The organism is Leifsonia sp. LS1, from assembly GCF_020521355.1.
Taxonomy (GTDB): domain Bacteria; phylum Actinomycetota; class Actinomycetes; order Actinomycetales; family Microbacteriaceae; genus Leifsonia.
In genome coordinates, this window is sequence record NZ_BPER01000006.1 from 1 (window position 1) to 55,031 (window position 55,031).

Consider the following 55,031-nt stretch of genomic DNA (forward strand, 5'->3'; position numbering starts at 1 on the left):
GCGGGTCGCGGTGGTCCGCGACCCGCAACGACTCACGCTTCGCGGGAGGTCACTCCCCGACGCCGACGGGCTCGGCGACCTCGTTCGCGTCCTGTGCGGGGGATGCCAGACGGCTGCGGAGAGCCTGGCCGAGTCCGGCGTCCACGTTCGTCCAGTACTGGATCGCGCGCTCGCGGATGTCGTCGCGCTGGACACCGCCGACCGCTCCGGAGATCGTGTCGAGGAAGCGCTCGCGCGCCGCGTCGTCGAAGACCTCGCGGTAGAGGGCGCCGGCCTGGCCGAAGTCGTCGTCCTCGGCGTGCAGGGTGGCCGCGGCGCGGACGAGTGCGCCGTCCGACTCCCACGAGCCCTCTCCCGCGCGGGCGGCGTCGGCCGTCGGTCCGCCGAACGAGTTCGGCGCGTAGACCGGGGCGTCCGCCGGCTTGAAGCCGTGACGGGCGGCGCCGTCCTGCGAGTAGTTGTGCACCGGGGCGACCGGTCGGTTGACGGGGAGCTCGTTGTAGTTGGTGCCCACCCGGTAGCGCTGCGCGTCGGGGTAGGAGAACACGCGTGCCATCAGCATCTTGTCGGGGCTGATGTCGATGCCCGGGACGGTGTTGGCCGGCGAGAACGCGGCCTGCTCGATCTGCGCGAAGAAGTTCTCCGGGTTCTCGTTGAGCGTGTGCACACCGACCTCGATCAGCGGGTAGTCCGCGTGCGGCCACACCTTGGTGAGGTCGAACGGGTTGAACCGGTAGGTCTTCGCCTCCTCGTAGGGCATGACCTGGACGGAGACCTTCCACGCCGGGAACTCCCCGCGCTGGATGGCCTCGTACAGGTCACGGCGGTAGTAGTCGGCGTCGGCGCCCGCGATGGCCTCCGCCTCCGCGCCCTCCATCTCCTCGTTGCCCTGCAGCGCGTGGAAGTGGTACTTGACCCAGAAGCGCTCGCCCGCGGCGTTGATCCACTGGTAGGTGTGCGAGCCGAAGCCGGGCATGTGGCGCCAGGAGCGCGGGATGCCGCGATCGCCCATCAGGTAGGTCACCTGGTGGGCCGACTCCGGCGAGAGGGTCCAGAAGTCCCACTGCATGTCCGCGTCGCGCAGGCCCGAGCCGGGGAGGCGCTTCTGCGAGTGGATGAAGTCGGGGAACTTGATGCCGTCGCGGATGAAGAACACCGGGGTGTTGTTGCCGACGATGTCGTAGTTGCCCTCGGTCGTGTAGAACTTCACCGAGAAGCCGCGTACGTCGCGCCAGGTGTCGGGGGAGCCCTGCTCGCCGGCGACCGACGAGAAGCGCTGCAGTGTGCGGGTCTTCGTGCCGGGCTGGAACACCGCGGCCTTCGTGTACGCCGAGACGTCGCCGGTGACGACGAACTCTCCGAACGCGCCGCCGCCCTTCGCGTGGACGATGCGCTCCGGGATGCGCTCCCGGTTGAACTGCGCGAGCTTCTCGACCAGGTAACGGTCGTGGAGAGCGGTGACGCCGTCCGTTCCCGCCGTGAGCGAGTGCGCGTCGCTGCCGACCGGGGTGCCGGTCTGGGTCGTCGTGTAGTTGTCGGTCATGGTTCTCCTTACCTCACCGGTGTGCGCGCGGGGGCGTCCGCGTGCTCCTGACAGGACGGGCACAGGCCCCAGAACGTCACTTCGGCCGTGTTCACCGCGAACCCCGACGCGTCGCCGGGCTGCAGGCAGGGCGCGTGCCCCACGACGCAGTCGACGTCCGCCACGGCGCCGCACGAGGTGCAGACGACGTGGTGGTGGTTGTCGCCCGTGCGGCGTTCGTAGCGCGCGGGCGACCCGGCCGGCTCGATCCGGCGCAGCAGCCCGACGGCCGTGAGGTCGCCGAGCACGTTGTGCACGTTCTGGATCGAGGTGCCGGGGAGGGCGGGGAGCACGGCGTGGAGCACCGTCTCCGCATCGGAGTGGGGCAGGCGCGAGAGCGCGTCGAGCACGGCCAGCCGGCCCTGCGTGACGCGCAGCCCGGCGGAGCGCAGTGCGCTCTCGAGCTGTGCCGTGTCCATGGCTCGAACATACCGCTTATTTTGAATTGATCAAAATAATGCGGATTCCCGGCGCGACGTCGACGGTCAGTGCTCCCGCCGTGACGCGAGCACGTAGGCCGGCACCGCGATCGCCGCGGTGGCCACGTGCATCAGCGCGAGTGCGATCACCGCCGGCAGTGTGGTGCCCGGGATGAACCGGAGGACCGCGAGGAGGACATCGGGAGCGAACGACAGGGCGACGACCACGGGAACGGCCACCGCCAGCGCCCTGCGCGGGTGGCCCGCCCGGCGACTGATCGCGCGCCAGCCCACCCAGCCGACGAGGATGCCGAGGATCGTCATCGACGCGTATGCGGGGAGCGTGACGGGGCCGTAGGAAGCGGGCACGCCGAGGGCGACCGCGATGTTCGCGATGGCGGCATTGACGGCGATCGAGAGGGCGGTGGCGATGCCCAGGATGAGGGCGGCGCGTGCCGGGCGGGCGCGCGAGGCCGAGGGAGCGGCGGTGGAGACCATGGAATCCTCCTGCGAGTGATCGATTACGGTTCCAAGCGGTACCGTAATCAATTACGGTACCGCTCATTCCCGAAAGATACAATCGTCTGCATGTCCTCCCTCGCCGGCCGCTCGTCCGGGCGTCCACGCGTGGAAGGCCTCGAGCGCCGCATCCTCGAAGCCACGCAGGACCTGCTCATCGAGGTCGGCTACGGGGGCACGACGATCGCCGCGGTCGCTGAACGCGCGCATTGCGGGAAGTCGGCCATCTACCGGCGCTGGGAGACCAAAGTCGACCTGGTCGTGGCCGCGGTCCGGGACTCGCAGCGGCCGTCGGAACTCCCCGACACCGGCTCGTTGCGCGAGGACCTGGTCGCGGCGGCGATGCACTTCGCCGCAGGCGATGGCCGGTCGGGCCGTGTGCTGGCGAGCCTGCTGACCGCGATCGGCACCGATTCCGAGCTCTACGATGCGGCGTACCGCGACGTCGGTCAGCCTCCGGTCCGGGCGCTCATCGCCGTCATCGAGCGGTGGATCGCGCGCGGCGTCGTGCCTCCGACCGTCCCGGTGGAACTCATCGCGGGGATCGTCCCGACCGCCGCGTTCGGAAGCGTCGTGCTCCGCAAGCAGTCCCTGGACGAGCAGGCGGTGCGCGAGCTGATCGACTTCGTCGTCGTACCGGCGCTCGGATATCGACACGGCGCTCCGGCCTGAGGGGCCCGTCGGCCGCGGATCGCTATCGCCAGCGATACTCCGTCTCGGGCCGACCGGGTGTGCCGTAGCGGGGTTCGCGCGTGAGGCGGCCGGCGTCCGCCAGGTACTCGAGGTAGCGCCGAGCGGCCACGCGGGACATCCCGAGAAGGGACGCCGTCTCCGCGGCCGATAGCGCGCCACGCTCGCGCACCGTGTCCCGGATGCGGCCCAGCGTCTCCGGCGACAGGCCCTTCGGCAGCGGCGGCGCGCTCGTCGGGCGGCGGGCGCCGAGCAGGGCGTCGATCTCGTCCTGGGTGGGCGCGCCGGCCGCATCCACGGAACGACGCCGGTACTCGCGGAACTGCTCCAAGCGGTCGGCGAAGACCGCGAACGAGAACGGCTTGACCAGATACTGGACGACGCCCAGCGCGGCCATCTGGTGCACGACCTCCGCATCCCGCACCGCCGTGACGGCGATGACGTCGACGTCCGAGCCGCGAGCGCGCAGCCGGCGCAGCACCTCCAGGCCGCTCCCGCCGGGCATGGTCATGTCGAGCAGCACCAGGTCGATGGGCTCGGCCGGCGGACTCTCCAGCAGAGCGGTGAGCGCCGCGTGGGCGCCCGCGCACTCGCCGACGACGCGGAACCCGTCCACACGTTCGACGTACCGGCGGTGCAGCTCGAGCGTGAGCGCCTCGTCGTCCACGAGGAGAACGCCGATCACGGGATCCTCCGCCCGGGCAGTTCGGCGCGGAACCGGGTGGGATGGGCGTCGAGGCTCAGGGTTCCGCCCGCCCCCTCCACGATCGCCTTGACGAGGGGGAGTCCCACCCCGCGGCCGCCCTCCGCCGCCGGCTTGGTCGAGAAGCCCGGCTCGAAGATCCGGCCGCGCACGCCCGGCGGGACTCCGTCGCCGCTGTCGGCGACCTCCATCACCACTCCGCCGCCCTCGGCGCGCGCGAGCGTGAAGCGCACCCATCGCGGGTCGGGCCCGGAGGCCGCGGCGTCCAACGCGTTGTCGATCAGGTTGCCGACGACGGAGACGGCATCCACCGCGCTGAGACTCGTGCGCGGCGTATCCGGGTCGAGCACGGCCTCCCAGTCCACGCCCCGCTCGGCGGCCTGCGCTGCCTTGCCGAGCAGGAGCGCCCCGACGGTCGGATCGCCCGCGCGCGCGGCCGTGACCTGGTCGACCAGCGCTTGGCTCTGCCGTGACGTCTCGGTGAGCAGTTCGACGGCCTCGTCGGTGCGGCCGAGCTCGATCAGGGCGACCGCAGTGTGCATCCGGTTGCCGTGCTCGTGATTCTGGGCGCGCAGCGCCTCGCCCAGCGTCCGGACCGATTCGTACGACGAGACCGCGTCGCGCACCTCACGGGCGGGGAGGTCGCCCGTCACCCGCCGTGTGAGGCGCCGCACGACCAACGCCCCCACGACCCCGGCGGCCGTCACCGCCAGCGCGATCCCGATCGCGTACGGAATCCGCGGCAGGAGGGTGCTGCCGATGCTCTCGACGGTGACGCCCGTCGCCACCCAGCCGACCTGCCGGCGTCCGTCGAGCACAGGGGCGATGGTCCGGACCGACGGGCCCAGCGTCCCGGTGAACTCCTCGGTGCGGGCGACGGGGGTGGCGGGGATGGTGCCGAGATAGTGTCTGCCGATCTGGTCCGGATCCGGGTGGGTCACCCGGATGCCCTCGGTCGTCATGATCGTGATGAAGTCGACGCCGGCGCTGCGGGTGACGCGCTCGGTGACCGGCTCCAGCTCGGCGGTCGCCGCACGCGGCCCCGCCGTCAGCGCCGACGCCACCTCCGGGAGCTCGGCGAGCGTCTGTGAGACGGAGCGCGTCACCCGCTCGGCTTCGGTCCGAGCCGAGCGCTGCGCGTCCAGCACGAGCAGCACGGCCGTGAGTGCGCCGGCGACGAGCACGACGGCGACCAGAACCGCGAACACCCGCGACGCCGCGCTGCGCATCACTCCCCGTCGAGCCATAGTCCTCCCAGCGTGCCAGAGAATCCCCGACGCGATCGCGACCAATACGACCGCAACCCCCGCCCCGGCCCGCTCCACGGCGATGCTTGTGCGACCGCCCGCCGAATCCGGCGGGGACGAACAGCGACGTTCTCCTGGAGGCGATCATGCCACTCTCGACCCGCACCACATCCTTCCTCCTGCCCAGCTGGGGCGGTCGACGCAAGCGCCGACCCGACAAGCACGCCTGGCTCTACCTCGCGGTCATCGCCGCGGTCGTGCTCGGCGCGATCGTCGGCCTGGTGTGGCCGGAGGTCGGTGTGGCGCTCAAGCCCCTCGGCGAAGGGTTCGTGGCACTCATCCACATGATGATCGCGCCGATCATCTTCTGCACCATCGTCGTCGGCGTCGGGTCCATCGCGAAGGCGGCCACCGTGGGGAAGGTCGGCGGGCTCGCCCTGGTCTACTTCCTGGTGATGTCGACGGTCGCGCTGGCGATCGGCCTCGTCGTGGGCAACCTCATCCACCCGGGCGAGGGGCTCAACATGACGGGCGCCACGTACACGGCCACCGCAGAGGCGACGTCCACGTCGGAGTTCGTGCTCGGCATCATCCCCACGTCGTTCTTCTCCGCCTTCACCGAGGGCAGCGTGCTGCAGGTGCTGTTCATCGCGTTGCTCGTCGGCTTCGCGGTGCAGAAGATGGGGCGCACCGGCGAGGGCATCATGAGCGCGGTGAAGCACCTCCAGGCGCTCGTGTTTCGCATCCTCGGCATGATCCTCTGGCTGGCCCCCGTCGGGGCGTTCGGCGCGATCGCCGCCGTCGTCGGCAACACGGGCATCGGCGCCATCTGGAGCCTCGGGCTGCTCATGGTCGCCTTCTACATCACGTGCTTCGTCTTCATCGCCGGCGTGCTGGGCCTGCTCCTGTTCGCGGTCGCGCGGGTGAACATCTTCCGCCTCATCGGCTACCTCGGCCGCGAATACCTGCTCATCGTCGGAACCTCGTCGTCGGAGTCCGCTCTTCCGCGCCTGATGGCGAAGCTGGAGCATCTGGGCGTCTCGAAGCCCGTCGTCGGCATCACCGTGCCCACCGGCTACTCGTTCAACCTCGACGGGACGGCCATCTATCTGACCATGGCGTCCTTGTTCATCGCCACGGGGATGGGGCAGCCGATGTCGATCCCGGAACAGATCGGCCTCCTGGTCTTCATGATCATCGCGTCCAAGGGCGCGGCCGGCGTCACCGGCGCGGGCCTCGCGACGCTCGCGGGCGGCCTCCAGGCGTACCGACCGGACCTCGTCAACGGCGTCGGCGTGATCGTCGGCATCGACCGCTTCATGTCGGAGGGGCGGGCGGTCACCAACTTCACCGGGAACGCCGTCGCTGCCGTGCTCATCGGAACCTGGACGCGCCAGTTCGACGCCGACCGCGCCCGACAGGTCCTGCGCGGTGAGCTGGCCTTCGACGAGACCGCACTCAGCGTCGACACTCACGGCACCCCACAGAAGCACGACACCGCAGAGACGGAAGCAGCGGTCCGGACCTCCGGTGAAGCGGTTTCGTCGGGGACGGGAAGCGCGTGAGCGACCCCGGCCTCTGATGGGCCGCTCCGGGATGGGATACGGTGTGCGGGAGCATCGGGAGCATCGGGAGCATCGGGAGGATCGGATGACGGACCAGAACGCCCAGGAGCCGCAGGGGCGACCGCAGTACCAGCCGCAGAACGGGACCGGACAGGCCGGTTATGCGCCCCCGGTCCCGCCCGCCCCGCAGGGATATCCGTCCCAGCCGGGGTACCCGCCCCAGCCCGGGTATCCCGCGCAGCCGGTGCAGCCCGCGCAGCCGGTGCACCCCGCTTATGTCGCGGCCTACGGCGTCGCGGTCTACCCGGTCGCGCCGCCCGAGCCGAAGGGCCTGTCCATCGCCTCGATGGTGCTCGGCCTGGTCTCTCTGGTGGCGGGTTTCACGTTCGTGGTGCCGCTCATCGGCCTCATCCTCGGCATCGTCGGGGTGCGTCGCGAGCCGGCAGGACGGGGGATGGCTGTGACGGGCATCGTGATCAGCTCCCTGATCCTGCTGGTCTGGGTGGTCATCATCGGCATGATCCTGTTCGCCGGTCTGCTGGCGGCAGGCGGCGCGGCCACCTACCGCAGCGCCTGAGAGGCGACCTCAGCGCCCGGCCGCTCCCCTCCGCGTCCGGAGGGCATTCCGGCCGGCGAGCGACACGGGGATGTGGCCGGCCGCAAGGATGATCGCCGATCCGGCCAGCCATGGGTTGACCAGCCAGGCGGCCGCGCACGCGAACACGGCGACCGGGAGGATCGCCATCGGCACCGGCACGCCGATCACCGATTCGAACAGCAGTTCCGCGCGGCGTCCGCGGACGAGGTAGCGCGCCCAGAGCGCGTCATAGGCGAGCAGCGTCAGCGCGGCCGGGAGAGCCCACCACCAGAGCAGGCCGCCGGGCTCCGTGATGGCCGGAACCACCAGGCACAGCGCCTGTCCCGCTCGCTCGAGCACCGTCAGGGCGAGCGCGGGGCGGATGGTCGGCAGTCGATCGCGCGGAGGGAACGCCAGGAGCAGCAGACTCGGCGCGAACACCGCGACCCCGACGATCAACCCCCATGGCGAGAAGCCCACGATGTCATGCAGCGGCTCAGCGCGAGCGCGAGCGGAGCCGCGTCTCCTCGAGGTCGAGCATGCCCTGGGCCTCGGCCAGGATGCGGGAGGGGTAGAGCCCGCGGGAGCGCTCCAGGAGCAACCGGTCGCGTTCGGCGTCGACGACGGCCAACCGGAGGGCGCGGTACACGTGATGGGGCCTGCTCTCGGCCGGGGTGTCGGAGAGCACGATGCGCTCCCAGGCGGACTCCGCCTGCAGGTACGACGACTGCCGGACACGCTCGACGATCTCCGGGTCGATCGGTCCGGGGCTGCCGACGACGGTCTCGGGTTCGTCGAGCACTTTGAGGCCGGTCTCGCTCAGGTCGTCGAGCAGCTGGGCGAGGAGGCGCCGGTCGTCCGTGACGTCCACGCCCTGCAGGCCGAGTGTGCGGATGAGCCAGGGCAGCGTCCCGCCCTGCACCACCAGGCTCACGACGGCGACGGTGAAGGCGATCAGGATGAGCTGCGGGCGGTAGGGGATACCCAGCGGGAGGGACTGCGCGGCCGCCAGGGTCACGACGCCGCGCATCCCGGACCAGCCGAGCACGACGCCGCCCTTCCAGTCGATGGCCTCCTGGCGGAACTCCTCGAGGTCGTTGCGGTGCCGCTGGTACCGCACCTCCGCCCGTTGCTTGCGCACGGCTTGCCAGCGGTACTTGACCGGATGGTCGCGGAAGTAGCTGATGAGCAGCCATTCCTTCAGCACCGCCCGTTCGGCGTGCTGCGCGCGTCTTCGGAGCGAGTAGATGAGGGGGCCGATCAGCAGGAACCGGATGACGACGAGGGAGAGCATCGCGATCAGGCCGAGCAGGATGGAGTCCCACACGCCGAGGATCTCGGGGTGGTCGACATCGGCGACGAGGGTGCGGATCTCGAGCCCGATGAGCAGGAAGACACCGTTCTCGAGCAGGAACTGGATGGTGCGCCAGTTGATCTGGTCGCTGATGCGCGCCTGGGCGGTGAAGTGCCGCGGCGCCGCGTGACCCGTGTAGAGGCCGGCGATGACGACGGCCAGCACGCCCGAGCCGTGCAGCGCCTCCGTCGGGGCGAACGCCGCGAAGGGCACGACGACCGAGAGAGCGGTGTCGAGCACGGGGTCGTGGAGCTTGGAGCGCACCCAGACGGAGACGAACCCCACGACCAGTCCGACGACGAGGGCGAGGACGACGGCCGTGACGAAGTCGACCACGCCGGCGAAGGGCGTGCTGAGCGATCCGACGGCGGCGGCGAGGGCCGTGCGCAGCAGCACCAGGGCGGTCGCGTCGTTGACGAGGCCCTCGCCCTCCAGCACGGTCAGCACGCGCGGCGGGAGGCCGAGCTTGCGGCCGATGGAGGTCGCCGCCACCGCGTCGGGCGGGCTGATGATCGCCCCCAGAGCGATGGCCGCGGCGAGGTTCAGATCGGGCAGGAGCGTGTACAGCACGAACCCCGACGCGAAGGCCGTGATGATGACGAGCACGACCGAGAGGCCCGCGATCGGCGCGAGGTTGCGGCGGAAGTCGGTGAGCGGGACGCTGATCGCCGCCGCGTAGAGGATCGGCGGAAGGAGTCCGTCGAGGATGACCTCGGGCGGCACGTCGATCTCGGGCACCCCCGGCAGGAACGACAGCGTGACGCCCACGATCACCAGGATGATGGGCGCGGCGACGCCGAGCTTGCGGGCGAACGCGGCCACGCCGACGATCACCGCCACCGCGATCACCGCATATACGCCGAGCTCCATCTAGTCAGGCCAGGGGCGTCCGGCAGCCCTAGCGGGCGCGCAATCCGTCGATGGCCATGGCGATCACGCGGTCCCGCTGCTCATCGTCGTCGAACGCGACGCCCGCGATGCCGGAGACCATGCGGATGACGTCGCCGATCGTGGCGTCCTCGCGCAGCTCGCCCGCCTCCTGCGCGCGCTCGAGCAGCGGCTCGCCGGCGTCGTAGAGGGAGGTGCGGCAGCTGAGCAGCACGGGGGAGTCCTTGTTGAGGCCCTCCAGCAGGGCCTTCTTGGTGCCGATATAGGTGACGAAGCGGCGCAGCCACGCCTCGACGCCCACCCACGGGTCCTCGAGGTCCGCGGCGTCCTCTGCGGCGTGGACGACCGCCTCCACCTCGTCGACGTAGACGGCCTCGACCAGTGCGTCGCGCGTCGGGAAGTTGCGATAGAGGGTGCCGATGCCGACGCCGGCGCGGCGGGCGATGTCTTCGAGGGACGCGCTGGTTCCGTCGGTGGCGAAGGCCTCGCGGGCGGCGGCCAGCAGGGCGTCGAAGTTGCGCCGCGCGTCGGCCCGCTGCGGGCGCACGACACCGACGTAAGCGGTGTCTGTGCCGGTCACGGCGGATCCTTCCGAACGGGTCGTCGACGGGGTCGTCGAAACAAGTATGGCAGAAAGGCTTGCGAAGCGGAGGCGCCCTCCGGTAATGTCTTTCCAGTAACCGGAGGCACCCTCCGAACGGAGCCTGCCTCCAATTGTAGCCCATCTCGGGCGTTCCTTCGAGAAACGGAAGAAACCGACATGTCTCGATCCCGACCCGGCGTCACCTTCGCCATCCTGGCCCTCAGCGTGGCCTCCTTCGCGACCCTCCAGTCGCTCGTCGTCCCCGTCCTCCCCGTCATCCAGTCCGACCTCGGCACCACGACCGCCGGTGTCACCTGGACCATGACCGCGTGGCTCATCGCCGCTGCGGTCGCCACCCCGTTGCTCGGCCGCGTCGGCGACATCGTCGGCAAACGCCGCGTGTTCGTCCTCTCCCTGCTCGCGGTCGCGCTCGGCAGCGTCATCGCCGCCGTCGCGCCGTCCATCGGCGTGCTGATCGCCGGACGCGTCGTCCAGGGCATCGGCGGCGCTATGTTCCCGCTCGCGTTCGGCATCATCCGGGACGAGTTCCCGGCCCGCCGCCTCCCCTCCGCCATCGGTGCGATCGCGTCGGTCATCGCGATCGGCAGCGGGCTCGGCACCGTGCTGGCGGGCCCCCTCGCCGACCTGCTCAGCTGGCGCGGCCTGTTCCTCGTCCCGGTCGCCCTCACCGTGACCGGTGCCGTGCTCACCATGGTGTTCATCCCGGAGTCGCGCGAGCGCGCCGCGGGCGGTGTCAATCCGTGGTCGGGCGTGCTGCTCTCCGGCTGGCTGATCGCACTGCTCCTCCCGCTCAGCACGGGAGCGCAGTGGGGCTGGTCGTCGCCGCAGGTGATCGGCCTCTTCGCGGCGGCAGCGGCACTGCTGGCGGCCTGGGTCGTCGTCGAGCTACGATCCCTGCACCCCCTGGTCGACATGCGGCTCATGCGCGAACCGGGCGTCTGGTCCATGAATGCGGCGGCCATCTTCATCGGCGCGTCGATGTTCGCGGTCTTCGCCTACTTCCCGCGGTTCGTGCAGACCCCCGCCGGCAGCGGCTACGGACTCGGGGCGTCCGTCGCCGAGTCCGGGATGCTGATGCTCCCGATGCTCGTCACGATGGCCGTGACCGGGTTCGCCAGCGGCCCCCTCGCCCGGTGGATCGGGTTCCGCGCCCAGATCGTCATCGCGGCCGTCCTCATGTCGGCGGCCGGCCTGTCCCTCGCGTTCCTGCACGGTTCGCTGTTCGACGTCGCCGCCGCGTCGGGCGTGTTCGGCATCGGTCTCGGCCTCATCTACGCCGCGATCACCAGCGTCGTCGTGCAGAGCGTCCCGGCGACGCAGACCGGCGTCGCCAGCGGCATGAACGCCAACCTGCGCACCGTCGGCTCGGCCATCGGGGCCGCCGTCATGACGGCGCTCGTCACGGGTGCGACCGCCGCAGACGGCCTCCCGGCCGAGTCCGGCTACACCGAGGGCTTCGCGACGGCCGGCGTGCTGGCGCTCGGCGCCGGCGCGGTCACGGTCGCCGGCGGCGTGCTGCTGCGCTCCCGCGCCCGCCGCGCCGACGTCGCGGCGGAGCTCGCCGCGGTCGCCGGCCTCGCCCGGTTGCAGGAGCGCGATCCTGCGCCGTGGGTGACCCCGGTTCCGGCCGTCACGCCGGCTCAGCCGGCTCTCTCCCTCGCCGAGGTGGAGTCGGTGGCGGTCCCGGTCATGCTGGCCGAGCAGACCGAGGCGGCGGAGTTCGACCGGCTTGCGGCCAAGGTCGCCGCGGAGGCGGTGGGAGCGGGGGCACTCCCGGAGTCGCTCGAGCGCCCGGCGCGGTCGGAGCACTTGGAGGTCGCCTGACGCGGCACAGATCGAACGCGAGAACGGCCCGGGTCCTGCGACCCGGGCCGTGCCGCGTCCGGCGCCCTTCGATATGCGAAAGCATGTAACGGCCCAGCCACTGATCTCGAACCGCCCCTCGGTATCCGGCGGGTGAACGGGTCGCCAACAATGGATCAACCCCGGCGCGCTGCCGGGTCTGACCCAAGGAGGGAGCCCCGCCGTGACGACCGACACCATCGCCCGCCCCGAGCAGAGGCCGGCCTCGCGAGCCCCGGAGCGCGCCTCCCGTCGCCGTCCCCGCGCCGGGACCGTCACCGGGCTGCTGCTGCTCGCCCCCGCGGTCGTCGCCGTGCTCGGGCTGGCGATCGTGCCCATCCTGCTCGTCGCCCGCAACTCGTTCGCCGAGAGCAATGTCTACGGCGGCATCACCGGCGGATTCACCCTCGAGAACTACGCGCACCTGCTCGACCCCGTGTACGCCAAGGTGCTGGGCTACAGCCTGGGCATGGCCCTCCTGAACACCGCCGTCTGCCTGGTGGTCGGCTACATCGTCTCCTACTACATCGTCTCGCGGCCGCCCCAGCGCCAGTCGCTCCTCCTGCTGCTGATCATCGTCCCGTTCTGGATCGACTTCCTGGTGCGCACCTTCGCCTGGATCAGCGTGCTGGGCCGCGGCGGCCCGGTCTTCGGGATCCTCGAGGCCCTGGGCGTCGACACGGCGAGCCTGTCGCTCGTGCCGAGCCAGGGGGCGGTGGTCATGGGCCTGCTCTACGCCTTCCTGCCGACCGCGATCTTCCCGATCTACGCCAGCATGCGGGCCATCGACCCGTCGGTGAAGGAGGCCGCAGCCGACCTCGGGTGCGGCTGGTGGCAGACGCACTTCCGGGTGCTGATGCCGCTCAGCTCCACGGGGATCGTGGCGGCCGCCATGCTCACGTTCATCCCCACCCTCGGAGTCTTCGTCATCCCCGTGCTCCTCGGCGGCGGCAAGGACCAGCTGGTCGGGAACCTCATCGTCACCCTCTACACGGAGTTCCGCAACCAGCCCATGGGCGCTGCGGTCTCGATGCTCCTGCTGGTGCTCATGCTCCTCGCGATGGCCGTCGCCGGCCTCATCGCCCGACGCGGACGGAAGAAGGCCGCCTGATGGACCGCGTGACCTCCTGGATCGCCCGCCTGGTGCTGGTCTTCCTGTACATCCCGATCATCGCCGTGATCGTCTACTCGTTCAACGCAGCCTCCGGCGGCTACCGATGGACCGGTTTCAGCCTCCGCTGGTACGGCGAGCTGTTCGGCGACACCGCCCTGCTCCAGACCCTCGCGACGAGCGCGATCGTCGGCGTGCTCGCCGCCTCCGTGGCGACGGTCATCGGGCTCCTCGCCGCGATCGGCCTCGTGCGCTACCCCGTGAAGGGGTCGGCTGTGGTGCTCGGAGCGATCGTGCTGCCGCTCATCGTCCCGGAGATCGTGCTCGGCGTGGCGCTCCTCAGCGTCTTCAGCTTCCTGCACGTGCCGCTCGGCATTCTGACCCTGGTGCTCGGGCACCTGATCATCACACTGCCGCTGACCACCCTCATCCTGGTCGGCGCGTTCCGGACGCTCGACCCGAGCCTGATCGAGGCGGCCGCCGACCTCGGCTGCACGCCGTGGCGGACGTTCACCCGCGTCCTGTTCCCGCTGCTGCGCTCGTCGATCATCGCCTCGTGGCTGCTGGCCTTCACGGTCTCCCTGGGGAACATCGTGATCTCGACCTTCGTCAGCGGGGTCGGCTCGACCACGATGCCGCTCCGCGTCTACTCCCTGCTCAAGTCCGGCCTCACCCCCGAGCTCAACGCCCTGGGGACGCTCCTGATCGTCCTGACGTTCGTGGTCGTCCTCTCCGTCGGCATCCAACAGATGCGACGGATCCTCGCGAGCCCATCCGGCCCCGCTCCCGCCCCCGACAGCACCACCGCACCGCGCTAAGTCCCCACCCCCTCCCGGAAGAAGACTCATGAAACGCACAGCACTCCTCGCCGTCGCCGCCGTCGCCGCCCTCGGCCTGTCCGCCTGCTCCAGCGGCACCGGCGGATCCGGCGGCTCCTCCTCCGCCTCCACGCAGCTGAACATCTACGCCTGGGCCGACGAGATCCCGAAGACCGTGATCGCCGCCTTCGAGAAGGAGACCGGCATCACGGTCACCGTCGACACGTTCGACGCCAACGAGACGATGATCTCCAAGCTCGCCGCAGGCGGAGCCGGGTACGACATCGTCGAACCCAGCCAGTACGCCGTCCAGCAGCTCGTGGGACAGAACCTCGTCGAGAAGCTCGACCACTCCAAGATCACCGGACTCGACAACCTCGGAAAGAAGTTCGCCGACCCCAGCTACGACCCCGGCAACGAGTACAGCATCCCGTGGATCTGGGGGACCACCGGCCTCGCCTACAACGAGAAGTGCACGGGCACGGCCATCGACAGCTGGGATGCGCTCTGGAACCCGGCCTACAAGGGCAAGATCTACATGCTCGACAACATGCTGAGCGCCTACATCCCGGCCCTCCAGGTGAACGGGCTGAAGGCGACCAGCACCAGCGAGAAGGACATCGAGACGGCGACCCAGTCCCTCCTCGACCAGAAGCCGCTGCTCGCGGGCTACAACTCGTCGAACTACGCCGACCTGCTCGCCTCCGGTGACGCCTGCGTCGCCGAGGCGTACGGCGGCAGCGCCATCGCCAAGGTCACGGCGGCCAACCCCGACGTGAAGTTCGTGATCCCGAAGGAGGGCGGCACGCTCTGGGTCGACGGATTCGCGGTCGCTAAGGACGCCCCGCACGCGGATGCCGCCTACAAGTGGCTGAACTTCACCCTCCGCCCCGAGATCGCCGCCATGGCGACGAACGACGGAGGCAGCGCCACGGCCAACGATGCGGCGAAGGCCGACATCACCGACACGACGATGCTCGAGAGCGTCGCGGTCTACCCGACCGACGAGCAGCTCAAGAACAGCGAGTTCATCGTCGACCCGGGCAAGGCGCTGCAGTACTTCCAGCAGGGCTGGACCAAGGTCAAGGCCTCCTAGGCCCGACCGCATCCGACGAGGAGCAACCCATGACCACGCTCGCCAGCTCGACCGCTGCCACCCCCGTGCGCACGCCGTCGAACCCCCCGGCCATCCGCCTCGCCGGCGTCACCAAGACGTTCGGCAGCACCACCGTCGTCCAGCCCGTCGATCTCACCATCGAGGACAATGAGTTCTTCTCGATCCTCGGTCCATCGGGATGCGGCAAGACCACGCTGATGCGGATGATCGCGGGCTTCGAGACGCCCACCGGCGGCACGATCGAGCTGGCGGGCAGGTCGGTCGAGACCCTCCCGACCCGCAAGCGCGACCTCAACATGCTGTTCCAGAGCTACGCGCTCTTCCCTCACCTCTCCGTGCGCGACAACATCGGCTTCGAACTGAAGGTGCGCGGACGCAAGCGGTTCCCCGACCGGGAGGCCGCGGTGGAGGAGGCTCTCGCGCTGGTGCGCATGGAGCGGTTCGCCGACCGCAAGCCGACCGAGCTGTCGGGTGGTCAGCGGCAGCGCGTCGCGCTGGCCAGGGCGATCGTCTCGCGACCCGCGGTGGTGCTGCTCGACGAGCCCCTCGGCGCCCTCGACCAGCAGCTCCGCAAAGAGATGCAGGTCGAGCTCAAGCGCATGCAGCGGGAGGTGGGCATCACCTTCGTGTATGTGACCCACGATCAGGAGGAAGCCCTCACCATGTCGGACCGGATCGCCGTGATGTCGGAGGGCAGGGTGCAGCAGGTCGACTCTCCGCGGGCGATCTACGACCACCCGTCCAACCGGTTCGTCGCGGGATTCATCGGTACGTGCAACCTGCTCCCCGCCGTCTATCACGGCACCCCCGCGGGCGCCTCGGTCGACCTCGCCGGGCTCGGCATCGTCCCGGCGGAGGTCGGCGCCGCCGACGCCGGCGCCGAGGTGACCGTCGCCATCCGCCCCGAGCGGGTGCGCCTGCGCTCCGGATCCGCTCAGGCCGGTGAGGTCGCGGCCCGGCTGCTCGACGCCGTCTTCCTCGGCGACGAGTGGCGTTACATCGTCCGAGCGGGCGAGGACGTGCAGATCATCGTGACCCGACCGAGCGACGGCGTCGACGACGAGCTGACACAGCTCGTCCCCGGCGACCCGGTGGCCGTCTCCTGGGCGTCCTCCGACGCGCGCCTCCTCGCGTCCTGACCATCGACCTCCCGACCCCGAAAGGACTGCCATGAAGGTCGCCGCCGGGCAGCTTGCGCCCACCACCGACCCCGCCGTCAACCGGCGCACCATCGAGACGCTGGTCGAGGAGGCCGCAGCGGAGGGAGCCGACCTGCTCGTCCTGCCCGAGGAGGCCATGCTCCTCGCGGACGGTGTCGATGTTCCCCTCGGTGAGCTGGCGCGGGCGGAGTGGCCGGGTTTCGTCGAGTTCATCTCCGGGCTGGCCCGCCGCCATCGGCTCGCGGTCATCGCCGCCGGCTACGAGGGAACGGACAGCGACCGGCCATACAACACGATCGTCGCCGTCGACGAGAGCGGACGCGAACTCGCGCGGTACCGCAAGCTCCACCTCTACGACGCCTTCGCCTACCGGGAGTCCGACTACGTCACACCGGGAGACGACAACCCGGTCGTCGTCGAGATCGCCGGTGCGCTGGTCGGCCTGGTCAACTGTTACGACCTGCGGTTCCCGGAGCTGACCAGGAACCTCATCGATCACGGCGCCGACCTCCTCTCCGTCTCGGCCGCCTGGGTGTCCGGGCCGATGAAGGAGGATCACTGGCGCACGCTGCTGCGGGCCCGGGCCATCGAGTCCACCGCATGGCTCGTCGCTGCCGGCTCGGCATCCCCCGACTGCATCGGCCAGAGCATGGTCGTCGATCCGTTCGGAGTCGTGCGGGCGGCGCTCGGAGGCGAGCCGTACGGGCTCGCCGTCGCCACGGTCTCGCAGCGCCGGACGGACGAGGTGCGCGCCGTCCTGCCGGTGCTCGAGAACCGGCGCCTCAACACCTCCATCAGCCTCTGACCGCGCACGACCACCCCGCCACCCCTCGGAACGAAGGAATCCCCATGTCCGTCCGCATCGGCGCCGTCCCGGCGCCTCTCCCGGCCGACCTGCTCGAGAAGCTCGGACGCGTGTCGTTCCCGACCCTCGGCCACTACCTCGAGGAGGGGTTCGCCGATCCGGGCATCGTCCGCCTGGCCGGCGCCGGTCGCGTCGTCGGAAGGGCGGTCACGGTGCGCACCACCGCGACCGACTCGACGATGCTCCACCACGCGGCCGGACTCGTCGAGTCGGGCGACGTGATCGTCGTCGACACCGGAGGGGATGTGCGGCACGCGCCCCTCGGTCAGGTCGTCGCCACGGCCCTCGCGCTCCGGGGAGCCGCCGGCGCCATCGTCGACGGCGCGGCGACCGACATCGAGGAGATCGCTCCGCTCGGCCTGCCCGTCCACGGCCGGGGGCTCAGCATGCTGACCACGAAGCTCCACGACATCGACGCCGGCGCCCTCAACGTTCCGATCGTCTGCGGCGGCGTGGTCGTGGCTCCCGGCGACGTCGTCCTCGCCGACGCGAACGGGGTGCTCTTCGCGTCCGTGGACGTGCTCGAGGCCGTGATCGACATCGCCCTCGCCGATGACGCCGAGGAGCCCGACCTCATCCAGGACCTCCGCGACGGCGGCCGGCTCGGCGACCTCACCGGCGCCACGGCGACCGTCGAAGGCTTCCTGGCCTGAGACCCTGCACCCTCCCACCGCACGAAAGGCCTCCATGCTCCTCAAAGCCGCCATCAACGGCGGGCGCACGCCCGACGAGTTCCCCGGCGTCCCCCTGACCGCCGCCGACATCGCCCAGCAGGCCGCGGAGGCGCTCGCCGCCGGCGCGACCGTCGTGCACGCCCACGCACGCACCGCGGACGGTGCCCAGACCATCGCACCCGAGCATGTCGGGTCCATGGTGCGGGCGTTCCGGGCGGCGGCTCCGGGCGCGGAGATCGGGACGACGACGGGTCTGTGGACGTGTTCCGGACACGATGAGCGCATGCGTCTCGTCGCCGCGTGGCCCGCCGACGCGCTCCCGGACTTCGCGTCCGTGGCGTTCAGCGAGGACGGCGCTGCGGAGGCGGCGCAGCTGGTGCTCGAGCGCGGCATGGCGCTCGAGAGCGCGGTGTGGTCGATGGACGACGTTCCGGCCCTCCTGGCCTCGCCGACCCTGCACCGCAACGTGCGCATCCTGATCGAGCCCGACGTCGAGTCCGCCTCCGAGGCCGTCGACCTGTGCCGTCGCATCGCGGCTGTGCTTCGCGACGCAGGAGTGACAGCGCCCCTCCTCTACCACGGCTATGACGGCTCGGTCTGGCCGGTCGTCCGAGCCGCCATCGAGGACGGCTGCGAGACCCGCATCGGGCTCGAGGACGGTCTCACCCGGGAGGACGGATCCCTCGCCGAGGGGAACGCCGAGCTGGTCCGGCTGGTCCGTGTGCTGGAGGCCGTCCCGGCGCGGTGACGGACGACGGCTCCCAGGTGCACGGGTTACAGTGCTGCGGATGATCGACGACACCGATCGCTCGCTGATCGAGCTCCTCATGCGCGACGGCCGGCGGCCCTACACCGAGATCGCCGCCGAGCTCGAGGTGAGCGAGGCGACGGTCCGTGGCCGTGTGACGCGCCTGCAGGAGTCGGGCATCCTGCGGATCGTCGCGCTCTGCAACCCGCTCACCCTGGGGCACCAGTCGGTGCGGCTCATGATCGGCGTCCGTGACCACTCGCCGCGCGCGGTGGCGAAGACGCTCGGCGAGATGGCGATGGTCAACCATGTCGCGCTCGGCACCGGCGCTCGCGACATCTATGTGGAGGCGACCTGCCGGGACCTCGGGCAGCTGGTGACACTGCTGGACGACGTCCGCCGGGTGCCCGGAGTCACCGACATCGACGAGTTCGTGCTCCTCGAGCTCTTCAAGGACTACTCGTGGGTGGGCCTGCGGGAGAAGTCCGGTCAGAGCGCCGGTCAGAGCTTCGGGAGCTGACGGGCCGCCGTCCGCCGTTTGATCACCGCGGCGTCGGCCGGGGCGGGATCCTCCCGGAATCCTGCCCAGAGGTAGCTGTCCTTCAGCACCTCCAGCACGGTCAGCGTCTCGAGGTCGTGCACGCCGTTCACCCGTCGGACACGCTCGTTGAGGATGCTGCTGAGGTGCACGACGTCGTCGCAGCGGAGATCGATGATGAGATCGTAGGCGCCCACCGCGCTGGCGATGTACTTGATCTCCGGCACCTGGGCCAGCTGTTTCGCGACGGTCGCGACGGCGACGCCTCGCACCCGGATGGCGACGTGCACCTCGATCTCCCCCAGCTTCGGCGCATCGGCCATGCCCACGACCTGCACGATGCCGGCCTTCGAGAGGCGGCGGTAGCGTGCGCGGACGCTGGGCTCCGAGAGCCCGACGTTGCGGCCGATCACGGCGAACGATCGTCGGCCGTCGATCCTCAGCTGGTCGATGATCTTGCGATCGATCGTGTCGATGTCCATGAGGCGTCCTCGGGTTCGGGGGTCCTCTCAGTGTAGGACTGCCGGCCCGCGCTACGAGTGCGCGCGGACGGTCAGCAGGGTGGTCGTGATGAGGTTGAAGAACACGTGCGTCCAGATGCCCGGGCCCAGTCGGCCCGTGCGCGCGGCGTACACGCCGTTGACCACGCCGAGGCAGAAGGTGACGACTCCGAGGTTGGTGAGCGTGACCGGGCTGCCGATCCCCTCGTGCAGGTGGAGGGCGGCGAACAGCAGCGCACTGCCGAGCACCGCGACGATCGCGGCGGTGCGGCGGGCGCCGCGGGTCGGTTCCCCGGCCGCGCCGGCCGAGCGTCGCAGGATGCTGTTGCGGATGCCCCGGAGCACGAGGCCGCGCAGCAGTAGCTCCTCGCAGAACGGCGCGACGACGGCGACGGCGACGAACCCGTTGACCACCAGCCAGATCCCGCTGGACGAGGCCGCCTGGTCGTTGGACTGCGCCTTCTGGCCGTAGAGGGTCTCGATGACGGCGCTGATCGGCGCGGTGACGATGAGCAGTCCGACGCCGGTTCCGAGGCCGATGAAGACGTCGTACCAGCGGAACGCGAGGCCGTAGTCGGTCCGCAGCGAGCCCGACCCGCGCGTCTTCGTGACGACGACGGCCGCCACGATGACGGCGGCGTAGGTGACGACCCAGACGATCAGGCTGGCGATGTCCCCGCCGGCCGCCACCGCGTCGACGATCGCGACGAGCGCGATCCAGACGGCCGCGACCGCGACGACGGCCAGCAGCGCCGCCGGGAGTCCCCAGCGGACCCGCGGATCGGGAGCGTACGGAGCCCGCCGCGAGGAGGGCGCGGCGACCGGGGTCGCCGGATCGGTCTGCGCGGCGCTCATGCGCGGCGGAAGTGGGCTCGGGCGGCGGGCAGCCACATCAGCACGGCGGCCACCACGACCGCGATGCCGCTGAGCAGACCGATCAGGTCGCCGGTGAGGATGGCCGCCACGAGCGCGACGAGCACGATGGCGCCGATGACCGTGAGCACGATGCGCGCCCAATTGGCGCCGCGCAGCAGGAACAGGCCGAGGAATACCCGCAGCAGAGCACCGATGAGCGCGCCTCCGACGCTCCCGACCACGATGCCGGCGCCGGTCGGGGCACTCAGCGCAGGGCTCGCGAGCAGGGCGGGCAGGCCGACGAAGAACGACAGCAGGCCGAGGGCGGCGCTGGCTATCCAGATCCAGAACGAGGCGACGACGACGCGGGGGACTCCCACGGTGGTGAAGGGATGGGACACGGCGGATCCTTCGGGTAGGGGTGGACGGAGGTGTCCACGTCCATCGTTATCGGCACCTGCGCACGATCCGTCATGACCGACGTAGCAGCCGTACCGATCCTCTGCCGCCGACCGGCGATGCGGTATCAGGCGCGGGCCGCTCGCTCGCTGCGCCACCGCGCGAGGAGGTCCCAGGGGTCTCCCGCCGACGCCCGCAGCCCGGCGACATGCCGCAGCAGGCGCAGGTCGGTCTCGAACCATTCGGTGCCCGGGATGCGCAGGTGGGCGAACTCCGTGTGCCGCTGCTGCTCGCGCTTCCGGTCGCCCCGCTCGAAGGCGAGGACCTCGTCGTGCGGGAGCGCCGCGAACCGCTGTGCCGGGTTCGCGGTCGTGCCGATCTTGATGCGGTCGCGGTAACGCAGGTAGTAGACGACATCGACCCGTGAGGCGGCGGCTCCCTCCGGCGGCAGCTCGTTCGCGCGCCACTCGCACACGGCACAGAGCCACCCGGAGGGATAGCGCACGCCCAGCCGGGACCCGCAGAACGCGCACGGCGACGGGAGCAGATCGGTCACCCCGAACTCGCCGTCGGCCCAGTCGTGCGCCTCGAGCAGGTGCGGCAGGCAGAGCCGCACGGGCGCGCCGGGATGCGCTGCGGCGGGGCAGAGGGCGCAGAGAGCGGGAGCCGTCGAGGTCACGCGGGGAGGCTACCCCGGTCCGCCGACACGTCGAGCGCGACGGAGTGGCGCGCGAGAACAGCGCCGGCGACGTCGGAGGGATCCCGCCCGCGCACCAGTGCCCCCAGCAACGCAACCCCCTTCCCTCCGACGGGACGATGGGCGATGGTCGTCGCATGAAAGAGATCGCTTACGCAGGCAGGACCGTGTGCACCTCTGACGAGGTGGGAACGCTCGTCGTGCGGATTTCGGCCCTGTTGGCGAAACGGAACGTCGCCGAAGCGATCTCGGTCCCGATCCGGGCCGAGGCCGGTGACGGGGAGGCGGTCGCCGAGATGGTCGTCGGACTCGGCAACGACGTGCTCGCGACTCCGTGCGACGGAGACGACGACGCGGCGATCGACGCCAGCCGGCTTCTCGGGGACCTCCGCGAGAGGCTCGCGGAACTCGACGGCTCGAAGCGCGTGGGGCGCACGAGCGGCGGCTCCTATTTCGACGACCTCGATCTGCTGTGAGGTGACGCGGTGTCGTCGACTCTCGGATCGCCCGGCGGACCTCGTGCGACCGCATCGACCGTCGGAGGCGGTGTCGGGATCCGACCTCCCCGCGCGACGGACTCGGCGTAATTAGCATCACGGAGGTCACCGATCAACCCCCGGGCGGAAAGTTGCCTCGGCACCCGTCTGTCCCGATGATCGAGAGAAGTGAACGAACGACGTTCAGACGAGCACGAGGGGGTTCCGATGACCGACATCATCGAGCAGGACGACACGGATTCTGCGGACGCCCTGCGCGAGGCAGAGCGCGTCACCTGGCGCAGCCCTGTCGAAGGGTTGTGGGTCGCCGAGACCCCGAGCGACTACCTGGGCATGGTCGACCGCAACCATGATGGCTTCGTCGCCACCGGCGCGACCGGCCTGGATCTCGGCGTCTTCCCCACGCGCGAGGCGGCGCAGCTCGCCGTCTACACGCGCTGGTTCGCGGCGGACGAGCCGGCCGGCCTCTCCGGCCGCATGCTGCCGATCGCCTCGGCGACCGCCGTGGCCGTCGCCCTCCCCGCGCTCGTGATCGGTGTGGCCGCCGCCGCGTCGATGATCTGACCCCCGTAGAAAGAAGGAAGAGCCATGCTCGCGCTCATCATCGTCCTGCTCGTCATCTGGGCTGTGCTCGCCATCCTCGGCTTCGCCGTGAAGGGGCTGCTCTGGCTCGCCATCCTGGGCCTGGTGTTCTTCGTGATCACCGCGATCGTCGGCTTCCTGCGACGCAACACCAAGGCCTGACGCACCTCACGGGCTGTCCCAGAACCGCGCGTAGAGGTCCCGGGACGGCGCCAGCACGAGACGGTTCCGCGCCGCCGGATCGAGGGCGTAGAGCGTCCCCGCGCGGGGATGGTCTCCCACGGCCGACACCCCGATGCCTGCGCGGCCCTCGGGTACCTCGAAGCCCAGCAGCTCGAGCATCGACGGGAGCATGGCGTACTGGTCCGTGGACGGCTCATGGACGGTCGCGCCCTCGGGCGACCAGAATCGGTTGAAGACCGTCCGCGTGACGCCGGCGGCGGACTTGCCGTCGAACAGCTGGTCGTCGGGCATCATGTACTTGTGATCGCCCATGAGGACGACGACCGTGTCGTTCAGGGCGCCGATCCTCTCCAGGTGACGGACGAACCCGGAGACGTACGTCATCGAGCAGGAGATGGCCCGCTCGAGATCGCTGCCTGCATCGGTGCAGGTGCTTCCGGGGAGGCCCGGCCTGTGGGAGTCGACGCTCAGCATCGTGAGGTTGAAGGGGACGCCCGTCGCGCGGAGCTCGTCCACCTTGTCCGCTGCGTGGGCGAACAGCCGCTCGTCCTCGAGGCCCCAGGTGTTCATCCTGGTCTCGCCCGCGGCTTTCCACGTGCTCTTGTCCATGAAGTCCGTGTACCCGTGGTCCATCATGAACAGTTTCTTGTTCGCGAAGGTGCCGTCGGCGCCTCCCATGAAATGGTTCGTGTATCCCGCGTCCGCGAGCACATCTCCGAGGCAGGTGATTCCGGGGAGGTAGTGCTCGGCGTTGGCGCCGATCTCGTTGAAGACCTCCTCGCCGTTCGCTCCGGTGCCTCCTTCGTCCGCCGCCTCCGCGGCGGCGCCGCCGGACGCACTCTTGATCGGGATGCCGCACTGTGTCGCGACGATCCCGGCCATCGTCCAGCCGAGTCCGTCCCCTTGGGCGAGGGAGTCGATCTGCGTCCACCCGTCGCCGGTGACGGAGTCGAGGGGAGCGAGGAGGTTGCGGCCGAACAGCGTCGCGTCGGCGAACGTGGGTTCCATCGACTCGAGGTAGATCGTGACGAGGTTCCGCTTCGTCTCCGGCGCCGTGACATCCGCCGGGTCGCGGTACACGTCGCTGAGCGAGTCCGTCGACGCCTGGGCGGCGATCGTCTGCGTCAAGGACACCTGGTTCGCCAGAGCAGGCGCGGTGCCGACGACGAGGAAGATCGAGAGGGAGAGTGCGAGCGCACGCCAGCCCGTGGCGGACTTCGTCGTCGAGGGCGTGGAGGATCGCTTCGGCTGCCGCTTCGCGGCGCGGCGCGTGAGCGCGATGAGTCCCGCGTAGACACCGACGGACCCCGCGACCACCAGCGCGGGCGTCAGGAGTCCGTCGACGATGAAGCTGTCCACCAGGGAGGTGTCCCCGGTGGTGACTCCATCGGCCCCTCCGGCGAGGTTGAGGACCATCTGATCCACGGTGATCACCCCGAAGTTGCTGTCGATCCAGCGGGTGATGGAGAAGAACATCGCTCCGAGAAGTCCCAGGACGATCGCTGTCGCGTAGACCCGGGTCGCGGTCGAGAACGGACGGATGGCGTCGTCGGGGGGAGTCGGTGTCGTGATCATCGGTGCCGTCCTCGCGATCTCGTGGGTGCGGAGGTCATCGGTCCGCCTGGGCATTCGTCGCACCGCGGTAGGCCGTCAGCGTCTCCGCGGAGAGCCAGGAGGCGATCTGCCTCTTCGCGGCATCGCTGAAGTGCACGCGGTCGTCGGTGTACATCCCCTCGCCCAGCCGCGTCGTCGTCGTACAGGCGTCGTTCGAGCAGACCTCCGCCTGGACGTCCAGCACGGAGAAACGCGGATGCTCCTCGGCGAAGTCGGCGAGGACGGTGTTGTACGCCGCGGCCTGCGGCGGAGTCGCGCCACCGGTGTGCAATCGGGCGTTCGCGAGGAGGACGGACGTGCGCCCGCCGACGAGTCCGGCCATCCTGTCGAGCGCGGCGCGGTATCTCCGGGCCGAGGCGGCGTCGGTGAGGTCCGTCCAGACGCCCTCCCGCTTCTGGGCCATCGCATCGCGGCTCACGTCCACGATGATGACGTCGGGACGGGCGGTCTGGATCGCTGTCGCCCAACGGTCCTCCCAGTCCGAGCACTCGGAGGGGATCGCGTCGACACGACCGGAGAGCGTGCGACGTTCCGTCGCCTCTGCGAGGCCGCATCCACGGGCGCCCGCGAGGGTGACCGTGAACGGCGTGGTCGGCGCATCGGAGTCGTGGACAGGTTCGTCGGCGTCGGCGTCGGCGTCGGCGAAGTCGAGCGACGCCGCGAGACTGTTCGCGAGCGAGTCACCGAGGGCGAGGACCGCGACGTCGCCCGAACCTCGGGGTGCGGTGAGCGTCGTCGCCGGGAAATACCAGAGCGCCGCGGTCGTTGCGACCAGCGCGCTGGCGATGACGACGATGCCTTGCGGGTTCCAGCGCCGGAGCCGGAGAGGCTCCATCACGAGGTGGTGGAGCGCACTGCCGACGAGCAGGGCGGTGGGAACCCCCGCCACCAGCACATCCCACGCCGAACCGGCCGGCGACAAGGCGCGGACGACCCAGAAGATCGGCAGATGGACGATGAACAGGGTGTACGCGACGTTCCCCATCCCCACGAACGGCGAGAAGTGGAAGAACCGGTTGACCTGGTTCACCGGGCTGGTGAGGGTGAGCACGAGCACCGCCCCGGCGACGGCGGTGAGAGTGAACCCGCCCTCGTAGAGCCAGGTCTCGGTGTAGGTGCTCGCGCGCCCCCACATCGACACGAGCCAGATCAGGCTGATCGCGGACGCGAGCGAGACGAGGGCGCTCCGCACTGCGCGACCTCTGCGGAGCGTCCCCGCGGATCGCGGCACCCGGCGCTTGGCGGTCAGGCGGCTCCGGCGCTGGGCGACGAGGTAGCTGACGGCGGCGGCCGCAGCCCCGGCGAGAAGTCCGGCGAGGTGCGTATCCGTGCCGAGATAACTGCGTTCGGTTCCTGCACTGCCGGCGCTCCAGCGGCTGGCGACGGTGCTGAGGGCGACTCCGACGATCGCGAGGCCGAGCACGAGTACCGCGGTGATCGGTGACCATTGCCACGCGTTCGGCCCGGCACGACGCGCCAGGCGTCGCGTGAGGAGCCTGCCGAGTGCGAGGACCGCGAAGATCACCAGCGGCCACGCGCGGAAGAACTGCTCCACGACGGCGACGACCCAGAGATGTCCGAGCGGGCTGATCCGGTCGAAGGTCTCGGAGTAGACGGCTTCCGCGCCGATCTCCTCCCAGTTGTTGATCAGGAGCAGGGAGGCCAGCGACTGCGTCGAGAACCGCTCGAGCTCGTCGTAGGTCCCGAGCCGGAGCACCGCGATGAGCGACAGCCCGGCCGTGAGCGCGAGGGCGGGGATCAGCGGCTTCAGCCGACCGAGGTAGAACCGGATCAGTCGGACGGTCCCGGTCGAGTGGAACTCCGCGAGCATGGCCTGCGTGACCGAGAAGCAGAGGAGCAGGAGGAACAGGTCGACGCTCAGGACTCCGACTCCTGCGATGCCGGCGTCGAACAGCAGGATGCTCAGGATGACGACGCCGCGGAAGCCGATGACGGCACGTCGAGGCGCCGGGACGAGGGCGAGGGGGTGAGCCCGCGACCGACTCCGGGTGGTCGCGGCGGCGTGCGCGGCACGGCGCCGACGCGTGCTCAGCGGAGGGTGGGCCGGGGGACGCTTCGACGGGGAGTCGCGGGAGTCGTCGATCGAACTGCCGGGATCGACCGTGGCACGTGGCCGCACCTTCTTCGCCCCTTCCTGTGAGCTGGTCCAGAGGAAGGCGTCCCCGAACTCCGCCTTCTGCAAAGGACCCATACAACCCCGTCGACGACGGGAGGCACGTGGTCTGCCACAGGAATCGAGTAGGCCTTCCCTGTCACCTCCGTACTCTTCGCCCGTGATCCAGCGCGACACCCGGGGCGGGCCGGATGAGTGCCGGGGGAATGCACTCATCCGGCCGAGGCGCGGGTTCCCGATCCCGTGCCACCCCTGCGGCACCTGACGCCGCACTCCGGTGATCTCCGGAGGCTCCCAGTGTGGGCCGACGGTCCGGCCCGACCCGTGGGGGTGGCAGAACATTGGGTGTCATCCGGCGGGCGACTGCGGCGGCCGCCGCCGATCGTGGGGGTGACACCTCCTGACAGCGGGTGGCGGGCCTTGCCGGGCGTCCCGGGAGCTCTACTCGGTCGGGGACCCGAGGCCGACGAAGGGCAGGATGCGCTCGGCAGCCTCGCGCGGGTCGCGGATCATCGTCTCGTGCCGGTGTCCCGGGACCTCGGAGTACTGGGCGCCCGGGATGCTGGCCACCACGGACCGGCACCACTCGGGCGGGCACACCTGATCGTCGGCGCCGCGCAGGACGAGTGTCGGTGCAGCGATCCCCGGGTAGGCCAGCTCAGGCCGGTGGCTCAGCATCGCGTGCAGCTTGCCGCGCAGGTTCGGCCCGGCGCGCAGGTACTCGCGCGCGCCCTTGTACAGCACGAGCGGTTTCTCGACCGCCAGGTCGCGCGCCATCCGGAGCAGCTGCGGGGCGAGCCGCCTGGCGCGCCGGTCCACGGTGGGCGCGACGAGCACCAGCTGCTCGACCAGCGCGGGATGACGCACCGCGACCTCGGTGGCGACCTGCGTCCCCATCGAATGCCCGATGAGCACGACGGGGCCGAGCCCGGAGGCACGGACGAACGCGGCGACGAGGTCGGCCGTGCGCTCCATCGTGAGAGTCCGCGCGGGTTCGGGCGCGGACCCGTACCCGGGCTGGTCGATCGCGACGACGCGGCCGTGCTGGGCGAGGAGCTCCACGAGACCGTCGAAGACCTTGCGGCCCATCCCGATGCCGTGGACGAGCAGGAACACCGGCCGGCCCGCTCCCGCCTCTTCGGCGACGAGGGTGGCGCCCCCGTGGGAGAAGGTGACGACGCGTGGGTCGTCGGCGAGGGGCTCGGGGCCGGAGTCGGGCGGGAGGTCGGGCACGGGACGACGATACCGCGAGCCGCCCGCTGCGTTCAGCTCTCCGGCCGCTCCGCCGACAGATGGTCGAGCAGGGCGTCCAGGCTGCTGAAGGTCAGCGTCTCGGTGCCGTCGTCGTCGCGCTCGTCGACCTCGACGTCCTCGACCGCGAGGTCGGGGTCGAGCTGCGCGCGGATGAGGCTGTCGGGGAACTGGCGGGGCGCGTCGAACGACAGCAGCGTCGCGTCCGCGAAGACGACGATCGAGGTGAGGGCGAGGTCGTCGCGCAGATCGGTCTGCTCCTCGACCGGCTCGGACCCGACCGCCGCTTCGAGCTCGCCGGCTATCGCATCGACGATCCCGCCCCAGTCGGCGACGGTGAGGTTCAGAAGGCGCCGGACGGCGTCCGCGAAGGCATCGACCTCGAACGGGCCGCGCTCCTCGACCTCCGGGTCGACGTTGACCATCACGTCCGCGCCGGTGGCGGAGAACCGTCCCTGCCCGTACACGAAGGTGTCCTCGATCTGCGGTGCGGTCAGGAGCCCGCGACCGGCGAGCTCATTCTTCAGATCGTCGAGGGATGCGGTGCTCATGGCCGCCACGATACCGGGAGCCGGGGTGCGGGACCGTGCCCGTAGTGCGGCTGGGACGTCCCCGGCCTCGCATCTGAAGGCCCGGCGCTACCCAAACACCGCTCGCCCTCTACGGGGATCTCGGCACGTGCTGCTCGGAGGCGATCGGCACCTCTTTAGCATCGCGGAATCGTCGCGCATGCGCGCGATGTCTGATCCATCGAAGGAGTCGCCCGCCATGCATGCCGAGGTGTTCGTCAGTCAGGTCTCCGGCGCGCCGATCCGGGTGGCCTGCCGGTGCGGCCGGCGGAAGGATCATCCTCCTCTGACGGCGCTCCTGCGTCGGAACGAGGACCGTCTCGCCGACACCATGCACGGTCGCGCCCACCGCGCGGGTGCCCCGGCGAGCGGCTCGCCGTGAGTCGCGTGCAGCGCAGCTCCGTCGCCGCTCTGGACGTCGCGCTGATCGGTGTCGGTGTCTGGTGCGCCGCCGTCCTGCTCGACACCCTCCTCCACGATGCGGTCACGGTCGGTGCCGCGGGTGCGGCCAGGGCGGCTGTGGCCGGCCTCGGGTCGCTGGCGGCGCTCGCCGCCGGGGGATCGTGCGCGGTCGCCCTGCTCCGGCGCGGCGGCGACGAAGCACCACGCCGCGCGACATTCATCGACCTCGGGGGTGACGACGACCGCGCGGACGGCTGAGGGCCGGCCAGGACGCTCCGCCTCAGGCCGCGCGTGCCTCCACGAGGCGACGGATCTCGCCCGCGATCCGCACGGACGCAGTCCCGTCCCCGTACGGGCTGGGGAGCGCGGCCAAGGCCCTGTGACGCTCGTCGCGTTCGGCGATCCAGCGATCCACGATGGTGGAGATCTCGGTGCCGGGCAGTACCCGCTCGGCGAACGAGCCCATGACCTCGGGCCGCTCCGTGGAGGCGCGGACGACGAGCAGCGGGCGCTTGATCACGCCAGAGGTAGGCGAACGAGATGCAGATGACGACGGAGGCGGCGACGGCGAGGACGGGTACCATGGTCTACCCCTAACGGGTGGTGTCGGCGGTGCTGTGGTGCTCCGGCGGGTGGTCCGGAGAGGGCGGCTCCTTGCGAGCGTTCGGTGGGGGCGGAGGGGGTGCTGGCCGCGCGGGGCGCGGCCCCCGGGGGGGGGGGGGCGGGGGGGGGGGGGCCCACCGGGCTGGTCGAGCGGGCTCGTCGACCGGGCTAGTCGTCCGAGGCGCGGGGAGTGGTCGCGGCGCGCCGGCCACGCGGGGCGGGGCGGGTGCTACCGGGAGGCCGCTTGAAGGCGACGACGGCCATGAGGACCAGCGCGCCGGCCATCCCGACGAGCATCAAGATGGTTCCGACCGGCCCGTGGAACCAGCGGAATGCTTCGATCCCCCAGGTGCCCCAGGCATACATGAGCATTCCGATGCGGACGAGGCTGAGCACCATCATGCCGGCCACGCCGGCCGCCGCTGCGAGGATCACCCGGTGGATCCGGACTCCGCGCCGCAGAGCGAGCAGCCCCGCCAAGATCGCGATCGGTCCGAGGTAGAGCGCGATCGCGCACTGGACGGTGATGACCGCGAGCACCCAGCCGTCACCGGCGGGGAACGCGATCGCGGGATTTCCCCCGCGGAACGCGAGGACAGCCTCGGAGCCGAGCAGGTCGTGGGCGATCCAGACCATCGCGTGCGCCTCGAACTCGCGGACGACCCGCTCGTTCAGCATGACGAGCACGCCGACGGCCACGAGGGCGAGAGCGGTCAGCCACGCGGCGATGCGCGCGAGCGGGAACCCGCGGCGCCCACGGTCGGCACGGCGGCGGGGAAGCGCGACGGTCTCAGCGAGCTCAGCCGACATGACGGCCCCCCATCGCATGACGTGCGCCGATGTCGTGAGCGGCCTTGTCCTGGCGGCGATGACCCGCTGCACGCAGCAGGAGGAGACCGCCGAGGAGGAGGAACAGGCAGACGATGGTGACGCCGACGACGGTCATGATGGAGCCGCCGCCGGTCGCGGCGAGGACGCCGCCGACGGTGAGACCGCCGCCGATGGGTGCGGACTGGTACATGGGAACCTCGTTTCGTGGAGCCGACGTGTGGAGATCCCTCCAGACGCCGACTCGACATCCCTCTGCGCGAGGCACGCATCGGCCGGCGCTAGGACGCACGGCACGGAAGCGACGGATGTTGGTTCGGGTGGGAGATCCTGATCGGGTTGGGATCGGATTCCAGTGTGAACGACCATCGCGCGACATTCGGTAGAGCGTGGCCACGCTCAGTAACCCGCCTCCGGAGGTTCCGTAGAGGCCCGCACTGCATTGGGGAATGTGGGTGCCAGGGCGCCCGTAGCGCGTATCGGACGCCCTGGCGGGGTCGGGCAGCCCCCTGGCGCCTGTCCCCTCCTGGCGCCGTCGTCATTGCCCCTGCAGGCGACGCCGAATGCACCCTAACCGGCCGCGCCCTCCGCCCAGCGGCGTCCAGCCCGATAACCCGTACGGCACAGCCGGCGCTGGGTGGCGCACGGCTGTCCCCTCCGTACGCGCTACCAGGCCAGCCCCACCGGATGCCGGCTGTCGCCGAACGGAGCGCCGAGCGGAACGTCGAGGCTCGGCGGCTCGGTCGGGCCGCCGGCGCGCTCCGCCACCGCGACGGCGTCGTCCTGCGGGAAGTAGCCGATCGCCTCTCCCTCTTCGAGGGGGAACCAGCCCGGCCGGTTGGCGGACACTCCCCAGACGATGTGGTGGCCGGGCTCGCGGATCGCCGCCGCCGCCTCGATCAGCCGCGTCGCGTCCCCCGGCGAGAGCCACGTGGCGAGCGACCGCGAGTCCTCGGGCCGCTCGGCGAACGTGCAGATGCGCGCCGACACCACGGCCATCCCGAACTGATCGGCGTAGAGGCTGCCGAGCGCCTCCATCGCCGCCTTGCTCACGCCGTAGTAGGTGTCCGGTCGGGGCGGCAGCACCAGTGCACTGCGCGCCGTCGAGGCCGGCGCGCAACCGAGCGCGTGGATGGAACTCGCCAGGAGTACCCGTGGCACCCCCGCCGAGTACGCAGCCTGGAGCACGTTGCGGGTGCCGTCGATGTTCGTCGAGAGGATCTCGTCCCACGGGCGCTCGGACGCGGCTCCGGCGAGGTGGACGACCGTGCCAGCGCCCCGGAACGCCGCGGCCAGCGCATCCCGATCGTCGATGGACGCACGTACCTCCTCGCCCGGCGCCCCGTCGCGGCCGTCGACGATGTCGATCGACCGCACGCGGTGACCGTGGCCGATCAGGCGCGGGATCACCGAACTCCCGATGCGGCCCCGCCCGCCCGTGATCGCGAACACCGCCATGACCGCCTCCCTCATCGCGCCCGGCGGCGCGTCGCCCCCATCAGTACACCGCGCGGACGCCACGCCGAAGGGGGACGGGGCGACACGCCGACACGCCGACGCGGACACGGCCCGCGGGGTCGGCGGTTCGGCGACCGCTGGGGAGTGCGGCAGGGCGCCAGCCGGCATCGTTTTCGCTGGTCAGAAGTGACATCTCCGTCGGTCTGCTGGGTCGCTGCGGGAGCCTGATCGGAGGGCTCGATGTCGGTGGTGGGCCCTACGATGGGGGTCGAGGCGAAAAAGTTGGAAAACACTACATGTAGTGGAATGACAATCGTGTCATTAGGGTTATATAGTGGGTGAACACCGCGCGAAGCGGTGAAAAACGAGACTTCAGGGGAGGCCATCATGGACTACGAAAACGACAGCGTCGGCGGCTACGCGGTTCCCGTCGACCCGATGGACCTGCTGCAGTGCGACAGCTGCCAGTAGGCGCCGACCACACGTAAGAGGGAGCCCCGGCCTGGTGCCGGGGCTCCCTTTTTGTCTGTCACCGTAGAATCGACGGGTGCCAGTGAATCCAGCTCTCCAGGGCCGTGCGTTCCCGCCGACCGCCCCCTATCTCGTGGGGCGTGAGAAGGTGCGCGAGTTCGCACGCGCCGTGTTCGCGACCGACCCCGCCTCCTTCGACCTCGATGCCGCGCGGGCCGCCGGTCACGACGACCTCGTCGCGCCGCCGACGTTCTCGATCGTCGTCCAGCAGCTGTCGCTCGATCAGCTGCTCGCCGACCCGGAGGCCGACATCGACTTCAGCCGGGTCGTCCACGGGGACCAGCGGTTCACGTTCTCGCGCCCCGTGGTCGCCGGCGACGAGCTGACCGGCACACTCACGGTCACGGCCGTGAAATCGCTCGGCGCACACTCCATGGTCACCGCGGAGACGGTCATCAACGACGCGGCGGGCGAGCACGTCGTCACCTCCATCTCCACACTGGTCGTTCGAGGGGACGAGTCATGACCGCGCACACCTCCACCGCACCCGACTTCGCGTCCCTCTCCGTCGGCGACGTGGTCGCCGAGCGCGACTACGAGCTCAGCCGCGACTCCCTGGTCCGCTACGCAGGCGCGTCCGGCGACTTCAACTCCATCCACTACCGCGACGACATCGCCGCCTCGGTCGGACTCCCGGGCGTGATCGCGCACGGGATGCTCACCATGGGCCTCGCGGTGCAGCCGGTCGTCGACTGGGCCGGCGACCCGGCCCGCGTGGCCGACTACCAGGTGCGCTTCACGCGCCCGATCGTCGTCGACCCGGTCTCGGGCGCGACCGTCTCCGTCACCGCGAAGATCGGCCAGCTCGACGCGGAGGCGCAGACCGCCCGCGTCGACCTGACCACGACGTTCAACGGGGAGACCGTGCTCGGCAAGGCCCAGGTGCGGGTCTCGCTGGCATGACCGATCCCCAGCCGACCGCGCCGTCTGCCCTGGCGCTCTCGGAGCTGACCACGATGCGGGTCGGCGGTGCGCCGTCGCGCCTGCTCGCACCGGACGACCGCGATACGCTCGTCGCCGCCGCGCTCGACACCTGGGTGAGCGGCGACGATTGGCTGCTCCTCGGCGGCGGATCCAACACGATCGCGAGCGACGAGGGGTTCGACGGCACCGTCCTCCGCATCGTCACGCGCGGCGTGGAGCGCCTTCCCGCCCCGGACGGGCTGGTTCGGCTGCGAGTGCAGGCGGGAGAGCCGTGGGACGACCTGGTGGCGCTCACCGTCCGCAACGGCTGGTCCGGAATCGAGGCACTCTCGGGCATCCCCGGTTCGACCGGCGCGGCGCCGGTGCAGAACATCGGCGCGTACGGTCAGGAGATCGAGTCCGCGCTCCTCGGCGTCGAGTTCCTGGACTACGAATCCGGCGAAGTGCGAACCCTCACGAAACCGGAGCTCGGCCTCGGTTATCGCATGTCGGTGCTCAAGGGGGGCCTCCAGGGGGTCGTCCTCTCCGTGGATCTCCAGCTGGTCGACGGCACCGTCCCCGGCGGTGTCGGAGCCCCGCAGAGCGCGCCGGTCGCGTACGCCCAGCTCGCCGACGCCCTCGGCGTCCCGCTCGGATCCCGCGTCCCGATCGCGGAGCTGCGTCGCGCAGTGCTCTCCCTCCGCTCGTCGAAGGGCATGGTCCTCGATCCGGCCGACCCGGATTCGGTCAGCGCGGGCAGCTTCTTCACCAACCCCATCGTGTCGGAGAGCTTCGCGCGGTCGCTGCCGGCGTCGGCGCCGCGCTGGCCGGTGACCCCGCCGGAGCCGGACGCGGTCATCGGGCTCCGACCCGGCGGCGTGCATCCTCTCGACATCCCGCCGCTGGCCGACGGCCCGTACGACGTGAAGCTCTCCGCCGCGTGGCTCATCGAGAACGCCGGCATCCGCCGCGGCTTCGCCCTGCCGGGCTCCGGCGCTGCCATCTCCTCGAAGCACACGCTCGCGATCGTCAACCGCGGCGGAGGAACGGCCCGGGACGTCGTCCAGCTCGCGTCGTTCATCCAGGCCCGGGTGCAGTCCGACTTCGGCGTCCTGCTCCGGCCGGAGCCGATCCTCGTCGGGCTCGTGCTGTAGGCGCCCCCACGGCACTCTCTGAGAGTTCTCACACGCAGACTTCGTAGGCTCTTCGTCGTACGGCGCACCCGCAGAGCCGTCGATCGAAGGGGCACGACCATGGGATTCCTCGACCGCCTTCTCGGACGCGAAGAGCCGCGCTCTCTGCCGCCGCAGGCGCCCGTCGCGCAGACGGCGTCGGACACCGTACCGCAGGCCGCCCGCAGCGAGGACGAGATCGCCGTCGAGCGTTACCGTTATCTGCTGCGCACCGCCCCGCCGGAGACGATCGAACAGGTGCACGAGGAGGCGTTCACGAAGCTCACGTCGGAGCAGCGCCGACTGTTGTTCCAGCAGCTCAGCGAGAACGCGCCGGCCGGCGAGCAGCCGCGCGGCGACGACCCGCGCTCGCTCGCTCAGGCCGCCACGCGCTCGGAGCTGCGTCAGCCCGGCACCCTCGAACGATCGCTCGGCGGTCGCGCCGGTGGCGGAATGGGCCTCGGCGGGATGTTCGCCACCTCCCTCCTCGGAAGCGTCGCCGGCTACGTCATCGGATCGGCTCTGGTCAGCGCTTTCCTTCCGTCGCCTCTCGACAGTCAGGCGGGCGCGGACGGCTCCGGTGCCGAACCGTCCGGTGCCGATCCGTCCGGCGACGGCGGGCCGGGATCGACCGAGACTGCCGGAGCCGAGACGTCGAGTGCCGACGCCGGCGGCGACGCCGGTGGCTGGGGCGACGGTGGCGGCTGGGGCGATAGCGGAGGCGGCTGGGGAGACTTCGGCGGAGGCGACTTCGGCGGGGGCGACTTCGGCGGAGGCGACTTCATCTAGCGCGCCAGCGCCGAGGTCACTCCTGCGATCCGGTCGCCGGATTCGACTCTGCGCGTCCTCACCCACGGAGCGCGGCGGCGAACGGCAGGACGGCGGAGGCCCCGGCCTGGAGGAGCGCACGGCCGGCGACCGTGATCGTCCACCGGCTGTCGACCAGGTCGTCGACCAGGAGGACGGGCCGCCCGGCCGGGATGTCGAGCCCGTCTGCGCCGAAGCGGTCCCACACGGCGGCGAGGCGGAATGCGCTGTTCCCGCCGGGATCGCCGGTCGGTCCTCCGCCGTGGAGCGTTAGCGAGCCGAGGAAGGGGAGCCGGCCGGCGTCCGCGAAGCCGCGGGCGAGTGACTCGACGAACCGCGGCCGGCGGCGGGAGGGCATGGCGACGACGGCGACCGGTCGTTCCTCCCATCCCCAGTCGGCGAGGACGCGGATGCAGGCGCCGAGCAGCTCGGGCGGGCACACCGCATCCGGCGCCTGAGGTGCCAGCACGTCACGCAACCTGTTGCCCCATCCCAGGTCCGTGAGCCGGGCGAGCGCGCGACCGGGTGCGAGCTGCTCGGCGGGAGCGATCCGGCCTCGCATCGCGACCCCCAACCGGTCCGCGCCGGTCGGCCAGAGCTTGCGCGGTTCGATCTCCACGCCGACGCGGTCCAGCATCGCGGAGACCGTGCCGGACGCGTCAGCGGCGATGACGTCCGGGTACCAGGCTCCCGCACAGTTGTCACAGCGGCCGCAGGGAGCAGCGGCAGGGTCGTCCAGTGCCTCCTGCAGGAACTGCATGCGGCAGGCATCGGTCCGCTCGTACTCGAGCATCGCCTGCTGCTCCGATTCACGGGCGGCGGCGATGCGCTCGTACCGCTCCCGGTCGTACACCCACGGACGCCCGGTGGAAACCCATCCTCCGGACACGCGCCGTACGGCCCCGTCGACGTCGAGGACCTTCAGCAGGAGCTCCAGCGTCGACGCCTTGAGGTCGACGCGGCTCTCGAGCGCCCGCGTCGACTGCGCCTCGTGCGACAGTGCGTCGAGCACGGCCGCCGCCTTCTCCTCCGATGGCATCGAGGCGGTGGCGAAGTACTGCCAGATGGCGCGATCCTCGGGGCCGGGGAGCAGCAGCACGTCCGCGTTGTCCGTCGCCCGGCCCGCGCGGCCCACCTGCTGGTAGTAGGCGACGGGAGAGGACGGCGCGCCCAGATGGACGACGAAACCGAGATCGGGCTTGTCGAAGCCCATGCCGAGAGCGCTCGTGGCCACGAGCACCTTCACCTCGTTACGCTTCAGCCGGCCTTCGAGGTCCTCTCGCTCCGCCGTATCCGTCTGCCCGGTATACGCGTACGCCTCGAAGCCGGCCGTGCGGAGCACCCGTGCGGTGTCCTCCGCCGCCGCGATGGTCAGTGTGTAGACGATCCCGCTGCCGGGCAGGCCCCCCAGATTGCTCGCCAGCCACGCCAGCCGTGCGGTCGCGTCCTCCAGGGTCAGGACCCCGAGCCGAAGCGAACGTCGTGCGAGCGGCCCGCGGATGGTCAGCACCTCCGCCTGGTCGTCGCCCGCTCCCATCTGCTCGACGACGTCGGCGACCACCCGTTCGTTCGCGGTGGCGGTCGTGGCGAGGACGGGCACACCGTTCGGCAGCGCCACGATCAGCTCCCGGAGGCGCCGGTAGTCGGGGCGGAAGTCATGGCCCCAATCCGAGATGCAATGCGCCTCGTCGATGACCAGGAGCCCGCTGCGCGCGATCAGGTCGGGGAGATTCTGGTCGCGGAAATCCGGATTGTTGAGCCGCTCCGGCGAGACGAGCAGCACGTCAACGGAGTCCTCGCGGAGCCGTGCGGCCACGTCGTCCCACTCGTGCCGATTCGCGGAGTTGATGGTCACCGCGCGCACCCCGGCCCGCTCGGCGGCGGCCACCTGGTCGCGCATGAGCGCGAGCAGCGGCGACACCAGGATCGTGGGGCCCGCGCCACGCTGCCGCAGGAGCATCGTGGCCACGAAGTACACCGCGGATTTGCCCCAGCCCGTGCGCTGCACGACGAGCGCCCGTCGCCGCTCGTCGACGAGGGCGGCGATCGCCTCGTACTGTCCCGAATGGAAGTCCGCGTCGTCGCGACCGACGAGGGCTCGGAGGCTGGCGACGGCGAGGTCTCTGGTGGTGCTCATGCAGCCATCGTTTCAGAGGCGGCCGACGGCCGGACGGCGGGCGCGTGGATCCGTGGAGAAGGCGAGCGGACCTCCGTCTGTGCAGAACGATGCGCCGGACGCGCCCGCGGCGCCGCGTCCACGGGCCCAGCCGTCCGTGCGGATCCAGCGCCAGGCGATCAGTCCCGCGATCTCGACGTGCACTTCGCGCAACGCCTCGAACGAGCTGCACGTCGTACGGAGACCCCGGACGGAGACCGCCCGCCGGGGAGGTGTCAGTCCCGCCCCATCATGCCGCTTGACGGCGTCGCTGCGCCGATCGGATCGCGCCGAGCAGTGCGAACACCACGATCAGCACGCCGGCCGCGGCCAGCCACAGCGCCCAGGCCGTCCCCGGCGTCAGAGCGGCGAGCCAGACCTCCACGGAGGCCAGACGCTCCGGCGCCGAGAGGATGAACAGCGTGCTCGCAGCGAAGACGACGAGCAGGAGGCCCCACACGACGCCTCCCCAGCGGATCGGAGAGCGGCCGGGCGCGGAGGCGGTCGGGGCCCAGCCCGCCGGGGCAGGCGGTGTGAGCCAGGGCTCGGCGGGGAGCGGGGTCGTGGGCTGGGTCTGGTCGGCGAGCGGGACGGTGGGCTGGGTACCCGCGGCGGACTCGGACTGGGGGGTCTCGTCGGTGGTCATGGTGTTCCTCACTTCTGCTCGCGCTGGACGAGCACTTCGTCGATCTGGGCGATGCGGACGACAGCCGCGGGGGAGCCGGCGGGCCCGACCAGGATGTTCGCGCTGCACCCCCCGAGCGGTCGCGCCTGGCAGCGGTGCACGTGCACAGTCCCCGAGGGGTCGGCCACCGTCACCGTGGACGCCGTGGCGGCCTCGATGCGGACCGTCGCGTCGGCCGGCACGATCACCGTCGTGGGGTCGGCACCCTTGGCCAGTTCGATCTCCGGGGTCCCGGGGGCCGTCACCGCGTCAGTCAGATCGATGGTGGTCGACCCCCACCCCTGCACATAGGATGCGTCCGCCGCGGGGGTGAGGGTCCGGTCCGCCCCCACCACGACGGATGAGGCGGAGAAGCCCGCCCGCGCCCCGCCGGGCAGCGCGGCCGTGAGAGCGGTGATCACCGCCAGGATGATGCCGAACGTGATGAAGAATCCGCTGCGGCGACGGGCGAGGCCGGCCACGAGCGCGGCGACGCCGAAGATCAGGGTCGCGGCGGCGAGCGCTGCCGTGACGGCGTAACCGGACGAGCCGGTCAGCGGGATCCAGAGGGCGGAGACGGCCGCCCCCGCGATGATGGCGAGACCGACGGTGAGCCAGCCGAGGGCGGCCCCGACGCGAGGGTTGGCCGCCCGGTAGGCGGCGCGGCGGGCGTTGGCCGCCGCGTTCGCCGCCGCGGCCTGGGACCGCATCTCGGCGGATCGCTGCGCTTTGACGGCACGCATGTCCTCCGCGAGGCGCGCCTTCCAGCGGGCGTGGTCCGCCTTCCACTCGGCCTGCCGGCGCTGCCAGTCGGCGACCTCCTGCTGGCTCGCCCCGATGGTGGGCGCGGGAGGGGCGACGGGCTCGGCCGTGATGTCGAGGGGCGGGGCGGGCGCCCCGTGGACTGCTGCACCGGGTTCCGGTGCGACGGTCGGGGCGCCGGCTTCGGTACTGTCCCCTGCTGCCCGGTCGATGTCCTCGGCGGGGGCGGCCGTGGTGGCTGCGGCGCTCGCGGCAGCGGTCGCGTTGGAGTCCCGCGACGGCGCGGACGCCTCGGGTGTGCGGGCGGTCGGCCGTTTGTCGGCGGCGCGGACGGCGAAGACGATCAGTCCGGCCACGAGCCCGAGCACGAGCAGCGTCCAGAACACCCTGCCGACGATCTGCGCCCAGCCCCAGTCGTCCCAGAAGCCTCCGCCGAACCAGCCGAGGCCGCTCGACCACGGGAGCAACGAGAAGACGAGCAGGACGCCGATGGCGACGATCGGGGCCTCGATGTCGCCCTCGAAGAGGCGCTGGAGGTGGATGCGTCCGTCGCGGTCGGGCAGCAACGCCCAGGCCAGCGCGTAGATCAGCACGGCCGGCGCGCCGAGGATGGCGGCCACGACGACGATGCCGCGGACGATCAGCGGGTCGATGCCGAGCCGATAGGCGACGCCGGCGCACACGCCGCCGACCCAGCCGTCCGCGCGGACGACGCCGAGGCTGCGCATCCAGTCGAAGAAGCGGCCGCCGCGGCCCGAGAGCCCGGTGCTCGGCCCGCCATAGGGCGGCGGTGTGGTGGTGGAGTCGTTCTGTGACATGCTTCGATCCTGGCTCGCGGGTGAGCGGCGCGACATGGGGTGACACCCTGAACGGACCCTGATTACCCGGGCCGTGGGCTGTCCGGGGGCCTCCTGGTCTGCTTGGATTCTGGTCATGACCCCCACCGCTCCCGCTGCCAGGACGCCTCTCGCGCGGCCGCGCCAGTGCGTGTTCGGTGGAGTGTGCGAGGCGCTCGCCGACCACCTCGGCTGGCCGGTCGCCGCGGTGCGGTGGATCTTCGTCGGCACGTCGTTCGTGGGCGGGGCGGGTATCCTCTTCTACTTGTGGCTCTGGGCGCTCACGCCGCTGCGGTCGCCGATCGACGGCGAAGCGGTCGAGAGAGTGCGCCGCCGGGTCAACATCCCCTGGCTCTTCGGGATCGCCGGGGCGGCCTCTGGAGTCGTCTCTGTCGTGCTGGTGGCCGATGGAGCCGTCGGCGCGGGAATCAGTTTCCTGATCCTCGCCATACTCCTGCTCGTGGCCGCGGTGGCATGGGACCAGCTCGTCGAGGACGACAGCCTGCTCCCGACCCCGTTCTCCGCCACGGCGTTCCGCGTCGCCGCCGGAGCCTTCCTCGTGATCGTCGCTCTCGTGCTGAGCGTTCTCCAGAGCGCCAGGAGTTCCGGCCCGCTCTGGATCGGGATCATCGCGGCGACCTTCGCCGGGGCGGCCGTGCTCGTCGCGCCGTGGGCGCTGCGTCTGTGGCGGGAGCTCATCTCGGAACGCACGGCGCGTATCAAGGAGGAGCAGCGGGCGGAGATGGCGGCCCATCTGCACGACTCCGTGCTGCAGACTCTCGCCCTCATCCAGAACCGTGCAGGAGCCTCGAGCGAGGTGGGCCGCATCGCCCGCGCCCAGGAGCGCGAACTGCGGGAGTGGCTGTACGCCGATGGCGCGCACGCCGCGGAGCGCGAGGACGCGGATCTCGCGGGCGAGTTGCGCGACGTCGCGGCGGCACTGGAGATCGACCACTCGGTCCACTTCGACATCGTCTCCGTTGGCGAGCCGGTGCGGAACGCACCGCCCGAGCTCGGAGCGGCCGCACGTGAGGCGATGCTCAACGCCGCCCGGCACGCGGGCGGCGAGGTCTCGGTGTACGTGGAGGGCGGCACCGGCTGCGCCGACGTCTTCGTGCGCGATCGCGGCAGCGGCTTCGACGTCGACGCCCTGCCCGAGGGCCGACTGGGTGTGCGGGAGTCCATCATCGGCCGGATGCGCCGCGCAGGCGGGGCGGCGACCGTCACCTCGCGCCCGACGGGCGCCGAGGTCCACCTGAGAATCGAGTTCGCGAGTGAGGAACCATGACAGACGACACCGGCGACACCTCTGAGGGCGCCGACGCCGGGCGCATCCGCGTCGTGATCGTCGACGACCACTCCATCTTCCGATCCGGGCTTCGGTCCGACCTCGATGAGCGTCTCGAGGTCGTCGCAGAGGCCGCCGATGTGGAGGCCGCCGTCACGGCGATCGTGCGCTCCCAGCCCGACGTCGTGCTCCTGGACGTTCACCTCCCCGGCGGCGCGGGAGGGGGTGGCGCGGAGGTCCTGCGTCGTGCGGCGGCGGAGTGTCCGCGGACACGCTTCCTGGCCCTGAGCGTCTCCGATGCCGCGGAGGACGTGGTGGGTGTCATCCGAGCGGGTGCTCGCGGCTACCTCACCAAGGGGAGCTCGGGCGGGCAGGTCAGCGACGCCGTGGTGGCGGTCGCCGGCGGAGACGCCGTCTTCTCGCCGAAGCTGGCCGGGTTCGTGCTGGACGCCTTCGGCGCCGCGGCCGGCGAGCAGGCGGAGTCGACCGAGGAGCTCGACCGGCTCTCCGCGCGCGAACGCGAGGTCATGCGATTGATCGCCCGTGGGTACGCCTACAAGGAGGTCGCCTCCGAGCTGTTCATCTCGATCAAGACCGTCGAGACCCACGTCTCCGCCGTGTTGCGCAAGCTGCAGCTCTCGTCGCGGCACGAGCTCACGGCCTGGGCTCTGGAGCGAAAGCTGCTGTAGTCGCCCCCACGGCGTGATCGCGAGCCCTCCTCGGGCGCTCATCGCGTCGCCCGGGCGAGGATCGCGCGCACGCGTCGCGGCATCCCCGGATCGGCGAGGTCGTGCGGGCCGAGCTCGACGATCGTCCAGCCGTGCGCCTGGAGGTCGAGCCTTCGCTCCGTCGTGTCGCGCGCATCCCGGTCGGTCTGCGCCCGTCCGTGCCGACACTCGAGGATCACCCGGCGCTCGGGGAAGACCAGCCCGCCCGGGTGTGCGCGACCGGAGCCGGTGCGGATGGGGAAGGCGGTCTCGTAGCCGATGATGCCGGCGTCCGCGAGCCGGAATCGCAGCCGCGACTCCTCCGGCGTCGCCGCCCGCGGATCCAGCAGTCCGAGGGCTTTGACCAGGTCGGGCCGCCCCCGTCTGGCCACCGACCGATCGAGCGCGGCTCGCAGTGATCGTCGTGGGTCGCGCTCGCCGGAGTTCCGGAGCAGGCATCGCCGGCGACGACCAGATCCTCGAGGGCGAGCGTTCCGGCGAGCTCGCACCAGGCGCGGCTCGGCGCGCTCAATTGCAGGCCGTCCTGCACCACCACGTCGCCGAAGGCGACACGCACCGAGTGCCCGTGCACGCCGGCTCTGCGCGGCGCGCGGGCCGGGGCGGGGACGGACACGTGGAGCCCCGAGGGGAGGCGCGGGAGCGGGAGGCCGTGCAGCGCAGCCGCCGTGGGGCCCGAGAAGAACGCGCCGGGCGGCGCCACGGCAAGGAAAGCGCGACACCGCTCGTCGAGTGTCTGCGGCGGAGTGGTCGTGACCGCGCCGTGGAAGGGGCGCACCACCCCCGGTCCGCGGAGTCGTTTGGGGCTGACGCCGAGGCTGCGCGCCTCGCGGACGGAGAGGGTTCGGCGGCGGAGGTCGGAGGGGAGTGCGGTGTTCATGGCCCCACTCTCCCGTGCCGATAGGCGCCTGAACGGGTTGTCCACAGCCTCCCGCTCGACGAATCGGGTGAGATGTCACGACACGCCCCGATGGGGTCGAGGGGGCGGGGGAAATCGGCGCTCTGTGACGTCTCGCGCCGGATCGGACCGAGGCCGGCAGTGAGGAGGCGGGTGCTTTTGCGCAGCGGGTGCGGCGTCACGTACACTTGACGCGGTGGTTGAATCTGCCAAGCTTTTCTGCGCCTTTTTTCGGTGACGGCGACGGCAGTCCTGCCGAGCTGTGATCAGGCATCCGGAGCACATTCGGATGCGTGATCGGCTAGCCTTGATCGGGAACGTCGCGGAGGGCTCGCGGGTTCGTCTTCCCTAGGGCGGTAGCTCAATTGGCAGAGCAGCGGTCTCCAAAACCGCAGGTTGCAGGTTCGATTCCTGTCCGCCCTGCAAGTCGACATTCCGATGTCGGCCCACGAAAGGTGTAACGAGGTGGCCCGAAAAGTTATCGACGAGCCGAGCGAGGACATCGTCGCCAACGCGAAGAAGGAGCGCGCTGAGAGGCGCAACCCCTTCGCGCGCATCGCGCTGTTCATCCGCCAGGTCATCGGCGAGCTCAAGAAGGTCGTCACGCCGACGCGCAAGGAGCTCCTGAGTTACACAGGGGTCGTGCTCGTCTTCGTGGTGATCATGATGGCGCTCGTGTCCCTCCTCGACTGGCTGTTCGGCCTGGGTGTTGTCTGGGTCTTCGGCAACCCCACCTAGAGCCGACCGGCTCGGCCGGAACACCGGCCTCCCCGACAGAAATGGAATGAATTCAGTGTCTGAGACGAATCGCGACGACGTGGACTGGGCCACCGCTGCCGAGCAGTCCTCCGAAGACGACGAGGCGCAGACCGGCAACGTGCTGGAGCACGACGAGGACGCGTCGGACGCCGCCGAGCACGAGGCGCTGCACATCGTGGCGGAGGACGGCACGGAGATCGACCTCGACGCCGTGCTCGACGCGATGGCGGAGGCCGTCGACCCCGAGGCCGACAAGGCCGTCGACGAGGCTCTCGAGGTCGACAGCGACGACGAAGCCGAGGCTGCTCAGGAGGCCGTGGAAGACGAGGACGAGGTCGCCACCGACCCGTACGAGGAGTTCCGCACCGAGCTCCGCAGCAAGATCGGCAAGTGGTACGTCATCCACTCCTACGCCGGCTTTGAGCGCCGGGTGAAGTCCAACATCGAGAACCGTATGGTCTCGATGAGCATGGAGGACTACATCTACGAGGTCCAGGTCCCGATGGAGGACGTGGTCGAGATCAAGAACGGCCAGCGCAAGATGGTCAACCGCGTGCGCATCCCGGGCTACGTGCTCGTGCGCATGGACCTCAACGAGGACAGCTGGTCGGTCGTCCGCCACACGCCGGGCGTCACCGGCTTCGTCGGGAACGCGCACAACCCGACGCCGCTGCGCTTCGAGGAGGCCTTCTCGATGCTGAAGAGCCTCGTCCAGGTCGATGCCGCGCCGGTCAAGGGCGCCGCCAAGGGCCAGAAGGCCGCCGCCCGGGTCATCCCGGCCGAGGTGGACTTCGAGATCGGCGAGACCATCACGATCAAGGAGGGCTCGTTCGCGGGCCTGCCCGGATCGATCAGCGAGATCAAGCCGGAGAGCGGCAAGCTCACCGTCCTCGTCTCGCTCTTCGAGCGCGAGACCCCGGTCGAGCTGAGCTTCGACCAGGTCACGAAGCTCTGACCCCCTAGTTTTCAGATCACCGGGTCTCGGAAGGGCCGAGAAACCGGGAGAGCGTCGCGGAGCGATCCGTCGCCGCTCGAATACACAAAGAAGGAAGAGACATGGCACCGAAGAAGAAGGTCACCGGTCTGATCAAGCTTCAGATCAACGCCGGCGCCGCCAACCCGGCCCCGCCGATCGGCCCGGCCCTGGGTCAGCACGGCGTGAACATCATGGAGTTCTGCAAGGCGTACAACGCCGCGACGGAGTCGCAGCGCGGCAACGTCATCCCGGTCGAGATCACCGTCTACGAGGACCGTTCGTTCACGTTCGTCCTGAAGACCCCGCCCGCGGCCGAGCTCATCAAGAAGGCGGCAGGCGTCGCCAAGGGCTCCGGCGTCCCGCACACCACCAAGGTCGGCAAGCTGACCCAGGACCAGGTGCGCGCCATCGCCGAGCAGAAGATGGTCGACCTCAACGCGAACGACATCGACGCCGCGTCGAAGATCATCGCCGGCACCGCCCGTTCGATGGGCATCACCGTCGAGGCGTAAGCCCCGACCGCCCACCCCCACACCTCCGCCGAAAGGCATCACTGTGGCAGAGCCGGCCAGGCTCGCACCACATTCTCGTTAGGAGAAAACTCATGGCACAGAAGTCCAAGGCCTACCGGGCCGCGGCCGACAAGATCGAGGCCGGCAAGTTCTACACCCCGACCGAGGCCGTCGCCCTCGCTAAGGAGACCGGTTCCGCCAAGTTCAACTCGACCGTCGAGGTCGCGCTGAAGCTCGGTGTGGACCCGCGCAAGGCGGACCAGATGGTCCGCGGTACCGTCATCCTTCCTCACGGCACCGGCAAGACCGCGCGCGTCATCGTCTTCGCAACCGGCCCTGCGGCCGAGGCGGCCATCGCCGCCGGCGCGGACGAGGTCGGCGGCGCCGAGCTGATCGAGAAGGTCGCCGGCGGTTACACCGACTTCGACTCGGCCGTCTCCACTCCGGAGCTCATGGGCCAGGTCGGCCGTCTCGGAAAGGTGCTCGGTCCGCGTGGCCTCATGCCCAACCCGAAGACCGGCACGGTCACCCCGGATGTCGCGAAGGCCGTCTCCGACATCAAGGGCGGAAAGATCGAGTTCCGCGTCGACAAGCACGCCAACGTCCACTTCGTGGTCGGCAAGGCGGGCTTCACCCAGGAGCAGCTCGACGAGAACATCAAGGCCGCCCTCGAAGAGGTCGTCCGTCTGAAGCCGTCGGCAGCCAAGGGCCGCTACATCCAGAAGGGCGCCGTGTCGACCACGTTCGGCCCCGGCATCCCGCTGGATGTCAACGCGATCTGACGTTCGCGAGACTCACGAAGGGGTCGGTTCCGGCAGCAGCCGGACCGGCCCCTTCGGCGTTCCTGAGACGTCGGTCCGATCCTGAGAGAACGTACACATTCGGTAAGTATCGCGACAGACCCGTCTACCCCATCTTGTGTGGCAGATCCACGGGGTTTACGCTCGCCCTGGCGCGCGCCGCGCGCCGGCTCGTTGCCGAGTCCGTCCGAGTGAAGGATGACGTTTCATGACTCCTCGCACCACACGATCCCTCCACAAGAGGGTCGTCGGAATCATCGCCACCGTGGCCGCCACGGTGGCTTTGTCATTGGCGGGAACCTCCGCGGCCACCGCCGCCGACCGGGTGACCTATGCCGACTCCGTGCCCTCGTGGGCGACCGCCGCCAACGACGCGGGCGCCGCACCCGCCGATACGACGGTCGAAGGCGAGATCTACCTCCCGCTGCGCGACCAGAAGGGTGCGGAGACCCTCGCGAAGCAGGTTTCGAACCCGGCGATCGCCGGCTACCGCAAGGCGCTCAGCCCGGCGCAGTGGATCGGCCGGTTCTCGCCGACGCAGGCGGACTCGGACGCCGTGGTGAGCTTCCTCACCACTGCCGGCCTCACGATCACCGCGGTTCCCGCGAGCCGTCAGTACGTCGTCTTCCGGGGGACGCCCGACCAGATCGGCTCGATCTTCGGCACCTCCCTCCACTCCTTCAACTACGCGGGACGCCAGCTCATCGCGCCGGCGACCGCGCCGTCGCTGCCCGCGTCGATCGGAACCAAGGTCTCGGGCGTGAGCGTCGAGCAGTCGCGCACCCTCACCCGCCCGGATTCGATCCAGCAGGGAGACCTCGGGTCCTCCGGAGAGCCGCAGCTGTCGCGCAAGGTGGCCGCGGCGCCGGTCATCACGACGCCGTGCTCGCACTACTTCGGTGAGAACACCGTGACCGTGCCGGCGGCGTACAACGGCCAGACGAAGTACAGCACCTACAACTGCGGCTACACCCCGCAGCAGCTGCGCAGCGCGTACGGCCTCAGCGACCTCAACAAGCGCGGTACGAACGGCACCGGTCAGACCGTCGCCATCATCGACGCGTACGCCAGCCCGAGCATCGTGAAGGACGTCAACGACTACTCCGCACAGAACGGTGAGCCCGGTCTGACGAACTCGTCGTACCAGCAGCTCGTGCCCAAGGCGAGCGACTTCACCGATCAGGAGCTGTGCCAGTACCCCAGCGGCTGGCAGGGCGAGCAGACCCTCGACGTCGAGTCGGTCCACGCGATCGCACCCGGGGCGCGCATCCTCTATGTGGGAGGCACGAACTGCGGTGGCGGTCTGGATGTCGCGATGTCGAAGATCCTGGACAACAAGCTCGCGACGATCGTGAGCAACAGCTACGGCAACGTAGGCGAGGCGGTCCCGGCCGACGTGATCCAGGGCGAGGTCAACCTCCAGCTGCAGGCCGCCGGCGAGGGCATCGGCCTCTACTTCTCGAGCGGTGACAACGGCGACGAGGTCGCGAACCTCGGCTACGCGTCGCCCGACTTCCCGGCGTCCTCGCCGTGGGTCACCTCCGTGGGCGGCACGAGCATGGCGATCGACAAGAACGGCAAGATCGCCTTCGAGACCGGCTGGGGCGACACCGTCGACCAGATCGTGAAGAACGCCGACGGCACGCTGAGCTACACCGAGCCGCTCCCCGGCAGCCGTTTCGTCGGCGGCGCGGGAGGCGGCACGAGCGCCGTCTTCGCGCAGCCGGACTACCAGCGCGGCATCGTGCCGGCGGCCCTCGCCTCCGGCAAGCGGGTCTCGCCCGATGTCTCGGCCCTGGCCGACCCGTACACGGGCTTCCTGATCGGGCTGCGGCCGATCGTGGACGACGACACGCTCGCCGTGGGCGACTACGTGAACGAGACCTACGGCGGAACCTCGCTGGCCTCGCCGATCGTGGCCGCGCAGATCGCGATCGTGCAGCAGGCGACGCACACGACGATCGGGTTCGCGAACCCGACGCTCTACGCGGTCAAGCGGGTGCTGCCGAACAGCTTCCGCGACGTGCTGCCGCAGAACCCGACCCAGGCGGTCGCGTACACCAGCAAGACCAGCGGCAACAGCTTCCTGGTCTCGTTCGACCAGGACACCACCCTCAAGACGGCCAAGGGGTACGACCCCGTGACCGGGCTCGGTGACGTGTCCTTCGACCTGCTGAGCCTGGTGGCGCAGGGCCGGCACTAGCCGCGCACCCGTCACCGCGCGCCGGCCGGCCGTCCCCTTCCCCCGGGGGCGGCCGGTTCGTCGTGCGGGGCGACGGGAGCGCTACCCTGGTGCGATGACCGTGACCATCCGCACCGCCCTGGTGGAGGACGCCGCGGCTGTGGCCGCCGTCGCCGCGGTGACCTTCCCGCTCGCCTGCCCCCCGCACACGTCGGACGAGGCGAAGGTGCACTTCATCGCGACCGTCCTCTCGCAGGAGCGGTTCTCCGGCTATCTCGCCGACCCGGGCCGTCGCCTCCTCGTGGCCGAGGACGCGTCGGGGGAGGTCATCGGTTACACCATGATCGTCTTCGGGGAGCCGGAGGACGAGGATGTGCGCCGGGCGATCCGCGTGCGCCCCACCGCCGAGCTGAGCAAGTGCTACGTGCTGCCGGACCACCACGGCGACGGTGTCGCCGGCCGGCTCATGGCCGAGAGTGTGCGGGCTGCCGAGGAAGACGGCTCGCGGGCGATGTGGCTGGGCGTCAACGAGGAGAACGTGCGGGCGCAACGGTTCTACCGCAAGCACGGCTTCGAACGGGTCGGCTCCAAGCGGTTCCTCGTCGGTGAGCGCTGGGAGGACGACTGGGTGATGGAGCGGCCGACGCTCCGCTGAGACCGCCGCTGAGCTCGTTCCCGCCGACGCCTCCTCGACGGTCAGTGGGGTTCGGCGGGCGCAGACGGGTCGGTGGTGAGGGTGAACTGCTCGAGCTCCCCTGTCTCCCGCAACTGGTCGATGTACTCGGTGAATGAACCTTCGATGTCGAGGAGGGGATCGAGCGCGACCTTGCGGAAGATGCTCATCCCTCCGACGATCATCAGGTCCCCGAGGTTCTTGGCGGCCTCCGAAAGGAGCGGGAAGTCGGTGGCGAAGCCGGGTCGGGCCGAGGGAGGCGTCCCGAAGTGCTCGATGTAGACCTTTCCCGCCGCCTCCTTCGTCGGCACATGGATGAGGGTCTCGACGAGGCCGAAGACCACGTACCACCACCACTCGTGCACGTCGAAGTCTTCATGGGCGAACACCGGGTAGAGCGCGAGTATCGAGCCGTAGTCCCAGACGTTCTCCAGCACCTCCTCGAACGTCTCGGCGACGACGCTGCCGTGGGTGAGTTCGGAGACGTTCGTCCCGATCTCCGTCGCCCGCAGCTCGGTGCGTGCCACGGCCAGCTTCTCGGCGCGTGTGAGAACGGAGGCCGTGTGAGAGGCCCCATCGACCTCGGTGGCCGCGGCGCGGAGGACGCTCGCGTCGTCCGCGGACGGCAGGAGGCTGCGGATGACCTTCGACACCCGTGTGAGGCCGGCCGAGATGTCGATGCCGGCCGACAGGAGCAGCTTGTTCGCCGTGCCGAGGAACGCCCGCGAGAGGTCGAAGCCCAGTGATCCGGCGATCATGCCCGTGAAGATCGCGAGGGTCTCCGCCACCTCCGTGTCGTGCCATTGTGCGACGAAGCCGCCGCTGCGGCGATCGAGGGAGACCACTCCGCGGATGACGAGCTCCTGGAGGTACCACTCGGCCGTGTTGTAGACCGCCTTGTACAGGTACAGCTCTCCTTTGGCGAGCGTCTGTGTGACGGACCGGCTGAGCAGGGAGGAGACCATGGACAGCTCTGTCGAGACGTCGGCCAGCGGTGTCGTGCCGGCGGCTCCGAGCGGCGTCACCACACGTGCGGTGCCGCCCACGCTCTCGAACGAGCTGCGCGCGCCGGTGACCGTCGCGCGCAGACCGGAGCCTGTCTGCGCCGCCGTGCGCACGGCCCCGCCGCCCAGCTCGACGGAGGCTCGCGTGAAGATCCCGCCGCCGACGCGGGCGACGGCGACTCCACCCTCCAGGGACGCTCCGCCCAGCGGGAAACCGAGCTCGGGCGTCGTCGTCAGGATGTTTCCGATCGAACGGGCGACCGCGCCGCTGAAGGAGGAGGCCGCCTCGATGGCCTGCAGGGCCAGACCACCGATCGCGGTCGCCGCGTCGGAAAGGGCGTCCGCGATCGTGGCGAACAACCCCATCAGCGCCGCGTCGATGGCCCCGCCGCAGAAGAACCCGATCACGATCTCCACGACGGCGAAGACGATCAACAGCACCCAGGTCAGGATCTCGCGGATGCTGCAGCTCTGAGCGCGTTGCAACTCCTCCGCGTAGACCCGGATCTGCTGAGCGTATTCGTGGAGTCCGCCAGAGTACTCGCCCAGACACTCCTCGAACTGGGTGAGCACCTCCATCGCCTGTGCCGCGACGTCCCCGCTCCAGGTGCCCAGCTCAGCGACGAGCTGCAGGTCGTGCTCGGTGGTGGTGACCGCGTTCGCGTATCGATCGATGGCGTCCGCTGCGGCGAAGATCGCACCGGGGTTGCCCGACGGCTTGCTGCACGACATCGGCGGTCACCGTCCTGGGCGACGAGCCATCAGATCGCACATGTCGCGCTCCTTCCACCAGGGGGCCGGCTCGCGCTCGACGTCCGTCTGCGATCCCCGGCTGTGACACGGCCCACCTCAGCACGACACCGCGTGTTTGCGGTCGCGCACGGCGCACATGTCATCCTCCGGAGGTAGACCGACCGGTGCATCGAGGCGTATCCGCGACGAGATCATGAGCCCAAAGTTGACTCCTGGCCGGCGGCCGTCGGGCAGCGGCGGCGTGCGTGTAGAGATGTCGGAGGAGACCGGTCCTGCTGCCGCGCCCGCGGTTGCCATGCGGTCGTGCGCACGAGGGTCGGCTCGCACTCGCCGGCCGTGGTTTGGAGGAGCCCGATGGACGTTCGTTACAGCGTGGAGGTCGAGGGGCTCCGTCGTGTCGTCGCCCGCCTGCGCGGCCATTCATCGGAAGAGGCCGGGTTCGTTGCGAACTACGGGACGATGCAGGCCGCGTCCGGGGCGTTCTCGACTCCTGCCGACAATCAGGGCTACAGCAACCAGCTCGCGCAGATCGTCTCGCAGCACGACCAGATCGTGCGCATGTACGACAACGTGCTGGACCGCCTCGAAGCCGTGGCACGCAACTACGACGAGGCGGACGGAGCCTCGTCGCTCTCGACGGGTGGCCCACATGGCGTGTGAGAAGCCCCACGGCAATCCGGCAGCGATCTTCGCCGCAGCGGATGCGATCGACCGTTATGCGTGCTCGACCGAGGTGCGGATGGGGGAAGCCGTGTCTCCCGCGCAGGTCGGACGGTGGACGGGCGCCGTGGCCGATCAGGTGTCGGCCGTCGCTGCCGAGCTCGACAGCTATCTCGGCGGGTACTCGTCCCAGTTGCACGAGTATGCCTCGCAGTTGCGCGCGTACGCGACCGAACTGCAGCAGTCGCAGTCGTGCTCGCTGTCCGAGATCCTGACCTGGGTCTTCTTCGCGGTGTTCGTGGTCGTGGAGATCGTGATCGGATTCTTCTCCGGAGGGATCCTGAGCGGAATGCTGATGAGTGCGTTCTCCGGTCTGATGGACTCGATCTCGACCCTCACTGCGGGGATCGGGACAGCGGTTCTGGACACGATCGAGATCATCGCCGAGACGGGTGGATCGGTCGGGCGCACCGTCGCCAACATCGCCCGCGCGGTCCCGGAGGTTGCGAGCCGCTTCGCCGGTCAGGCCGGCCGGTTCCTGGTCAACCGGGTAGAGGACGTCGGTCGCGACGTGACGGAGGACTTCATCACCAAGGCCGTCTCCACTATCGGTCGTGGGCCTGGAGCCCTCGCCGCCCAGTACGGGCTGGTGGACGGTCTCGGATTCGCCAGCAACCTTCTCCCGCTCGGCGAAGCGGCATCCGCCATCAAGCACGGGGCGAGCTCTCTCTTCTCCCGCGCCGGGCGCCTCGGGGCAGGACTCGAGTTGCCCGCAGCGCGACTGTCGGCCGGACCGCAGCTGATCCCCACCTCGCCGCGCGTCGCCACCGGTCTGGATTCGCTCCCGGTGACGGTCAGAGACGGGATGGCTCCGGGCACCGCCCCGGGCACCGCGCTCGGCGGTTCCGAGCCTCCGGTGGTTCCGGTTCCGGTGGTGCATGCGCCTCAGCCGGAGGTTCCTCCGGTGGTTCCGGTTCCGGTGGTGCATGCGCCTCAGCCGGAGGTTCCTCCGGTCGTTCCTGCTCCGGTCGGGCAGGCTCCCGTCGTGCAGGTGGGACTCGACGATGATCTGTCCCGCGCGTTCGCCCCCTCTCCCGTCGTGCAGCCAGAGGCCCCCGCTCCGGGCATCTCGCCGCTCCACCGCCCGGAGACGCCGATGCCGCACGCTGAGCCGTCGGGGGAGCCGGTGCTGTCGTCCGCACCGCCGCCTGTGCCTCCGGTCGGCTCGCCGGGCCTGATGAGCCCCGGCCTTCCCGATCCTCAGGCATAGGCACTCGATATCGTCGGGTCACCGGAGCTGCCGTCGTCGCCGACCGCGCAGACGGTCGCTCCGGCCACACCGGACGAGCCCTTCATCCACTCGGCACCCCAAGACCACGACTGGCCGTTCCGGTATCCGGTCGACCCGCCCGTGGTCCCGCACGGAGAGCCCCGCCCCGCGATTGTTCCGCAGGCGCAGCAGATCGCCCACGAGCGAGGCTTGACGGCCGCTCCCTCCCACTACGACATCTACCAGAGCGGATCGGCGATCTCGGACGATCCCTTCTTCGGCGCCCGGGACGACATCGTCGCCTGGACCCTGCGCCGCGAGCCCGTCCTCCGGCTCACGCGCGCCGGATTCGACGATGCACAGATCGCCGAGGCACTCGGGATCAGCCCCGACGTGGTCGCCGACCAACGCGCCACGATCTTCCAGGATCTCCGGGGTCACGGCATCGTCGATCCCGACGACGCTCTGCGCCGATCCCTGCTGCCCGACTATCAGTCGCTCATCCACCGGCTCCTCGCCGACCCGAACGCGCCGCGAACGGTCGACGACGTCGCCGAGCTCTTCCATGTCGACCCGGTCGAGATCGGCTACCTGTCCCGCACCGCTCCGAACAACCCACCACTTCTCCCTCCGACTCCGCACTCGCACGGGCACGTCGAGGCCCCCGCCACCGAACCCCCCGCCCCCGAAACCCCCGCTGTCCCATCTCCGGCGGTCGTCGACAGCCCCGACGTGCCGGACCTTCCCAGCCCTCCGGCTCCCACCCCTGACGTGACCGCGGAGCGGCGCGCCGAGCTCTTCGCGGCTCGCGAGCGCGCCCGCGCCTTCCTCGCGACCGGGCCCGGACCGTTGAACGTCGGGCTGACATCGCCCAACGAGGCGTTGACGCTCCGGCTCGTCGCCGAGGGATTCACGTTCGACGAGATCGCCGCGATCTCCAACACCGCCGCCGCAACGCACCAGATCCACTATCAGCGGGGCTCCCGCCTCTTGCCGGTGGGAGAGCCCGCCCGCATCCGGTCCTTGGCCGAGCTGGACGAGGCCGCAGTCGAGCTCATCGAACGGGGAGCGACGCTCGAGGACGTCGTGGCGTTGCCCTACCTCCAGCGAAGCGTGATCGAGCGTCTGGCCGACCTTCCCGCCGCCCCCACCCGCGGCGATGTCAAACGCATGTATCGGATCCTGGAGGAGGAGCTCGGTCTCGGCCGCAGGTACATCGTCGCGCTCGAGAACAAGGCCTACCAGCATCTCGGGCTCCTCGGGAACGTCGGGTCGTCCCGCGCGTACATCCGTCATCTGCTCGCCGATGCACCGACTCTCTACGATCCGCTGGACGACCCGTTGATCCACGTGGTGGCGGGGGTGTCGGACCATCAGCGTCTCGCGATGCTCCTCGCCCGCGAGAGCCTCACCGACACGGAGATCGTCGAGGCGATGAATCACCTCGTCGGCGGGCAGACGTTCACCGTCCCGCTCGTCCGCGCACTGTTGCGCAACGGGCAGAACCAGCTCGCCGATGTGGGGATCACCGTGCTCGTCCATCCTCCGATCGCGACCGGTGGGCTCACCCGGTTGCACCTGCCACCGCTCCAGCAGTACCTCGTCCGGCGTCTCCGTCAGGGGGCCGGTCTCGAGCAGATCGCGGGGGAGCTCGGCCTCGCCCCCGAGCTGATGACGACCCTCGTCTCCCACGCGCGGCAGCTCCTGAACGCCGACGACGCCGATGAGCTTCTGCGTCTGACCGGCGGACACCCGCACGGATCAGTCTCCGGTGAGTCGCCCGTGCCGGTCAGCCCTCCGTCGTCCGCCCACGGGCCCGTGCAGGCGGGGTCGACGCCCGATCCGGCCCCGACGCCGAGGACGGACCCGCCCTCGCCGGTGGATCCGCCCTCAGCCGCGCTCCCTCCTCGGGCGCCGATCGCGCCCCCCGTTCAGATCCCCTCGATATCGTGGCTCATCACGCCGGACCAGAACACTGTCCTCGTGATGCGGGCGTGGGGGTACGCGGACGAGGAGATCGCCTCGATCACGCATATTCCGGTCAGCAAGGTGAAACCGCTCGAGATCGCCGGGCTGGAGCGACTCGGGCTCATCCTGCAGGGTGCTCCGGCCTCCGCCCGGGAGGTGGCGCGCAATCAGCTGAGACTGGCGCTCGACCTGCCGCGCGACCCGCGGCTGCCGATCCCCCGTGGCGACAGCTGGCCGGTCAAGCTGAGCGCCGCCAACCGGTTCGCCGCCGAGGTCCTCGCCGAGTCGGACGACACCGGCCACGGTCTGCTCGAGCTTCCCGGGCTCATCAGCGCACCCGGCCATCTGCTCCCCGCCGGCCGCTTCTTCGCGCTCAGCACGTTCGTTCCGTTGCTGTTGCGCGAAGGACTGCCGATCACCGAGATCGCGCGCCTCGGCGCCGCGCGGGTGGAGGACGTGGTCAAGGCGATGCAGGGATCTCTGCGCCTGCTGAACATCCGTCGTGGCCGGCTCGGCCGGTTCTCGGCGAACTCGTATATGCCGTCGACGGAATTCTTCCAGCTGGCGCGGGGAACCTCCTTCGCGCGTCAGGTGGCCGATCTGCCGCCCCTGCAGAGGGACGTGGTGCGGATGCGGGCCGCCGGGCACACCGACGAGCAGATCGCCGCTCAGCTCGGCCTCACGCAGCAGATCGTCGTCGCCCTCGAGGCGGCGGCGCATCAGCACCTCGGCCTGACACAGCGGTACGCCTCGTACACGCCCACCGACTCCGTACGCCGCCAGATCGCCGCAGCGCTCGGCATCCGCTGAGCCTGCGCTGTGGGAGTCCCGGGGCGGTGATCCGCCGCCGACGACACCGGCGGGTGCTTCAGAAAGTTGATACCTGTCGCCGCCGGCCCCCGCATCAGCGGCGGGCTCGGAATGATGCAGAGTGTTCCATTCTCGCTTACCCGATAGGAAATCAAAGGACTTTATCGTGAAGAACTCTCAAACGAACTGCCTGCGGAAGCGCCTGCTCTCCGCGGCAGTGGTGGCGGCCATCGCCACCTCCGGCGTCGGCCTGACCGCCGCTCCCGCCCTCGCAGCCGCGCCCGGCCACTCGATGGGCGTCGGCAGCCAGGTGAAGGCGGCGGCCGCGAC

58 protein-coding genes and 1 tRNA gene (1 of these 59 running past the window's edge) are annotated in these 55,031 nt (G+C 70.4%); 33 read left to right on the top strand and 26 right to left on the bottom strand.

Translation table 11 applies throughout. The annotated features are described in order from the left end of the window. Window positions 1-49: 49 nt before the first annotated feature. From LLS1_RS11845 to LLS1_RS11855, 3 genes are all read right to left on the bottom strand, one after another. The gene (locus LLS1_RS11845) at window positions 50-1,543 is read right to left on the bottom strand and encodes a catalase (RefSeq protein ID WP_226655778.1); all 1,494 of its coding nucleotides are present in this window, start codon (window positions 1,541-1,543) and stop codon (window positions 50-52) included. Window positions 1,544-1,551: 8 nt separating this feature from the next. Next, a complete protein-coding gene (locus LLS1_RS11850; RefSeq protein WP_226655779.1) occupies window positions 1,552-2,001 on the bottom strand; it encodes a Fur family transcriptional regulator in 450 nt (149 codons plus the stop codon). A 66-nt stretch (window positions 2,002-2,067) separates the two neighbouring features. Continuing rightward, the gene (locus tag LLS1_RS11855) at window positions 2,068-2,499 is read right to left on the bottom strand and encodes a DUF6069 family protein (protein WP_226655781.1); all 432 of its coding nucleotides are present in this window, start codon (window positions 2,497-2,499) and stop codon (window positions 2,068-2,070) included. Between the two features lie 90 nt (window positions 2,500-2,589). Between LLS1_RS11855 and LLS1_RS11860 the strand changes: the two genes are divergently transcribed. Beyond that, entirely contained in the window at window positions 2,590-3,192 is a 603-nt protein-coding gene (locus tag LLS1_RS11860) for a TetR/AcrR family transcriptional regulator (RefSeq protein WP_226655783.1), read from the top strand. 22 nt (window positions 3,193-3,214) lie between these two features. Here the strand turns inward: LLS1_RS11860 and LLS1_RS11865 are convergent, their stop codons facing one another. Then, window positions 3,215-3,895: a response regulator gene (locus LLS1_RS11865; protein WP_223359627.1), complete on the bottom strand. Its 681-nt coding sequence runs from the start codon at window positions 3,893-3,895 to the stop codon at window positions 3,215-3,217. Continuing rightward, window positions 3,892-5,160 (bottom strand): ATP-binding protein, encoded by a 1,269-nt coding sequence (locus tag LLS1_RS11870; RefSeq protein ID WP_226655784.1) that lies wholly within the window; start codon window positions 5,158-5,160, stop codon window positions 3,892-3,894. Before LLS1_RS11870 ends, LLS1_RS11865 begins: the two co-directional genes overlap by 4 nt. 146 nt (window positions 5,161-5,306) lie before the next feature. On the opposite strand from LLS1_RS11870, the gene LLS1_RS11875 reads away from it, so the two are divergent. Together LLS1_RS11875 and LLS1_RS11880 are read left to right on the top strand one after the other, a co-directional pair. Beyond that, a complete protein-coding gene (locus LLS1_RS11875) occupies window positions 5,307-6,725 on the top strand; it encodes a cation:dicarboxylate symporter family transporter (protein ID WP_226655786.1) in 1,419 nt (472 codons plus the stop codon). An 85-nt stretch (window positions 6,726-6,810) separates the two neighbouring features. Next, window positions 6,811-7,302, top strand: coding sequence for a DUF4190 domain-containing protein (locus LLS1_RS11880; RefSeq protein ID WP_226655788.1), 492 nt, complete (start codon window positions 6,811-6,813; stop codon window positions 7,300-7,302). Between the two features lie 9 nt (window positions 7,303-7,311). On the opposite strand, the gene LLS1_RS11885 is transcribed toward LLS1_RS11880, so the two are convergent. Genes LLS1_RS11885 through LLS1_RS11895 form a run of 3 tightly spaced genes read right to left on the bottom strand, consistent with a single transcriptional unit; the run spans window position 7,312 to window position 10,124 of the window. Next, entirely contained in the window at window positions 7,312-7,782 is a 471-nt protein-coding gene (locus LLS1_RS11885) for a hypothetical protein (RefSeq protein ID WP_226655790.1), read from the bottom strand. Between the two features lie 16 nt (window positions 7,783-7,798). Next, on the bottom strand, window positions 7,799-9,526 hold the full coding sequence (locus tag LLS1_RS11890) for a sodium:proton antiporter (protein ID WP_223359634.1): 1,728 nt from the start codon (window positions 9,524-9,526) through the stop codon (window positions 7,799-7,801). A gap of 28 nt (window positions 9,527-9,554) precedes the next feature. Then, window positions 9,555-10,124 (bottom strand): TetR/AcrR family transcriptional regulator, encoded by a 570-nt coding sequence (locus LLS1_RS11895; protein ID WP_223359635.1) that lies wholly within the window; start codon window positions 10,122-10,124, stop codon window positions 9,555-9,557. 180 nt (window positions 10,125-10,304) lie between these two features. Between LLS1_RS11895 and LLS1_RS11900 the strand changes: the two genes are divergently transcribed. The 9 genes from LLS1_RS11900 to LLS1_RS11940 all read left to right on the top strand — a co-directional run bounded on the left by LLS1_RS11900 (window position 10,305) and on the right by LLS1_RS11940 (window position 19,003). Further along, window positions 10,305-11,972, top strand: a complete 1,668-nt coding sequence (locus LLS1_RS11900) for an MFS transporter (RefSeq protein WP_226655792.1) — start codon at window positions 10,305-10,307, stop codon at window positions 11,970-11,972. Between the two features lie 202 nt (window positions 11,973-12,174). Next, a complete protein-coding gene (locus LLS1_RS11905; protein WP_226655794.1) occupies window positions 12,175-13,101 on the top strand; it encodes an ABC transporter permease in 927 nt (308 codons plus the stop codon). Next, window positions 13,101-13,919 carry an ABC transporter permease gene (locus tag LLS1_RS11910; protein ID WP_226655796.1) on the top strand — a complete coding sequence of 273 codons (819 nt, stop codon included), beginning with the start codon at window positions 13,101-13,103 and terminating at the stop codon, window positions 13,917-13,919. The genes LLS1_RS11905 and LLS1_RS11910 overlap by 1 nt, the downstream gene beginning before the upstream one ends. A 28-nt stretch (window positions 13,920-13,947) precedes the next feature. Continuing rightward, complete coding sequence (locus LLS1_RS11915) at window positions 13,948-15,015, top strand: PotD/PotF family extracellular solute-binding protein (protein WP_226655801.1); 1,068 nt, start codon at window positions 13,948-13,950, stop codon at window positions 15,013-15,015. A 29-nt stretch (window positions 15,016-15,044) separates the two neighbouring features. After that, window positions 15,045-16,175 carry an ABC transporter ATP-binding protein gene (locus tag LLS1_RS11920; protein ID WP_226655803.1) on the top strand — a complete coding sequence of 377 codons (1,131 nt, stop codon included), beginning with the start codon at window positions 15,045-15,047 and terminating at the stop codon, window positions 16,173-16,175. A 31-nt stretch (window positions 16,176-16,206) separates the two neighbouring features. Continuing rightward, a complete protein-coding gene (locus LLS1_RS11925; RefSeq protein WP_226655804.1) occupies window positions 16,207-17,001 on the top strand; it encodes a carbon-nitrogen hydrolase family protein in 795 nt (264 codons plus the stop codon). Window positions 17,002-17,045: 44 nt separating this feature from the next. Then, complete coding sequence (locus tag LLS1_RS11930) at window positions 17,046-17,714, top strand: RraA family protein (RefSeq protein WP_226655806.1); 669 nt, start codon at window positions 17,046-17,048, stop codon at window positions 17,712-17,714. Window positions 17,715-17,748: 34 nt separating this feature from the next. Continuing rightward, complete coding sequence (locus tag LLS1_RS11935) at window positions 17,749-18,483, top strand: 3-keto-5-aminohexanoate cleavage protein (protein WP_226655812.1); 735 nt, start codon at window positions 17,749-17,751, stop codon at window positions 18,481-18,483. Window positions 18,484-18,523: 40 nt separating this feature from the next. Beyond that, window positions 18,524-19,003 (top strand): Lrp/AsnC family transcriptional regulator, encoded by a 480-nt coding sequence (locus LLS1_RS11940; protein ID WP_223359652.1) that lies wholly within the window; start codon window positions 18,524-18,526, stop codon window positions 19,001-19,003. Here the strand turns inward: LLS1_RS11940 and LLS1_RS11945 are convergent. From LLS1_RS11945 to LLS1_RS11960, 4 genes are all read right to left on the bottom strand, one after another. Beyond that, a complete protein-coding gene (locus LLS1_RS11945; RefSeq protein ID WP_223359653.1) occupies window positions 18,985-19,503 on the bottom strand; it encodes an Lrp/AsnC family transcriptional regulator in 519 nt (172 codons plus the stop codon). The genes LLS1_RS11940 and LLS1_RS11945 overlap by 19 nt on opposite strands. A 51-nt stretch (window positions 19,504-19,554) precedes the next feature. Next, the gene (locus LLS1_RS11950) at window positions 19,555-20,376 is read right to left on the bottom strand and encodes a CPBP family intramembrane glutamic endopeptidase (protein WP_226655814.1); all 822 of its coding nucleotides are present in this window, start codon (window positions 20,374-20,376) and stop codon (window positions 19,555-19,557) included. Next, complete coding sequence (locus tag LLS1_RS11955) at window positions 20,373-20,777, bottom strand: hypothetical protein (protein WP_226655816.1); 405 nt, start codon at window positions 20,775-20,777, stop codon at window positions 20,373-20,375. The genes LLS1_RS11950 and LLS1_RS11955 overlap by 4 nt, the downstream gene beginning before the upstream one ends. Before the next feature lie 125 nt (window positions 20,778-20,902). Beyond that, window positions 20,903-21,454 (bottom strand): GIY-YIG nuclease family protein, encoded by a 552-nt coding sequence (locus LLS1_RS11960; RefSeq protein WP_226655818.1) that lies wholly within the window; start codon window positions 21,452-21,454, stop codon window positions 20,903-20,905. Between the two features lie 155 nt (window positions 21,455-21,609). Here LLS1_RS11960 and LLS1_RS11965 point away from each other — a divergent pair, with 155 nt between their 5' ends. From LLS1_RS11965 to LLS1_RS11975, 3 genes are all read left to right on the top strand, one after another. Then, window positions 21,610-21,948: a hypothetical protein gene (locus LLS1_RS11965; protein WP_226655820.1), complete on the top strand. Its 339-nt coding sequence runs from the start codon at window positions 21,610-21,612 to the stop codon at window positions 21,946-21,948. Window positions 21,949-22,176: 228 nt separating this feature from the next. Further along, window positions 22,177-22,533: a hypothetical protein gene (locus LLS1_RS11970; RefSeq protein ID WP_226655822.1), complete on the top strand. Its 357-nt coding sequence runs from the start codon at window positions 22,177-22,179 to the stop codon at window positions 22,531-22,533. Window positions 22,534-22,557: 24 nt separating this feature from the next. Beyond that, window positions 22,558-22,713 carry a hypothetical protein gene (locus LLS1_RS11975; protein ID WP_223359665.1) on the top strand — a complete coding sequence of 52 codons (156 nt, stop codon included), beginning with the start codon at window positions 22,558-22,560 and terminating at the stop codon, window positions 22,711-22,713. A gap of 6 nt (window positions 22,714-22,719) precedes the next feature. Here the strand turns inward: LLS1_RS11975 and LLS1_RS11980 are convergent, their stop codons facing one another. The 4 genes from LLS1_RS11980 to LLS1_RS11995 all read right to left on the bottom strand — a co-directional run bounded on the left by LLS1_RS11980 (window position 22,720) and on the right by LLS1_RS11995 (window position 28,284). After that, entirely contained in the window at window positions 22,720-24,309 is a 1,590-nt protein-coding gene (locus LLS1_RS11980) for an LTA synthase family protein (RefSeq protein ID WP_226655824.1), read from the bottom strand. Between the two features lie 34 nt (window positions 24,310-24,343). Then, window positions 24,344-26,560 (bottom strand): acyltransferase, encoded by a 2,217-nt coding sequence (locus tag LLS1_RS11985; RefSeq protein ID WP_226655825.1) that lies wholly within the window; start codon window positions 26,558-26,560, stop codon window positions 24,344-24,346. Window positions 26,561-26,923: 363 nt separating this feature from the next. Then, entirely contained in the window at window positions 26,924-27,715 is a 792-nt protein-coding gene (locus LLS1_RS11990; RefSeq protein ID WP_226655827.1) for an alpha/beta fold hydrolase, read from the bottom strand. A gap of 32 nt (window positions 27,716-27,747) precedes the next feature. Next, window positions 27,748-28,284: a cytochrome C5 gene (locus LLS1_RS11995; protein WP_226655829.1), complete on the bottom strand. Its 537-nt coding sequence runs from the start codon at window positions 28,282-28,284 to the stop codon at window positions 27,748-27,750. A gap of 396 nt (window positions 28,285-28,680) precedes the next feature. Between LLS1_RS11995 and LLS1_RS12000 the strand changes: the two genes are divergently transcribed. Further along, window positions 28,681-28,962, top strand: coding sequence for a hypothetical protein (locus tag LLS1_RS12000; protein ID WP_226655831.1), 282 nt, complete (start codon window positions 28,681-28,683; stop codon window positions 28,960-28,962). A gap of 22 nt (window positions 28,963-28,984) precedes the next feature. Here LLS1_RS12000 and LLS1_RS12005 read toward each other — a convergent pair whose 3' ends face one another. From LLS1_RS12005 to LLS1_RS12020, 4 genes are all read right to left on the bottom strand, one after another. Then, the gene (locus LLS1_RS12005; RefSeq protein WP_223359679.1) at window positions 28,985-29,224 is read right to left on the bottom strand and encodes a UDP-N-acetyl glucosamine 2-epimerase; all 240 of its coding nucleotides are present in this window, start codon (window positions 29,222-29,224) and stop codon (window positions 28,985-28,987) included. A 251-nt stretch (window positions 29,225-29,475) separates the two neighbouring features. Next, complete coding sequence (gene xrtR, locus LLS1_RS12010; protein WP_226655833.1) at window positions 29,476-30,117, bottom strand: exosortase R; 642 nt, start codon at window positions 30,115-30,117, stop codon at window positions 29,476-29,478. Then, on the bottom strand, window positions 30,107-30,328 hold the full coding sequence (locus LLS1_RS12015; protein ID WP_226655835.1) for a hypothetical protein: 222 nt from the start codon (window positions 30,326-30,328) through the stop codon (window positions 30,107-30,109). Before LLS1_RS12015 ends, xrtR begins: the two co-directional genes overlap by 11 nt. 473 nt (window positions 30,329-30,801) lie before the next feature. Next, window positions 30,802-31,593, bottom strand: coding sequence for an NAD(P)-dependent oxidoreductase (locus tag LLS1_RS12020; protein ID WP_226655837.1), 792 nt, complete (start codon window positions 31,591-31,593; stop codon window positions 30,802-30,804). 547 nt (window positions 31,594-32,140) lie between these two features. Here LLS1_RS12020 and LLS1_RS12025 point away from each other — a divergent pair. The 4 genes from LLS1_RS12025 (at window position 32,141) to LLS1_RS12040 (ending at window position 34,988) form a co-directional block, all read left to right on the top strand. After that, window positions 32,141-32,590: a MaoC family dehydratase N-terminal domain-containing protein gene (locus tag LLS1_RS12025; protein WP_223359700.1), complete on the top strand. Its 450-nt coding sequence runs from the start codon at window positions 32,141-32,143 to the stop codon at window positions 32,588-32,590. Next, the gene (locus LLS1_RS12030) at window positions 32,587-33,027 is read left to right on the top strand and encodes a MaoC family dehydratase (protein WP_223359701.1); all 441 of its coding nucleotides are present in this window, start codon (window positions 32,587-32,589) and stop codon (window positions 33,025-33,027) included. Before LLS1_RS12025 ends, LLS1_RS12030 begins: the two co-directional genes overlap by 4 nt. Further along, complete coding sequence (locus tag LLS1_RS12035) at window positions 33,024-34,181, top strand: UDP-N-acetylmuramate dehydrogenase (RefSeq protein WP_226655839.1); 1,158 nt, start codon at window positions 33,024-33,026, stop codon at window positions 34,179-34,181. Before LLS1_RS12030 ends, LLS1_RS12035 begins: the two co-directional genes overlap by 4 nt. Before the next feature lie 99 nt (window positions 34,182-34,280). Further along, entirely contained in the window at window positions 34,281-34,988 is a 708-nt protein-coding gene (locus LLS1_RS12040) for a hypothetical protein (RefSeq protein ID WP_226655841.1), read from the top strand. Between the two features lie 58 nt (window positions 34,989-35,046). Here the strand turns inward: LLS1_RS12040 and LLS1_RS12045 are convergent, their stop codons facing one another. The 4 genes from LLS1_RS12045 to LLS1_RS12060 all read right to left on the bottom strand — a co-directional run bounded on the left by LLS1_RS12045 (window position 35,047) and on the right by LLS1_RS12060 (window position 39,405). Continuing rightward, window positions 35,047-37,143, bottom strand: coding sequence for a RecQ family ATP-dependent DNA helicase (locus LLS1_RS12045; RefSeq protein ID WP_226655842.1), 2,097 nt, complete (start codon window positions 37,141-37,143; stop codon window positions 35,047-35,049). 12 nt (window positions 37,144-37,155) lie between these two features. Continuing rightward, complete coding sequence (locus tag LLS1_RS12050; RefSeq protein ID WP_226655844.1) at window positions 37,156-37,326, bottom strand: hypothetical protein; 171 nt, start codon at window positions 37,324-37,326, stop codon at window positions 37,156-37,158. 85 nt (window positions 37,327-37,411) lie between these two features. Then, window positions 37,412-37,807, bottom strand: coding sequence for a hypothetical protein (locus LLS1_RS12055; RefSeq protein WP_226655846.1), 396 nt, complete (start codon window positions 37,805-37,807; stop codon window positions 37,412-37,414). An 8-nt stretch (window positions 37,808-37,815) separates the two neighbouring features. Continuing rightward, the gene (locus LLS1_RS12060; RefSeq protein ID WP_226655848.1) at window positions 37,816-39,405 is read right to left on the bottom strand and encodes a PspC domain-containing protein; all 1,590 of its coding nucleotides are present in this window, start codon (window positions 39,403-39,405) and stop codon (window positions 37,816-37,818) included. 115 nt (window positions 39,406-39,520) lie between these two features. Between LLS1_RS12060 and LLS1_RS12065 the strand changes: the two genes are divergently transcribed. Together LLS1_RS12065 and LLS1_RS12070 are read left to right on the top strand one after the other, a co-directional pair. After that, window positions 39,521-40,711, top strand: a complete 1,191-nt coding sequence (locus LLS1_RS12065) for an ATP-binding protein (protein WP_226655849.1) — start codon at window positions 39,521-39,523, stop codon at window positions 40,709-40,711. Next, on the top strand, window positions 40,708-41,400 hold the full coding sequence (locus LLS1_RS12070; protein WP_226655851.1) for a response regulator transcription factor: 693 nt from the start codon (window positions 40,708-40,710) through the stop codon (window positions 41,398-41,400). Before LLS1_RS12065 ends, LLS1_RS12070 begins: the two co-directional genes overlap by 4 nt. Before the next feature lie 38 nt (window positions 41,401-41,438). Here LLS1_RS12070 and LLS1_RS12075 read toward each other — a convergent pair whose 3' ends face one another. Beyond that, entirely contained in the window at window positions 41,439-41,810 is a 372-nt protein-coding gene (locus tag LLS1_RS12075) for a hypothetical protein (RefSeq protein ID WP_226655853.1), read from the bottom strand. An 874-nt stretch (window positions 41,811-42,684) separates the two neighbouring features. Between LLS1_RS12075 and LLS1_RS12080 the strand changes: the two genes are divergently transcribed. From LLS1_RS12080 to LLS1_RS12110, 7 genes are all read left to right on the top strand, one after another. Further along, window positions 42,685-42,757, top strand: a tRNA-Trp gene (locus LLS1_RS12080). A gap of 42 nt (window positions 42,758-42,799) precedes the next feature. Next, window positions 42,800-43,072, top strand: coding sequence for a preprotein translocase subunit SecE (gene secE / locus LLS1_RS12085; protein ID WP_223359715.1), 273 nt, complete (start codon window positions 42,800-42,802; stop codon window positions 43,070-43,072). A gap of 55 nt (window positions 43,073-43,127) precedes the next feature. Next, the gene (gene nusG, locus LLS1_RS12090; RefSeq protein WP_226655855.1) at window positions 43,128-44,048 is read left to right on the top strand and encodes a transcription termination/antitermination protein NusG; all 921 of its coding nucleotides are present in this window, start codon (window positions 43,128-43,130) and stop codon (window positions 44,046-44,048) included. A gap of 101 nt (window positions 44,049-44,149) precedes the next feature. Then, window positions 44,150-44,581: a 50S ribosomal protein L11 gene (rplK, locus tag LLS1_RS12095; protein WP_223359717.1), complete on the top strand. Its 432-nt coding sequence runs from the start codon at window positions 44,150-44,152 to the stop codon at window positions 44,579-44,581. A 92-nt stretch (window positions 44,582-44,673) separates the two neighbouring features. Beyond that, window positions 44,674-45,363: a 50S ribosomal protein L1 gene (gene rplA / locus LLS1_RS12100; RefSeq protein WP_223359718.1), complete on the top strand. Its 690-nt coding sequence runs from the start codon at window positions 44,674-44,676 to the stop codon at window positions 45,361-45,363. A 226-nt stretch (window positions 45,364-45,589) separates the two neighbouring features. Further along, window positions 45,590-47,584: a protease pro-enzyme activation domain-containing protein gene (locus LLS1_RS12105; protein WP_226655857.1), complete on the top strand. Its 1,995-nt coding sequence runs from the start codon at window positions 45,590-45,592 to the stop codon at window positions 47,582-47,584. A gap of 94 nt (window positions 47,585-47,678) precedes the next feature. Beyond that, window positions 47,679-48,218, top strand: a complete 540-nt coding sequence (locus LLS1_RS12110) for a GNAT family N-acetyltransferase (protein WP_226655859.1) — start codon at window positions 47,679-47,681, stop codon at window positions 48,216-48,218. 41 nt (window positions 48,219-48,259) lie between these two features. Here the strand turns inward: LLS1_RS12110 and LLS1_RS12115 are convergent, their stop codons facing one another. Continuing rightward, complete coding sequence (locus LLS1_RS12115; protein ID WP_226655861.1) at window positions 48,260-49,972, bottom strand: hypothetical protein; 1,713 nt, start codon at window positions 49,970-49,972, stop codon at window positions 48,260-48,262. A 375-nt stretch (window positions 49,973-50,347) separates the two neighbouring features. Here LLS1_RS12115 and LLS1_RS12120 point away from each other — a divergent pair, with 375 nt between their 5' ends. The 4 genes from LLS1_RS12120 to LLS1_RS12135 all read left to right on the top strand — a co-directional run. Next, window positions 50,348-50,653 (top strand): hypothetical protein, encoded by a 306-nt coding sequence (locus LLS1_RS12120; protein ID WP_226655863.1) that lies wholly within the window; start codon window positions 50,348-50,350, stop codon window positions 50,651-50,653. Then, entirely contained in the window at window positions 50,643-51,923 is a 1,281-nt protein-coding gene (locus LLS1_RS12125; RefSeq protein ID WP_226655865.1) for a hypothetical protein, read from the top strand. The genes LLS1_RS12120 and LLS1_RS12125 overlap by 11 nt, the downstream gene beginning before the upstream one ends. A 210-nt stretch (window positions 51,924-52,133) precedes the next feature. Beyond that, window positions 52,134-54,701, top strand: a complete 2,568-nt coding sequence (locus tag LLS1_RS12130) for a hypothetical protein (protein ID WP_226655867.1) — start codon at window positions 52,134-52,136, stop codon at window positions 54,699-54,701. Between the two features lie 166 nt (window positions 54,702-54,867). Then, window positions 54,868-55,031: the 5' portion of an Ig-like domain-containing protein gene (locus LLS1_RS12135; protein WP_226655869.1), read on the top strand. Its footprint extends 4,117 nt past the window's final position; the window shows 164 of its 4,281 coding nt (coding positions 1-164); its start codon is at window positions 54,868-54,870; the stop codon falls past the right edge of the window.

What these genes read in the sequence shown, in the direction of transcription:
- LLS1_RS12040 (WP_226655841.1), top strand. Translation starts at nt 34,281, where the DNA reads ATGGGATTCCTCGACCGCCTTCTCGGACGCGAAGAGCCGCGCTCTCTG.
- LLS1_RS11975 (WP_223359665.1), top strand. Translation starts at nt 22,558, where the DNA reads ATGCTCGCGCTCATCATCGTCCTGCTCGTCATCTGGGCTGTGCTCGCC.
- rplA (WP_223359718.1), top strand. Translation starts at nt 44,674, where the DNA reads ATGGCACAGAAGTCCAAGGCCTACCGGGCCGCGGCCGACAAGATCGAG.
- LLS1_RS11920 (WP_226655803.1), top strand. Translation starts at nt 15,045, where the DNA reads ATGACCACGCTCGCCAGCTCGACCGCTGCCACCCCCGTGCGCACGCCG.
- LLS1_RS11965 (WP_226655820.1), top strand. Translation starts at nt 21,610, where the DNA reads ATGAAAGAGATCGCTTACGCAGGCAGGACCGTGTGCACCTCTGACGAG.
- LLS1_RS12125 (WP_226655865.1), top strand. Translation starts at nt 50,643, where the DNA reads ATGGCGTGTGAGAAGCCCCACGGCAATCCGGCAGCGATCTTCGCCGCA.
- LLS1_RS12015 (WP_226655835.1), bottom strand. Translation starts at nt 30,328, where the DNA reads ATGTACCAGTCCGCACCCATCGGCGGCGGTCTCACCGTCGGCGGCGTC.
- LLS1_RS11890 (WP_223359634.1), bottom strand. Translation starts at nt 9,526, where the DNA reads ATGGAGCTCGGCGTATATGCGGTGATCGCGGTGGCGGTGATCGTCGGC.
- LLS1_RS11950 (WP_226655814.1), bottom strand. Translation starts at nt 20,376, where the DNA reads ATGAGCGCCGCGCAGACCGATCCGGCGACCCCGGTCGCCGCGCCCTCC.
- LLS1_RS12105 (WP_226655857.1), top strand. Translation starts at nt 45,590, where the DNA reads ATGACTCCTCGCACCACACGATCCCTCCACAAGAGGGTCGTCGGAATC.
- LLS1_RS12060 (WP_226655848.1), bottom strand. Translation starts at nt 39,405, where the DNA reads ATGTCACAGAACGACTCCACCACCACACCGCCGCCCTATGGCGGGCCG.
- xrtR (WP_226655833.1), bottom strand. Translation starts at nt 30,117, where the DNA reads ATGTCGGCTGAGCTCGCTGAGACCGTCGCGCTTCCCCGCCGCCGTGCC.
- LLS1_RS11980 (WP_226655824.1), bottom strand. Translation starts at nt 24,309, where the DNA reads ATGATCACGACACCGACTCCCCCCGACGACGCCATCCGTCCGTTCTCG.
- LLS1_RS11855 (WP_226655781.1), bottom strand. Translation starts at nt 2,499, where the DNA reads ATGGTCTCCACCGCCGCTCCCTCGGCCTCGCGCGCCCGCCCGGCACGC.
- LLS1_RS12120 (WP_226655863.1), top strand. Translation starts at nt 50,348, where the DNA reads ATGGACGTTCGTTACAGCGTGGAGGTCGAGGGGCTCCGTCGTGTCGTC.
- LLS1_RS12045 (WP_226655842.1), bottom strand. Translation starts at nt 37,143, where the DNA reads ATGAGCACCACCAGAGACCTCGCCGTCGCCAGCCTCCGAGCCCTCGTC.
- LLS1_RS11860 (WP_226655783.1), top strand. Translation starts at nt 2,590, where the DNA reads ATGTCCTCCCTCGCCGGCCGCTCGTCCGGGCGTCCACGCGTGGAAGGC.
- LLS1_RS11930 (WP_226655806.1), top strand. Translation starts at nt 17,046, where the DNA reads ATGTCCGTCCGCATCGGCGCCGTCCCGGCGCCTCTCCCGGCCGACCTG.
- LLS1_RS12035 (WP_226655839.1), top strand. Translation starts at nt 33,024, where the DNA reads ATGACCGATCCCCAGCCGACCGCGCCGTCTGCCCTGGCGCTCTCGGAG.
- LLS1_RS11940 (WP_223359652.1), top strand. Translation starts at nt 18,524, where the DNA reads ATGATCGACGACACCGATCGCTCGCTGATCGAGCTCCTCATGCGCGAC.
- LLS1_RS11970 (WP_226655822.1), top strand. Translation starts at nt 22,177, where the DNA reads ATGACCGACATCATCGAGCAGGACGACACGGATTCTGCGGACGCCCTG.
- LLS1_RS11910 (WP_226655796.1), top strand. Translation starts at nt 13,101, where the DNA reads ATGGACCGCGTGACCTCCTGGATCGCCCGCCTGGTGCTGGTCTTCCTG.
- LLS1_RS11995 (WP_226655829.1), bottom strand. Translation starts at nt 28,284, where the DNA reads ATGAGCACCGCATCCCTCGACGATCTGAAGAATGAGCTCGCCGGTCGC.
- LLS1_RS12020 (WP_226655837.1), bottom strand. Translation starts at nt 31,593, where the DNA reads ATGGCGGTGTTCGCGATCACGGGCGGGCGGGGCCGCATCGGGAGTTCG.
- LLS1_RS12110 (WP_226655859.1), top strand. Translation starts at nt 47,679, where the DNA reads ATGACCGTGACCATCCGCACCGCCCTGGTGGAGGACGCCGCGGCTGTG.
- LLS1_RS12115 (WP_226655861.1), bottom strand. Translation starts at nt 49,972, where the DNA reads ATGTCGTGCAGCAAGCCGTCGGGCAACCCCGGTGCGATCTTCGCCGCA.
- LLS1_RS11875 (WP_226655786.1), top strand. Translation starts at nt 5,307, where the DNA reads ATGCCACTCTCGACCCGCACCACATCCTTCCTCCTGCCCAGCTGGGGC.
- LLS1_RS11915 (WP_226655801.1), top strand. Translation starts at nt 13,948, where the DNA reads ATGAAACGCACAGCACTCCTCGCCGTCGCCGCCGTCGCCGCCCTCGGC.
- LLS1_RS12055 (WP_226655846.1), bottom strand. Translation starts at nt 37,807, where the DNA reads ATGACCACCGACGAGACCCCCCAGTCCGAGTCCGCCGCGGGTACCCAG.
- LLS1_RS11850 (WP_226655779.1), bottom strand. Translation starts at nt 2,001, where the DNA reads ATGGACACGGCACAGCTCGAGAGCGCACTGCGCTCCGCCGGGCTGCGC.
- LLS1_RS11925 (WP_226655804.1), top strand. Translation starts at nt 16,207, where the DNA reads ATGAAGGTCGCCGCCGGGCAGCTTGCGCCCACCACCGACCCCGCCGTC.
- LLS1_RS11880 (WP_226655788.1), top strand. Translation starts at nt 6,811, where the DNA reads ATGACGGACCAGAACGCCCAGGAGCCGCAGGGGCGACCGCAGTACCAG.
- LLS1_RS11845 (WP_226655778.1), bottom strand. Translation starts at nt 1,543, where the DNA reads ATGACCGACAACTACACGACGACCCAGACCGGCACCCCGGTCGGCAGC.
- LLS1_RS12070 (WP_226655851.1), top strand. Translation starts at nt 40,708, where the DNA reads ATGACAGACGACACCGGCGACACCTCTGAGGGCGCCGACGCCGGGCGC.
- LLS1_RS12030 (WP_223359701.1), top strand. Translation starts at nt 32,587, where the DNA reads ATGACCGCGCACACCTCCACCGCACCCGACTTCGCGTCCCTCTCCGTC.
- LLS1_RS11935 (WP_226655812.1), top strand. Translation starts at nt 17,749, where the DNA reads ATGCTCCTCAAAGCCGCCATCAACGGCGGGCGCACGCCCGACGAGTTC.
- LLS1_RS11900 (WP_226655792.1), top strand. Translation starts at nt 10,305, where the DNA reads ATGTCTCGATCCCGACCCGGCGTCACCTTCGCCATCCTGGCCCTCAGC.
- rplK (WP_223359717.1), top strand. Translation starts at nt 44,150, where the DNA reads ATGGCACCGAAGAAGAAGGTCACCGGTCTGATCAAGCTTCAGATCAAC.
- LLS1_RS12065 (WP_226655849.1), top strand. Translation starts at nt 39,521, where the DNA reads ATGACCCCCACCGCTCCCGCTGCCAGGACGCCTCTCGCGCGGCCGCGC.
- LLS1_RS11945 (WP_223359653.1), bottom strand. Translation starts at nt 19,503, where the DNA reads ATGGACATCGACACGATCGATCGCAAGATCATCGACCAGCTGAGGATC.
- LLS1_RS11985 (WP_226655825.1), bottom strand. Translation starts at nt 26,560, where the DNA reads ATGGGTCCTTTGCAGAAGGCGGAGTTCGGGGACGCCTTCCTCTGGACC.
- LLS1_RS11870 (WP_226655784.1), bottom strand. Translation starts at nt 5,160, where the DNA reads ATGGCTCGACGGGGAGTGATGCGCAGCGCGGCGTCGCGGGTGTTCGCG.